General features: G+C 38.7%; 31 protein-coding genes (1 of these 31 cut by a window edge). 14 read left to right on the top strand and 17 right to left on the bottom strand.

Annotated features, from left to right (window positions below; all coding sequences use genetic code 11):
• The 9 genes from KJ849_03680 to KJ849_03640 form a co-directional block, all read right to left on the bottom strand.
• Window positions 1-1015: phosphoadenosine phosphosulfate reductase family protein (locus KJ849_03680; GenBank protein MBU2599661.1), on the bottom strand; the 1015-nt coding region annotated here is incomplete at its 3' end.
• On the bottom strand, window positions 1008-3485 hold the full coding sequence (locus tag KJ849_03675; protein ID MBU2599660.1) for a hypothetical protein: 2478 nt from the start codon (window positions 3483-3485) through the stop codon (window positions 1008-1010). The genes KJ849_03675 and KJ849_03680, both read right to left, overlap by 8 nt.
• A gap of 608 nt (window positions 3486-4093) precedes the next feature.
• Entirely contained in the window at window positions 4094-4402 is a 309-nt protein-coding gene (locus KJ849_03670; GenBank protein MBU2599659.1) for a DUF4277 domain-containing protein, read from the bottom strand.
• Window positions 4403-4454: 52 nt separating this feature from the next.
• Window positions 4455-5354 carry a DNA repair protein RadC gene (gene radC, locus KJ849_03665; GenBank protein ID MBU2599658.1) on the bottom strand — a complete coding sequence of 300 codons (900 nt, stop codon included), beginning with the start codon at window positions 5352-5354 and terminating at the stop codon, window positions 4455-4457.
• 30 nt (window positions 5355-5384) lie between these two features.
• The gene (locus tag KJ849_03660) at window positions 5385-7910 is read right to left on the bottom strand and encodes a DEAD/DEAH box helicase family protein (GenBank protein MBU2599657.1); all 2526 of its coding nucleotides are present in this window, start codon (window positions 7908-7910) and stop codon (window positions 5385-5387) included.
• A 2-nt stretch (window positions 7911-7912) separates the two neighbouring features.
• Window positions 7913-8986, bottom strand: coding sequence for a DUF1016 family protein (locus tag KJ849_03655; protein ID MBU2599656.1), 1074 nt, complete (start codon window positions 8984-8986; stop codon window positions 7913-7915).
• An 18-nt stretch (window positions 8987-9004) separates the two neighbouring features.
• Window positions 9005-10915: a site-specific DNA-methyltransferase gene (locus tag KJ849_03650; GenBank protein ID MBU2599655.1), complete on the bottom strand. Its 1911-nt coding sequence runs from the start codon at window positions 10913-10915 to the stop codon at window positions 9005-9007.
• A 223-nt stretch (window positions 10916-11138) separates the two neighbouring features.
• On the bottom strand, window positions 11139-11540 hold the full coding sequence (locus tag KJ849_03645) for a HEPN domain-containing protein (protein MBU2599654.1): 402 nt from the start codon (window positions 11538-11540) through the stop codon (window positions 11139-11141).
• On the bottom strand, window positions 11537-11854 hold the full coding sequence (locus KJ849_03640; protein MBU2599653.1) for a nucleotidyltransferase domain-containing protein: 318 nt from the start codon (window positions 11852-11854) through the stop codon (window positions 11537-11539). Before KJ849_03640 ends, KJ849_03645 begins: the two co-directional genes overlap by 4 nt.
• A gap of 296 nt (window positions 11855-12150) precedes the next feature.
• Here KJ849_03640 and KJ849_03635 point away from each other — a divergent pair, with 296 nt between their 5' ends.
• Window positions 12151-12300, top strand: coding sequence for a hypothetical protein (locus tag KJ849_03635; protein ID MBU2599652.1), 150 nt, complete (start codon window positions 12151-12153; stop codon window positions 12298-12300).
• Between the two features lie 6 nt (window positions 12301-12306).
• On the top strand, window positions 12307-13440 hold the full coding sequence (locus KJ849_03630) for an outer membrane protein transport protein (protein MBU2599651.1): 1134 nt from the start codon (window positions 12307-12309) through the stop codon (window positions 13438-13440).
• A 209-nt stretch (window positions 13441-13649) separates the two neighbouring features.
• On the opposite strand, the gene uvrA is transcribed toward KJ849_03630, so the two are convergent.
• The 8 genes from uvrA to KJ849_03590 form a co-directional block, all read right to left on the bottom strand.
• Window positions 13650-16493: an excinuclease ABC subunit UvrA gene (uvrA, locus tag KJ849_03625; GenBank protein ID MBU2599650.1), complete on the bottom strand. Its 2844-nt coding sequence runs from the start codon at window positions 16491-16493 to the stop codon at window positions 13650-13652.
• A gap of 190 nt (window positions 16494-16683) precedes the next feature.
• Window positions 16684-19374, bottom strand: a complete 2691-nt coding sequence (locus KJ849_03620; GenBank protein ID MBU2599649.1) for a UPF0182 family protein — start codon at window positions 19372-19374, stop codon at window positions 16684-16686.
• Between the two features lie 174 nt (window positions 19375-19548).
• Window positions 19549-21048: a hypothetical protein gene (locus KJ849_03615; protein ID MBU2599648.1), complete on the bottom strand. Its 1500-nt coding sequence runs from the start codon at window positions 21046-21048 to the stop codon at window positions 19549-19551.
• Between the two features lie 34 nt (window positions 21049-21082).
• Entirely contained in the window at window positions 21083-21742 is a 660-nt protein-coding gene (fsa, locus tag KJ849_03610; protein MBU2599647.1) for a fructose-6-phosphate aldolase, read from the bottom strand.
• Between the two features lie 155 nt (window positions 21743-21897).
• On the bottom strand, window positions 21898-23274 hold the full coding sequence (gene mnmE, locus KJ849_03605; GenBank protein ID MBU2599646.1) for a tRNA uridine-5-carboxymethylaminomethyl(34) synthesis GTPase MnmE: 1377 nt from the start codon (window positions 23272-23274) through the stop codon (window positions 21898-21900).
• A 20-nt stretch (window positions 23275-23294) separates the two neighbouring features.
• A complete protein-coding gene (locus tag KJ849_03600) occupies window positions 23295-24356 on the bottom strand; it encodes an ABC transporter permease (GenBank protein MBU2599645.1) in 1062 nt (353 codons plus the stop codon).
• Window position 24357: 1 nt separating this feature from the next.
• Window positions 24358-25323, bottom strand: coding sequence for an ABC transporter permease (locus KJ849_03595; GenBank protein MBU2599644.1), 966 nt, complete (start codon window positions 25321-25323; stop codon window positions 24358-24360).
• Between the two features lies 1 nt (window position 25324).
• Window positions 25325-27088 carry an ABC transporter substrate-binding protein gene (locus KJ849_03590; protein MBU2599643.1) on the bottom strand — a complete coding sequence of 588 codons (1764 nt, stop codon included), beginning with the start codon at window positions 27086-27088 and terminating at the stop codon, window positions 25325-25327.
• Between the two features lie 706 nt (window positions 27089-27794).
• On the opposite strand from KJ849_03590, the gene KJ849_03585 reads away from it, so the two are divergent.
• From KJ849_03585 to KJ849_03530, 12 genes are all read left to right on the top strand, one after another.
• The gene (locus KJ849_03585; protein MBU2599642.1) at window positions 27795-28913 is read left to right on the top strand and encodes an energy-coupling factor ABC transporter permease; all 1119 of its coding nucleotides are present in this window, start codon (window positions 27795-27797) and stop codon (window positions 28911-28913) included.
• A 123-nt stretch (window positions 28914-29036) separates the two neighbouring features.
• Window positions 29037-31277, top strand: a complete 2241-nt coding sequence (locus KJ849_03580) for a TonB-dependent receptor (protein MBU2599641.1) — start codon at window positions 29037-29039, stop codon at window positions 31275-31277.
• A gap of 167 nt (window positions 31278-31444) precedes the next feature.
• Entirely contained in the window at window positions 31445-35407 is a 3963-nt protein-coding gene (cobN, locus tag KJ849_03575; protein MBU2599640.1) for a cobaltochelatase subunit CobN, read from the top strand.
• A 6-nt stretch (window positions 35408-35413) separates the two neighbouring features.
• Complete coding sequence (locus KJ849_03570; GenBank protein ID MBU2599639.1) at window positions 35414-37381, top strand: putative cobaltochelatase; 1968 nt, start codon at window positions 35414-35416, stop codon at window positions 37379-37381.
• A 2-nt stretch (window positions 37382-37383) separates the two neighbouring features.
• Window positions 37384-38304 (top strand): ABC transporter substrate-binding protein, encoded by a 921-nt coding sequence (locus tag KJ849_03565; GenBank protein MBU2599638.1) that lies wholly within the window; start codon window positions 37384-37386, stop codon window positions 38302-38304.
• 111 nt (window positions 38305-38415) lie between these two features.
• Window positions 38416-38922 (top strand): NYN domain-containing protein, encoded by a 507-nt coding sequence (locus tag KJ849_03560; GenBank protein ID MBU2599637.1) that lies wholly within the window; start codon window positions 38416-38418, stop codon window positions 38920-38922.
• Between the two features lie 115 nt (window positions 38923-39037).
• Window positions 39038-39871: an ATP-binding cassette domain-containing protein gene (locus tag KJ849_03555; protein ID MBU2599636.1), complete on the top strand. Its 834-nt coding sequence runs from the start codon at window positions 39038-39040 to the stop codon at window positions 39869-39871.
• Window positions 39868-40608, top strand: a complete 741-nt coding sequence (locus KJ849_03550) for an ABC transporter permease (protein ID MBU2599635.1) — start codon at window positions 39868-39870, stop codon at window positions 40606-40608. Before KJ849_03555 ends, KJ849_03550 begins: the two co-directional genes overlap by 4 nt.
• Window positions 40605-41642, top strand: coding sequence for an iron chelate uptake ABC transporter family permease subunit (locus KJ849_03545; protein MBU2599634.1), 1038 nt, complete (start codon window positions 40605-40607; stop codon window positions 41640-41642). The genes KJ849_03550 and KJ849_03545 overlap by 4 nt, the downstream gene beginning before the upstream one ends.
• A 1-nt stretch (window position 41643) precedes the next feature.
• Complete coding sequence (locus tag KJ849_03540; protein MBU2599633.1) at window positions 41644-42429, top strand: ABC transporter ATP-binding protein; 786 nt, start codon at window positions 41644-41646, stop codon at window positions 42427-42429.
• 249 nt (window positions 42430-42678) lie between these two features.
• Window positions 42679-43497, top strand: a complete 819-nt coding sequence (locus KJ849_03535; protein MBU2599632.1) for an energy transducer TonB — start codon at window positions 42679-42681, stop codon at window positions 43495-43497.
• Window positions 43498-43501: 4 nt separating this feature from the next.
• Window positions 43502-43608, top strand: the 5' end (the start) of a protein-coding gene (locus tag KJ849_03530) for a DUF2162 domain-containing protein (GenBank protein ID MBU2599631.1). It continues 595 nt past the right edge of the window; 107 of the gene's 702 nt are visible here — the first part of the coding sequence; the start codon lies at window positions 43502-43504; its stop codon lies off the right edge, out of view.

The raw sequence follows: 43608 nt of genomic DNA, 5'->3' as shown, positions 1-43608 counted from the left end.
TATTTTTATCAATAATCGACAACAAATGGTTAGTATCATCTTCGTAAACAGCATTGGTTATAAATTCATTCCAACCCGGAGAAGCCATAGGGCAGATAGCGCATCCAACACGGCCGACGCCATATCTGTAAGCGTTGTTAAAAAAAAGGCTGTTATCAAACATGTATGTAAACAATTCTGCAGTGTTCCATTCAAATATAGGGTGGCAATTAGTTTGGGTTGAATGCTTTTGCCCCTCTGATATTATCGCGTAAGTTGCCCTTGCACTGCTTTCCTCCGCACGAACACCGTCAAAAACCAATGCTCTAAGTCTGTCTTTGCCTGTGATTTCTCGCAACTTCAAAAGGGAAGGAGCAGACTTATGGACACCACAACACCATCTCTGTGTTCTACTCGGTGGACCAAAAAGTTTCCAAGATTCCTTTGCGTCCAAATGAGATTTTGCTGTCCAAAACTCAAGGTCTGACCACCGCTCTTTTGCTCGCTCAACTGCCTTGTAGGTATCGGATATTTCCATTGTCGTATCGCCGAAAACCACCTTAAATTCATTGTGTGGTAATGCCCTTTGCACCAAATCAAGCAACACAAGGGAGTCTTTGCCTCCGCTAAAAGCCACATACACAACATCAATATTTTTGCTTTTGTATTCATTGAAGGTCTTGTAAATAATTCCGACCGAATGCTGCACAAGCCCTGTCATTAGTGCTTTATTTTTCTCCACCATAGCTTCAACATTAACCGCCTTAAGCTCTAATTTGTCTTCATATATTTTAAGGGTTGGGATAGTATAAAGTCCACCGCCCTGTGCTTCGGCAACAAGCCTGCCTTCATAGATATATCTTCTTGTTTCAGCCCACAAAAGTGGTTTTTCCGATTTGGGATATGTCCAGTACTCATTAAATCCTAACAGGTCAAGTTCCTCATAGAAAACAGGACGCAGCTCCTTTGTAACGCCTGACATCTTTGTCACTAATACATAGCCGCCTGTTTCTATATCCCATTCATAGTTATACATATTTATCTTCCTCGGTCTTCCGACTGCTTAATCGAATACCGCCGTATTCTTCAACCACAATATATCCATTATCAAAAAGTGATTGGGGAATATTGTTTGCTATTAGTTCTTGTTCTAAAAGAAATCTCCTTATCTCGTCCAGGCTCTTAAATGAAGTGTATTTTGCTTCATGCGTTAGAGCATAGCATAGGAACTCATCATAATTGTTAATATTTAAGCTGCTGTCAACTATAATCTCATTCAAATATCGATAACCTGTTGCGGTATTGATAATTTTTAACCGTTTGCAAAAATACTTGACAATAGAAACGAGCAGAAACGGAGTCCACTTTATACCAACATTAGGATAAAACAAAAAATCAAGAGGTTTTTTAACCGACAAATAACCGATATTCCCAATAAGAGCAAGTGTTGTTTCTTCAATGTGTTCGATTGCATCTTCAGATAAATTCAGCCTATCTTTTCTGAATAGCAAATCGCTGTCAACCCGTATAAATTCATCGCTTATATCATCAAGCAACATATTGATACTAAAATTTCCCTTTCTAATACTTTCAACATAGTCTTTAATATCTGAGATATAAACCTTGTCAAGGTTAGAAAGGTACTCCCGTATCACTGTATCAAAGGTTGTTGCTGTCGAGCCTTTTTTCGCAATATATGGACGGCTAAATTCGTAATCATCCGAAAACCAAAAACTCAAGACGCTATAAAGTGCAATATGCCCCTCAATATTGTTATTTATCAAAAACTTGTTTTTCTGCAAATACATGTCGTCATATATCTTGCGAACCGAAACCGAGCCTTGACTGATATAAGCATCTAAAAGCTTTTTAAGTCGTTCTTTAATTGCATTATCAACAACAAGTTGTTCAGAATGTAAATATTTCCCACCGTTCCATAACAATATGCAGGGATTGCTTGCAACCGCTGATTGCAAAACACATTCGGCAAGTCCTAAAAATTCTTCCCTTATCTCGTCCTTGGTTACAAGCCGTCCTTGCTCCTTAATAAACGCCTCCATTGCAATTGAAAGCGTTATGCCTTGCTCGCTGTTTATGTCCTTTATTAAGGTATCCTTTGTAAAGAAAAACTCATTTTCATACTTGTATCTCAGTACCCCCTGCAAATAAAAGCGGTTATTTATGCTGGTTTTATCAATCAACTCAGTCTTAAACCTCTCAAACAACTCACTAAACATAATGACATTTCTATCACTATCTATTATAAATTGATGAATTTTATTAAGCAATTCCTCATCAAGCCTGATTTGGTCAGATAGTATGTATTTACCCCTACCACAAAGCACTGTCAACTCAGCTATTCTTGCACAAATAGCTCTATCGTTTTCCGGAAGTTCAACATTGCCAAACAAGTCTTTAGCATAATTCCTGAACCGCATCATCTCAAAATCATCAAACAACTTGATGCCATTGGGATAATATCTTTTTAAGACCGCCATATATTTATCGGCGAAATTTAATTTCTTTTTGGAGAAAAAACTACCTATTGAATTATATTTAACTAAAATTAGTTTATAAACCAGATTACTATCGACCTTTATTTTAGACTCTGCCATAAAACTTGAAACATATAATTCCAAATCTGAAGCCTTAAATGTGTCTGGTAATGTGCCTATGTATTCAATTAACTGTATATACCACGAACTATCTCCAATAATAAAACCATTCAGCTCATTGCTACACAATACAGCCTTATTGTTACATTGTTTAAGGAAATATATAAAAATCCCGGATAATTCACCAAGATGACTTTGTATATCATCAACCGATAACAGAATATTGCTTTGTGTAAAGGTCTGCAAAATATAGTAAGGCTTTATTCTCGATAAAAAGCTGTTGAATTTATCAAGCACCTTTTGCTCAATCTGTCGCACCCTTTCACGGGTAAATCCATATTCTTGACCAGCCGATTCAAGGCTTGCTCCTGTTGCTCTCATTTTTATAATATCTTTATCACGCTCAGTCTTGAATATATGCTTAAATTTATTTTGAATAGCTATGCTTAACGCATAAGCCCGATCACTTTTTGCCTTAGATTTCTCAGCATCATAGCTATCATATATGCTGTTATATACAGCTATCCAGATGTCTTCTCTTGCCACTGCTGGCAATTCTTTAATTACATCCGGGATAAAAGAGACATTGCGATCAAGAACATTTTCTACTGAATTAAGAACGCTATTTAGAATTTCATGAAATCTGATTTTATCATGCCATATCTCATAAATATACCCTATAGATAAAGCCAGAATATTCTCCAAAAAGTCTTCTTGATAGATACAATAGTGGTGCAGTCTATCCCACTCATCTGATGGAATATCTAAATCTGCAAAGCTTAAACATTCAAAGAACTCCCAAACATAATCTCGTTCCTTTTCAGATATATCAAGAAAATCAAGAAAGGTTTTTTGGAGTATATTAAATGACATTGAAATGTTATTCTCCATATATGAAATCTGTTAATTAAGTTGACAACCCTGTAGGGACATTCCCTCGTGGGTGTCCGTTGTTTCGTTGCCTTCAATTCAGGGACAGGAACAAGCCCTGTCCCTACACATCAAACTATCCGACACTTGAGAGTTGACGGGACACTATTATGTCAAGTTATTTATCAGATTGCATATATGCAGGTGTTCGAGAGTGTTGCATAAGCTATATCCCTATGAAAACAAGGAGTTACAACAAAAATAGCCATAAAAGCACACTCCACTACCAACTTGACAAATGTTGTAAGTTGTTGACATGCTTGACATGATGCATGAGGCAATTTCCACCAATTTGCTAAAAATTGCCAAAATCGTCGGGATTCATCTCCCAAGGGGGCTTGAAAATATTGAAGTTAGATCAATCAGTCCCATAACTTCAAAGGGTATAAAGGCTTAAGATGGCAGCTTTTTGTGTCAAGAAAAGCCGTAACCCATTGCAAATATTGAATTGACCATGCAACGCTCTTGGTGTTCTCATCCTGACTCCTGAATTCTTGCCACCTAAGTAGTGCTGCGTCATCATTTTTACTGACATTCCGTACCCTAAAAGGGACAGTTTTAGCCTATTTTCAAATTTTGTAGTTAATGAAAGCAATGGAAGGGTTTTTGCTCTTTCCATATGATGATTTATTTCTCAGTAAAGGAAAAGAAATTGGCATTATTTTCTCAACGCAAACAATTACCTCATGATACAATCGGTAAAGGGGACTTCGACCAGACAGTGTATCCAGTATCATCCCCAACGCAATATCTCCGGGCTCTATTTCCATCTCGGTTGAAACAAGCCTGTTAATTATCTCCATAACACCTATTTTTTCTGCATATTTTCTTACAATCGGTAAATGATCTACCTTGTATACCGCTATTTCCTCTCCCATTATACATCCCCCCCTTTTTTTTATTATGGGCAATAGGTAGAATACGGCTTTTTCATCTTATCAACCCCTTATTGGCAAAGCTGTAATAGTCTTCTTTATTCCTGCCAATGATGATATGGTCCAATACCTTTATGCCTACAAGTTTGCAGGCATCTATGATGGTATTTGTTATCTTCGTATCCTCGGCTGACGGCTCTGTTTCGCCTGAGGGGTGGTTATGAACCAAAATAATAGAGGATGCAGAGCAGCAGGTTGCCTCCTTTATAATCTCCCTTGGGTCAACGATGCTGGCATCAATACTGCCTTTGCTTATCTCGATATTATCAATAGGCTTATTCTTGACATCTAAAAGTATAATATGAAAGCACTCCTTCTTGGCATCCCTCAGATAAGGACCATAATACTCGGCTACATAGCCAATAGCCTCATCCGGACTTTTAATTCCCTTCTGTTTCCGGGCACTTTCCATAGATAGCCGCTTGCCAATCTCTAATGCCGCCTTTATCTGGGAAGCCTTTGCCTCACCTATCCCTTCAATCTTGCAGAGTTCAGAGACAGGTGCAGAATCTATCCCCCTCAATGTCCCAAATTTATTCAACAACCTCTTTGCCAGTTCCTCGGCACTTATCCCTTCCCGACCAACCCGCAGAATTATGGCAAAAAGCTTGGACAAGGAGAGTTTGTCCGCCCCACATTTAACCAGCATCTCCCTTGGTCTTTCCTCTTTTACCCATTTACGGATAGGCAGATTATCCCGCAGTTGTGCTGTCCGCTTTCTAACCTCAGCCCTCACCCTCCGGCAATCCTCTTCGGTTTTAAGTTGCAATTGCTCTATTACCTCTTTGACTTTCTCAGCTTCTAATGTTATTTTGGACTTGAAGAACACCGTCCCTTTGGTGCTTATCATCGGATAAATAGAGTTTTCTGCAAGAAAATCAAGTATATCATTCATGCGGCGAGTAATCTCCTTTTGGTTAAATTATCATTCTTCTAATTCAGCATCTAATTGAGATTTGAAGCCAGAAAAATCACCTTTTCTCAATACGCTAAAGAAATTATCAAAATCCATAGGGGTTAAAAAGGTAAGATAGTAAGTTTGCTCTGTTTGTAACTTGTTTAATCTATTAAGGTGTTCTATTGCATATTTGTATTTGGCTTTTATCTCTTTAGCCATATCTCCATCTTCTCTAATTTTGTGAATTAATTCATCATCTTTTATCTCAACAATAATCATTCTTGTCCCAATTTTCAAAAAGAAGTCGGGATTGAATTTGCTATGTTTCGTATGGGTTCCCTTTTCCCAGGAATAATCTATACTATAAAACCCCGTATCCCTTGATTTTATCCAGGCATCAATTAATCTTGCATTTGATTCAGATGTTAGTTTCTCTATAAATTTTCTTTCTGGAGCAGAATGAGCAAACGCCACATTTAAGGGGGTATTAAATAAAAATTTATTCCTAATTTCCCTAATTGCCCTTCTCGGTAACTCTTCATCCTCTTTTAACTCATTCAATATCATAACATCCTCATTTTCTGATAACCCCAATGAATCATCATCATAAAATACTGTAGAATCCTTTCTCTTAAATGCTCCTATTCCCAGCGATGTCTTTTGCATCTGCGATGTATTTAGTATTTCCAACTCTTTGACTTCTGGTTCAAAGCGGATTGTTTTAGACCGCTTTCTTTTTATTACACCAAATGTCTGTAATGTCTTTATATAATTTTCTTCAGTTACAGTATCTTCACTCCATCCTCTCTTATCCAAGGAATTTTTAATAATCTCTTTGATTTTCTGTTGGGAAAATTCATTGGCATAATGACTCCCTTCTTCTATATCAAACACCTTTAATCTATTCCAGATTTCTTGAACAACTATATCTATGGGATACATTTTGTAGGTAATAAAGGTAGCCTTTGGGTCTCTTGCACCTGTTATAGCCCTTTCATAGACAGTCTCTTTTTCAACAGCCTTAATCTGGGTTGAATAGGTAATATATCCTTTTTCTAACAATTTATAAGGTTCGATTTGCGGAGCCTCAAATTCTTGCTCCATCTTTTCGTATCTAATCTGATGGATTTCAAAGTTATAATCTTTTTCTTTGGTTACCGGATATGTATGTAATCTTTTCTCAATCTCCATAACCTCTTCTACGAGGTGTTTTATATTCCTTGCCCAGTTATCATGATTAAATACAGTAACTACTGGTTGTTCTCCTTTGTATTCCGCAGGGATTCTTAAGCCTCTGCCCAATACTTGAGCAATCAATAACTTTGAGTTAAATGCCCGCTCTTCATGTGGGACAATTTGAAAAACATTCTTTACATCCCAGCCTTCTGTAAGCATACTAACAGAGGTTATCCATTCGGTAGGGTCATCTTTGTCATCCACTCTATCAAGCAGGAAGATATTCTCTTTATGTTCAGGAGAAGAAGTTACAATCAAAACCTTTTTCTCTGCCTCCTCTTTTGATAATCTTTCCTTTTCAGCGATGAAATCAATCCATCCAGCGGTTAATTTTTTGCATACAGAAATATCTTTGGTTACTATAATCGTAATGGGTTTAATCTGTCTATACCGCATTTTATTCTCAAGGTGATTATCGTAAATCTTCTGGAACTTCTCATTTTCACCACTAGGACTATCCTCGGCAACATATCTTATGGTTTTGATTGTCCTTTCCTCTATGGCTTCTCTTAATGAATACCTATAGACAACATCTGTAAAGTAGTCATTCTCAATATATGCAGTTCCTGTATCACCAATAATGTAACAAAAGTTATATCTTGGGTCTTGTAAAAATTCCTTCCATTTTTTTATTGCCTGGTCCCTACCGGGTGGGTTGTAAGCGTGATGAACCTCATCGCATAAAACTAAAGTCTTCTCTCCTTTTCCTATCAGGCTATCTTCAACTGATGATTTCACATGCTCATAGACGGCATGAATATTCTCAATACAAATATCCCCTTCTCTAATTGTTTGAGTGGCATTGATAATTTCAGGGTTTCTTATCTTTACATTTTGGGGAATGAGTCTTAAAAGGTCAGCATCTCCTGACAAAGCCATAAACTTTTCTGTAAGTCCTTTTTCTATGGTAGTGGAAGGGACAAGCACCAAAACTCTATCCACCATACCTTCAGCAAGCATAATCCGGGCAAGACCATATAAAACATAGCTTTTACCTGTGCCTGTGGCTAAGTCTATGGTACAAGAAAACTTATCAGGGAGTTGCAGGTGCCTTTCAAAATCAGCAAATGCAGGATAAATCTCTCTTAAAGCAGGATTGGTATTATAATTCTCCTCGGCTAACTGCCTTAAATTCCTATATCTTCCACCCAATAGATACCTCAAGACCGTTCTTATTGTCTCTTTCTGAAATTCCCTTGTGCCACACAGAGCATCTAAGAATGCCTCATATCTTGAAATATCAAATATTGTTGGGTCTATGTTTTCAGAGACCTTTAGGATAAGGTCACTTGCTTTTATGGTAAATATTTCAGGCATGGTTACTCCTCTTTGGGAATCATCTTCAATCGGATAGTTTCCTTTTTTATCTCTTCTTCCAGCTCCTTTTTGGTTGGCAGATATAATTTATATTTAGATACAAGTACCTTATTGCTCAATCCACCAAGGGCATATTCTATGAAGACCTTACTGCGATTTGTCTCTGTACAAAGGATAATTCCAACTGGTGGATTTTCATCATTAAGCATCTCATTATCCTTTATATAATTCAAATAAAAATTCATTTGTCCAACATCTCTATGGTCAAGTTTCCCTACCTTTAAATCAATCACCACCAAGCAACGAAGTATCCGATGGTAAAAGATAAGGTCAATATAGTAATGCTCATTATCAATAGTGATTCTTTTCTGCCGGGCAACAAATGTAAATCCTTTCCCTAACTCAAGTATAAATTCCTGTAAATGGTCAATTAACGCTTGCTCAAGTTGTGATTCTGAATACTGATGTTTTTCTGGTAATCCAAGAAATTCCAGAACATAAGGGTCTTTTATAGCATCTTCAGGTTTCTCAATAATCTGCCCTTTTTGGGCAAGTTCAAGCACCCCTTTTTTATCTTTACTTAAGGCTACTCTTTCAAAAAGAAGTGAATTTGTCTGACGGTCAAGTTCTCTGCTTGACCAATTATTTTTTACTGTCTCTATTTCATAAAACTTTCTTGCTAATTCATCTTTGACCCTCATAAGTATTCTGAAATGCGTCCAACTTAATTGGCTACGCACTGCGTAGCTTTTTTCATCTGCAGATTCTAAATGTAGTGCATACAGTTTTGGATATGCAAGGTAGAATTGCCGAATATTCTTAAGATTAGCCATGGTGAATCCTCTGCCAAATTTTTTAGTTAAATCTTTGGATAATCTGCTGATGAGATATTCTCCATATTCTGCTCTTTCTCTCCCTTTCTGCTCTTCTTCTACTATTAGCTTTCCAATCTCCCAGTATGTCTGAGTGATAACCGTATTTATTTGTCTAACAGTTTTTCTTCTTGCAGTTTCAAGAAGGTTAGAAACCCGCTGAAAAAGGTCTTGATAATTTTGAGATTTAGTTATTTGAGACATTTTATTTTCCTTAATTATTTACCTCTTAAAATCTTCCCGGGTTTTTATTTCCTTCCTCTCATTCCCATAAACATCCATATAAATTATCATCATCTTGTCTGTTAATTTTTCGGTGGGACAGTGGATTTCATAGCCATTTTTCTCTAAATCTTGAGCAAACCACTTGTCATCCAAAGAAAAGTATTCACTGTTGAAAGCGTAATCAATCATCACCATTGACAAAGCCTTAAATCCAAGTTCTTCTTCAGGGATTGGTTTTTTGGAGATTATATTGCTTCTAAAGTTTTTTATTTTTATAACTGCCTCCTCACCACTCTGACCTACTTCTAACTGTCCTTTCTTATCCTCAATATAATATTCACATTCCACATCTGGTGGATAGATAAAATCAAAGCCGATCTGCTCCATTACCTTATTTACTTCAGAAATATCTGCGGAGAGGGGTTGCTCAAGGAGCTTAAAGTTCTTTTTGTGAAGTTCGTCAATTATAGAGTAAGGAATTCTCAAGACATAATATTTTACCCTATCTTTCTCTATGTAATCCTCTAAAAACAGAACACTTGCCGCAGGTGCAATAACAAAGAATCGCTTACCTATCCGCTTTCCTAAGATAGAGTGGAGGTTGTCAATAAATCCCCTATCTATTACATACTCATCTTCGTTACCATTCTTCTTCCACTTAAAAACCAGGACATGGTCTTGTCCAAAATAGCCATCTAATTTAATCCCGGCTAATGTATGTGGCTCATCTTTACACTGGAAGAGTTGCAAGGCAAATTCTCGGTACTCCTTGAATGGCAACTGTTTAAGCATTTTTATATCGTAAAGCCCGGCATTATAAACAGCAAAAGGCTTTGGTCTCAAAGGATTTCCTTTGTTACCAAGCTGTTCTTTAAAGTTAAGCATTCTTTTTATTATTGTATAAATGGCAAATTTAGAGGAATCAGTCATTATCCATCTTCTATTGAGTTTTTCTGCTACTGCTCCTGTTGTTCCAGAGCCAGCAAAGCAGTCAAGGACAAGGTCGCCTGGGTTGGAAGATGCTTTGATAATGCGTTCAAGGAGGGCTTCGGGTTTTTGGGTAGGGTAGTTTAGAAGTTCGCTTCTGTATCGCTCGGTTGCCCAAATATCAATCCACCAATCCTCAATTTTCTTGCCCCTTTTCTCAAGTTCACGAACATATTCGTCGTTTTCTGTATCTGTGTCTCCAAAAATTTGTCCTACATTGTGGAGTCCACTTTTATGAGAAATGTATTGCGGATTGAAAATTGAAGATGAACTTTTCGCATAAAAATAGATATATTCATGCTTTCGAGGGAAATAGTTTTCTGATTGGCTTGGTCCTGTATAACACCAAACAATTTCATTTCGGAAATTTACTTCTTGAAACACTTCGTCCAAAATTATCTTACAGTATTGTCCCTTACGATAATCCATATGCACATAAATACTCCCATCATTACTTAAAAGTTCTTTCATTAGAATCAATCTCTGTCTTAGCCATTCTAAAAATTTTGCCCCTATAATCTTATCTTGATATGCTTTTTCACCTCTACTTCCAGAAAATTCCTGCCGTGTAGCAAACGGAGGGTCTATATAAATCAACTTAACCCCCTTTGACCCATCAGGATTTTTCAATTTTCCTTCTTCTTTCCATTTAAGCAGTTTTTTCAAAACCTGAAGATTATCTCCAAAGATTAGCATATTATGCCATTCGTCATCTCCTACATTCCCAAAAACCTTTACCTTTTGAAGAGGCACAGCCATAGTCTCAGCTACAACATCTACCTCTCTTGTTTTGCCGGCATAGATTAACTCAGTCTCTTGTTTTCCCTCAAAGAGTAGCCACTTATAATCTTCAGGCAAAGGTTTCCCTTCTTTCAGCAACTCACAGATTGCATTTATTTGCACATCATTCAATCTTCTCATCTTCACACACCTCCCCCGTCCTCGCCCATCTCCATCCTTCTGGCAATGGTCTGAATTCAGTTATTTTATAATTTTCACTCATAACACTCAACTCCTTAGCTTTTTAGCCTTTTAAATCGTTGTTCCTGTTCAATGAGCATTCGTTCTCTCTGCAATTCGTTCTTCAGTTCTTGTTCGCCCAGCTTAATTCGTTACGCAGTGCGTCACAAATTGGGGATTGCTTTTAGACATTTAATTCCTCCTCTGAAAAGAGTATTTGAATAAGTTCTTTTGCCTCCTTTATATCCTCTTCTATATCTTTACAAGTAAGTTCTGAAGGAAAAAGTGGAGGGTATCGGTCAATAAAATAATATCCTGAAACACGCTCACATAATTGACGAAACGACTCAAAGGCTGAATTGTACTCAACCGCATCACTAATCAGGTCATGAAGTGCATGAATCTTTTTTAATTTCCAACCATGCTGAAGTAAAAATGCCTTCAGGTACTTTTCCAATGCCTGTTGTAAGAAATATCCTCCTGCCTCAGCATCATCATCCTTCAAATTTCTTTTTATGCGTTCCCAATCCTTTCGTGCTACCCTTTTCCAATCTTCAACGATAAAAGATTCTTCTGACTTTTTCATAACTCAACCCCCTTTTCTAATATTTCTTGTACAAATTGGTCGTTTATTTTTAATCTCCTTTTTACCTCTTGCGACCGCAAAACAATTGGGGATAAAGCAAGCCCTTTGTAAAGGTCTCGAACAATTCCAAGAACAGTAGCCATTCTCTCAAAAAACCGCTCCTTAGTAGGTGCAATAATAAAAAGGTCAACATCACTGTCTTGCGTTGCCTCACCTGTGGCATAAGAGCCAAAGAGGATAACCCTTTCGGCATGGTATTCTTTTTTTAGCCGATTGCTTATACTTTGTAGTCGCTCGTATATTTCTTGGTCCATAACTCCCCCCTAAACGCCTTTCTTAAAATTACCTGTGGTAAGGCGTTAATTGTTTCAAGTTGCTTTTCAATTGTAGTGCGAAGTTTGTCAATCTGCAACATTTTTTGTTTGTGGCTAACAACACTTGAAATAAAATCCTTTAAATTTTAAAAGCGTTATGATATAATTTATTTGTTGCTTTTGTCTGGAGTGCCCTCCTTTCTTAATGAAGATTTAGAAGGTTATCATACCCTTTCGTCAAGTAAACATCTTTTCAACCTTACGGTTGTTAATGCCCATCAATCAAAGGAGGTTTTATGATTTTAAAGAAGTACTTAATTTTTACTCTCTTCATTAGCTTAATCTTTTTGCCTACTTATGTGATAAGCGGTGGTTATGAATCACCAGGCTTAGGAGCAGAAGCTACTTCTATGGGTGGAGCTTTTACAGGAGTAGCCGATAATTGAACCGCTATTTACTGGAACCCAGCCGGACTGCCTCAATGCTCAGGAAAGAAAGTAGGGGTAGATCTTCATTTGTTAAATATCAGTAATCAGGATCCAGATTCAGTAGCTAATCCTATAAGCATAGACAAAGATAGAGGCGATGTCTTTTTTGCTATTCCTGATCTATCTGAACCACCTAAGTTTGATGAGACCAAGACCAAATCTTTATCACCACTTCCCAGCGTAGGAGGATATACTCAATTAAGAGGCTTGACCCTTGGTTTTGGTTTTTATTTACCAGTAGGGACAGAGATTAAATGGGACGACACCATAAACGATGCATTAGCAGAAATAAAAGCAAAGTATAACACTTTAATTGGACTTTCGGTTACTAATTTATGTCTGGCTAAGCAGATAAATGAAAAGTTATCTTTAGGCTTAGGGATAAACTACTTAAGCTTTACCAATGAAAAAGAAGCCACCAAGAACTATACCTCAAATTATAACTATAGTCTTAAAGCAAATAGCTCTGGAGATGGATTAGAAGGCATTTTAGGAGTACTTTGTAAGGTAGGTGAGAAATTAAAGGTAGGGCTGGTTTATAGAAGTGGCAGTAAGATCGAGATAGATGGAGATGCTAAGGTTGATCATTCAATCCCAATAGCAGGAGCACGGGTAAATGGAGAAAGTAAATTTAAAGGTAATTTTTATCATCCAGCCACTTATGGTTTAGGCCTCTCTTATCAATACTTACCAAGACTTCTTTTAGCTTGTGACATAGCCAGAACTGATTGGTCAACCACTAAGAAAGACATTACCTATGCCAACCCAAAAGGTTTTCTTACAAATGAACCAGCAAAGAGTCTTGACTGGAAAGCAACTAATAGATACCGTTTTGGAGCTAGATATCAGAAAGATAAAAATTTATCTTTATCTGGCGGTTTTTATATTGATGAAGCTCCATCTCCTGATAAGGCTCAAGGAATTACCGGAATAGTTGATCCTTCTCTTAAAGTAATAAGCATAGGAACAAGTTATAAAAAAGGTAGTTTAAACTATGATGCTCTGTTAGGGTATGGTTATGCAAGTAGAAAAGCAGCCGGGTTAAAATATGAAAAGACTGCTTTCTCGACAATGATAACTGTTAGTTATTTATTTTAACTCTTCGAGACGATCAACAAAATAGCACCTTATAGATAACCGTTAGTTATCTAATTTTAGTTCTTCGAGACGATCAATAAAATAGCACCTTTCTTTAACTAAGAGACTAAGTTAAGGCAAAGGTGCTATTTAAGCTTAAATTCTAAGCAAACTCAAAAGCTATTTTTGACAAGAGCAAATTAACTTAACTCCCAACAAGATCGCCCTGGCTAACGTTCGGAACTATCTTCCATCGAGACATTTAAAATTTCTTTTAAATATTGCCCGGTATACGAGTTACTATTTTTACATACTTCTTCAGGTGACCCCTCAGCTACAATTTCACCCCCTTTTTCTCCGCCTTCCGGGCCTAAATCAATAATATAGTCGGCTGTCTTAATGACATCTAAATTGTGTTCTATCACTACAATCGTATTACCTTTATCTCTTAATCTCAAGAGGACATTGAGGAGATTTTGAATATCAGCAAAATGAAGACCTGTTGTAGGCTCATCTAACAGATATAGAGTTTTACCGGTAGAACTCCTTGAAAGTTCGGTAGAGAGCTTCACTCTTTGGGCTTCTCCTCCTGATAAAGTAGTCGCTGATTGACCAAGTCTGATATAATTTAATCCTACCTCTTTTAAAGAAGCAAGTTTTCTTTTAATTTGAGAAATATTCTTAAAAAATTCTAAAGCTTCTTGAACAGACATATTTAAGATATCAGAGATATTCTTTCCTTTATAAAAAACTTCCAAAGTTTCGTTATTATACCTCTTTCCTTTGCATACATCGCAAGGAACATAGACATCTGGTAAAAAATTCATCTCAATCTTGATAATTCCATCTCCTTGACAAGCTTCGCATCGACCACCTCTAACATTAAAACTAAATCTTCCGGGATTATATCCTCTTACCTTGGATTCAGGAAGATTAGAAAAGAATTCTCGAATGTAAGTAAAGACTCCTGTATAAGTAGCTGGGTTAGAACGAGGAGTCCTTCCAATAGGAGCTTGACTAATATCTATAACCTTGTCAATCTGCGAAAGTCCTTTAATCTGATCATACTTTCCGGGCTTGACTAAAGTTTTGTAAAAATTCCTCTGCAAGATAGGAAACAAGGTCTCTTCAATTAAAGTACTCTTTCCAGAACCAGAAACTCCCGTAATGCAAACAAATAATCCCAATGAAATCTTGACATTTATGGACTTGAGATTATTTTCTCTAGCCCCTATTAATTCAATAAGATAACCTTCCTCAGGTTTCTTTCTCTTGGAAGGAATAGGAATCTTTAAATCCCCCCTTAAGTAACTTCCAGTAAGAGAATCTTTATTATCCATGATCTCCTTTAAGCTTCCAGAAGCTATTAAGTATCCTCCGGCTTCACCTGCTCCTGGTCCTAAATCTAAAATAAAATCGGCGGTTTTAATGGTGATCTCATCATGTTCCACAATAATTAAGGTATTTCCTAAGTCTCGTAAAGAGATTAAAGTATCGATAAGTCTCCTATTATCTCTTTGGTGAAGCCCAATGCTTGGTTCATCCAAGACATAAAGAACTCCTACTAAACCAGAACCTACCTGAGTGGCTAATCGAATCCGTTGAGATTCGCCACCAGAAAGAGTAGTCGCTTGACGATCCAAGGTTAAGTAACTTAAGCCTACATTAATTATAAAATTTAACCGTGAAAGGATCTCTTTTAAGATTTGTTGAGCAATTAGCTTATCTTTTTCTTCCAGAGGTAAGTTAGTAAAAAAATGATTAGCTTCTTCGATCGACATCTTAGTAATCTCACAAATAGATAGTCCATTTATCTTCACCGCCAAACTTTCTTTTTTAAGCCTTGTTCCTTGACATACATCGCACGGATAATTTCCTATGAATCTTGAAATCTCTTCTCTGTTATATTCAGACTTGGTCTCTTTATACCTTCTCTTTAAATTACTAATAACTCCTTCAAAGGGCTTTTTGAACTTATGATATCCGTCATGAACCTGAAAAGAAAAGTCAACCATTTCTTTGGCTGACCCATAAAGGATTACTTCTTGAACTCTTTCAGAAATAGACTTAAAGGGAGCATAGAGATCAAAATTATAGTGTTTAGATAGGCATTTAAGCATCTCCCAATTTCCAGAAGAAGGATACCCCCAAGGCTTAATAGCTCCTTCGTAGATAGATTTATTCTTGTCAGGAATAACTAAGTCTGGGTCAATCTCCATCTTAGAACCTAAGCCATTACAATTAGGACAAGCCCCGTAAGGGCTGTTAAAAGAAAACATGCGAGGAGAAAGTTCTTCAAGGTTAATACCACAATTAAGACAAGCAAATTTTTCTGAAAATACTAACTCTTCCTCTTTATTTAACCAGATCTTTACTACTCCTTGTCCTAATTTTGCCGCTATTTCAATGGAATCAGCTAAGCGATGTCCTAAGTCTTCTTTAACTATTAATCTATCTACCACTACTTCTAAATTATGTTTTTTATTCTTATCAATAACTATCTCCTCGTCTAAATCGTAGACCTCTTGATCTAATCTAACCCTGACAAAGCCCTTTTTTTTGATATCTTCCAGTAATTGCCTAAACTCTCCCTTTTTTCCTTTAACTATGGGAGCTAAGATTTGAATTTTACTCCCAAGAGGAAGTTTTCTCACTTTTTCTATAATTTCTTGAGTAGTTTGCTTGGTAATTAAAGTAGAACAATGATAGCAGTACACTTTGCCGAGACGAGCAAAAAGCAGCCTAAGATAATCGTAGATCTCTGTTATGGTGGCCACTGTGGAACGAGGATTCTTACTGGTTCCTTTTTGTTCAATAGCAATAGCCGGAGATAATCCTTCGATGTAATCAACGTGAGGTTTTTCTATTTGGTTTAAAAATTGGCGGGCGTAAGTAGATAAAGATTCTAAGTAACGTCTTTGGCTTTCGGCATAAATGGTATCAAAAGCCAAAGAAGATTTGCCGGAACCTGAAAGTCCAGTAATGACTACTAATTTATGCCGAGGAATTTCTAGATCTATATTCTTTAAATTATGTTCCTTAGCTCCTTTAATAATGATTTTATCTAAAGACACAAGTTAGTCCTCGCTACATTTGAAGCTACATTTGAAGCTATTTTCCATAGAGACTTCACCTTTATGGCCATCAGGAATGCTTGGACTTCTTCGCCTTTCCTGGCTCTCACCCCAACGAAAGAGAAACTGTTTTTCCCTCTTCGTGGCAACCCCTACCCTATGATTTTTTTCAAATTCCTATCCAATAAAGTTACTTTTCTTCTAACTTTTCTAAAACTCTCTTTAGTTCTTTAAGTTGTTGACCATATTCAGCCCAATTTCCCACTCGCATAAAAGAGTCAGCTTTATTAAAATAATCTATGGCTTGACGAATAAGCTCTTTAGTAGAGACAAGGGCTTCTTCCTTTTGACCTTTTTTTGGAGTAGTTATCTCTATTTCACTCCCGAAAAGTTTTTTTAAGGAAAGATCTAAATTTTCTTCCATCACAATCTTATTACCAAAAGCTACAATCACTCGCTTTAATTCTGGAATCTGGCCATTTTCTGCAGCTAAATAAAGGGGCTGGACATAGAGTAATGACTTTTCAATAGGAATAACTAAGAGACTACCTCGAATAACTTGAGAACCTTTTTGGTTCCAAAGAGAAAGTTGCTTAGAGATTTCAGCATCTTGATTAATTCTTGCCTCAATTTGAGAAGGACCATAAACTAACTTCTTTTTAGGAAAATCATAGACTAATAACTTACCATAGTTAGGCTGGTCACACCTTGCCGCCATCCAAGCAATCATATTATCTTTCTTAGCTGGGGTAAAAGGAATCATTAAGATAAACTCTTCTTTTTTTTGACCCTCTAACTTCATAATAGTGTAATAAGGTTGCATTTCTTGTTCTGTTCCTTCGATCATCTTTTTAGGAATAGTCCAAAGGTCTTCTTTATTGTAAAAGACTTGCGGATCGTTCATATGATAAGCACCATACATCTTTGCTTGCAAAGCTAACAAAGTTCCTGGATACCTGATATGTTTTCTTAAGTCATCACTCAACCTTTCTAAAGGAAGAAAGACCTCGGGAAATATTTTAGAATAGCTTTGAACAATGGGGTCATTTTGATCGCTAACATAAAACTTCATCTGGCCATGATAAGCATCTACCACCACTTTAACTGAATTTCGAATATAATTTCCTAATGGTAGAGTAGGCTCTGAGTAAGGATACATATTACTAGTAGTATAACCATCGCAAATCCAGTATAGCTTTCCTTCTGAGACCACTAAATAAGGATCAGCATCATAAGTAATAAAAGGGGTAACTTTTTCTATCCTCTCTTTAATTTGGCGATAAAACATAATCTTACTTTGGTTGGTTATTTCAGTAGAAAAGAAAATCTTTAGCTCTTTAAACTTTAAGGCCAAAAGAATCTTACGCCAGATAGATTTTACAGGTAATCCACCTTGACCTTGATAAGTAGTATAGATATTCTTATCCCCAGCTGGATAGTCAAACTCTTTACACTTAGTCTTAACAAAGCAGTAATCATTAGCAATCTCGCCATAGTAAATTTCAGGTTGTTTAAGAACCAGATCAGTAATGGAAACCGGTGGAATATCTTTGATCATAAACTCAGGTAATCCCTCAGGTGAAATTCGGTTTACTGGTCCTAAGCAGATACCATAACCATGAGTGTAAGTAAGGTGTTCATTAATCCAGACCTTGCTTGGCAGATGTTCAGAAGATAACTCTCTTGGGGAAAGCATTACTTGACGATACTCACCATCAATCAGATAACGATCATTATCTACATCCACAAAATTATAATAGGTTCTAATTTCCTGCAATTGACTATAAGTATTAAGCAAGGGGCCATGATCCCAAAGTCGAATATTTCTAACTGTTAAGTCATTCTTCTTGATATCTTCTCGCCCAAGGTCTTCTTCCACAGAAAAATCATTAACTTGGACTTTATCTAAATTATAAGCAGCTTGAGTAAATTTAATACTACGTTTAATGTATTCTTTTTCCATAGTAATCTCGTTAGGTGCTACTTGAAACTTTTGTATAACCATAGGGAAGATACCAAGGCCAATAATACTCACCGCTATAGTGGCTAAAGCTACTATCAGAGTCCATTTAAATTTATGAATAAAGAGATTAAGAAAAAAGAGAAGAGCAGTCAGGAGACACATTACCGAGAGAATCTTTAAAACAGGAAAGCAAGCATGGACATCTACATAACCTGCTCCAAATACTATTCCTCGAGTGGAATAAAGTAATTGATAGCTCTTGAGCCAACATCCAACAGCCAGAAGGCTACAAAGTAAAAAAGCCAAACCAGAGAAATGTTTCTTTACTTTTGGAATTAAAGAAATACCCCTTTCAGTAAGGCAAATAGCTTCTTGAAAGAGATAAATTCCCCCGGTCACTAAAGAAGTTAAGATCAAGAAAAAGAGGGAAGTATAATAAAGGTAGCTTAAAAAAGGAAGCTTAAAGACATAAAAACTAATATCTTTTAAAAACAAAGGATCGGTAATACCAAAAGAAGATGGATAAAAAAACTTAAGATAGCTATCCCATTTACCTACGGCAGCACTTCCAGCTAAAAAAGCAAAGAACAAGCTGCCAATTAATAAGATCAAGCTTAGATAAGGCTTGATTAACTCTTGGTGAGGAATTTCAAAAAGATTTCTTCCTGTCCGTAAAGCTTTTAAAGAAGATGGTCGTTGAGCTAACCAAAAATTAAACCATAAAAAGACAAAAAAAGTAAAGCCTATACCTATCCCTAAGCCCACTTTATTAAAAAGAATCTTTAAAAAGACTCGTTCAAAACCAACCTCCTCAAACCAAAGCCAGTCAAGATACAGATTTAAGATCCTTCCTAAAAGAGGCAAGGCAAAGATAGTGATGATAAATAAAATAATTCCCCATTTCTTTAATTTACTCATAATTTCCTCCTCATTATCTCTTAGCTAATATAGTAGTTAATTAACGAAAATCGGACATAGGAAATAATATCGAGCAATAAAAGATAAACTTGTTTGCTCTCAAATTAATTTGCTCTAAGTCAAATTTTCATTAATAAGCGCTATAATAAATAGGTAATCAATGATCAGTTACTTTCATAATTTTTTAGCCACCACAATGGTCCCGACTTTTAGATCTTGCTTATAATCCGACTTTATTTCTAAATAAACCACGTATATACCAATAGGCACAAATTTGTTTTCCTTATTCCTTCCATCCCATAAATAAGTGTAATCTTTAGCTAAAAAAGACTCACTTTTTAAAATCTCCTTAATCATTACTCCTTCTACATTATATATCCTAAGAGAGACCAAAGCTTTTTGAGAAAGAGTAAAGAAAATCTTAGCTTCTTTCTTTAAAGGATAAGCTTCATCTATAAAGAAAGGGTTATTTTCTATCTTAAAATTAGAGATAAAGCTATTCTTGTCAACTTGGTTTGTCTTTCCTATCGTAGGATCAAAAGACCATGACCAATTATCTTTAAAGTTTTGACCAACCTGCTCCCTCGAAAGAGAGTAATCTGCTTTACCATTCCAGTAAACAAAATCCCCTTCTTTTAAAAATTCAATATTTTCTACTGGCCACTTTCCCTTTTTTGCCACTCTAATGGCTGCTTCTCGTTGGTCTTTACTTAATACTCCATCGTAATTTGAGTAAATTAAAGCATCAATAATATTACCTAAGCCGTCTTCTAATGTAATGACACTATCAGTATTGGTAATTCCTGGAGAAGGAGAATAAAATTCCCAGAGATTATCTTGATTTAGATCAAACTCTTTTTCATCATGGAGAAGAGAATTTAATCTTACTACTAAGAAGCTATCTTGTTTAAAACTTAAATTAGAGATTATCTTAATAATCTTATCTTTTTCTTTTAAGACTAAATAGTCTAAAAGTAAATCTTTACGGGCATTATTATAAATTTCAATCCAATCTTGCTCTTGGTTAGGAGAAACTTCATTAAGTAAGATACTTTCTTCTATCTTAGCTGGATTTAGTTTTCCTGGAGTAATGATATCACATAAAAACCAATCATTCTTACTATTACTATCTTCTAATTTATTACTTCTTCCTATAGAAGAGTTAACTGACAGTTTTGAACTATCAAAAGAACTTTCTTCCAACAAATTTCCGCTCCATTGGGAAGAAGTAATAGCTTTTTGATACCAAGTAGTATCAGCTGTATATTTCCCATCTTGATTAGCATAAGAGAGAAAATCTACTAAGACATCCTTTGGGGTGGTAAGAAAGATAATATTATCAGTAGCCGTTAAATTAGCTTCCTGGCTATAAAAATCTAAACAACCATTTTGATTAGAATCATTTAGTAAAGTTTCGTTAGCAGCCTTGGGAAGATTTTGGTCTCCGTTTACATGGATTAGTAAAATAGTTGAAGATGGTATTTGAAGAGGAGAAAGAAATGTTAAAATTACCTTGTCTCTTTCCCATAATTTATATTGACCTAAATTTATTCCCTCTAAAACAAAAAGCTCAATAAAGTCTCCTGAATCTATTTGAGAACTATTTTTAACTTGACAAGGAGCTACTTCACTCAGTAATAGCTGAGAATTAGCTTCTCCTCTGTAATTAGCCAAGATAAATATTACTCCAAAAACAAGAGAGAAGACTTTAAGTAGAATCACTTTTTTTAGGAATCTTTTCATAATCAGCTAAAAATCTCTTAATACCTAGATCAGTTAAAGGATGCTTGACCATTAATTCTAAGATATTAAAAGGAATAGTAGCAATATGAGAGCCAGCTAAAGCTGCTTCTACCACATGAAGAGGATGCCTGATGCTGGCTGTAATTACCTCTGTTAGAAAGCCGTAATTATCATAAATATTTAAGATATCTCTAACCAAGTCCATTCCTATATGGGTATAATCATCTAATCGACCAATAAAAGGACTAACAAAAGTTGCTCCAGCTTTAGCGGCTAAAAGGGCTTGATTGGCTGAAAATATTAAGGTTACATTAGTCTTAATTTCTTCTTGGGAAAGAGTCTTTACGGCTTTTAATCCTTCTAGACACATCGGAATCTTAATATTTATATTCTTATGGATCTTAGCTAACTCTCTTGCTTCTTTAACCATTCCTTCGCCATCCAGACTAATAACTTCTGCACTGACAGGGCCATCTACGATTTGAGATATCTCTATAATTACCTCTTTAAAATCTCTTCCTTCTTTGGCAATCAAAGTAGGATTAGTAGTTACTCCATCGATTATTCCCCAGCTATTAACTTCTCGGATATGGTCCACATTAGCCGTATCAATAAATATCTTCACTTTTTACCTCCATTTTTATTAAGTGTTATATCATATCGCTTTAGGTCATATTGCCACTTGTTCCTTCTTTATCTCTTACTCTTACAAATACCTTAAGGATTGTCAAGAAATTTCTTGCTTTTGTAATTATAACAAGACAGTGTTTCTTTTTTTATTTACTTGCCAATACAAAAATTAGAAAATATCTCATTTAAGATATCATCGCTTACTGTTTCCCCTACTATTACGCCCAAAGAATCTAAAGCTTCTTTTAAATCAATATTTACCAATTCAAAAGGTAAACTTTTGTTTAAAGCCTGAATAGCTTTTTTTAAAAATTTAAAAGATTCTTGAAGAGCTTGAAAATGTCGAATGTTAGTGATGTAAAGTCCATCTTTAGGAAAAATTTTACCCTTTAAGAATATTTCTTTAATCTTACTCTTTAGATCTTCCATCCCTGATTTTTTAATTATCGAAGTCTTGACTAAATGTTTTTGGTCTTCAATCTCTAATTCTTCAATCTTTAATTTAGAAGGTAAGTCGATCTTATTGATTACCCAGATCTTTTCTTTATCTTTAGTCTGGTTAATTATTTCTATGTCTTCTTTGGAGAGAAAATTTGAAGAATCTAAAACTAAAAGGACTAAGTCGGCAATTTCTATGGAATTTTTAGTTCTCTTTAATCCTTCTTTTTCTATTTGACAATTTGTATCCCTAATTCCTGCCGTATCAATGAGCTGCAAAGGCAAGCCATTTAAATTAATAGTTTCTTCTATGGTATCCCTTGTCGTACCAGGAAATGGTGTTACAATAGCTCTCTCTTCTCCTAATAGTTCATTTAATAAACTTGATTTTCCTACATTGGGCTTGCCAATAATCGCTACTTTTAAGCCCTCTTTATAAATCTTTCCTGTCTTAAAGGTTCTTAGTAATTTATCTAATCTTTCTTTTATTAAAAGAGCTTCTTTAATTAACTCTTGATGACTAAATTCTTCTATATCTTCCTCACTAAAATCTACTTGAAGTTCTATCTTGGCCGATAATTGAATTAAGAGACTTTGAATTTCAGCTACTCTTTCTTTCAGCCCTCCTTGAAGTTGAGTCATAGCTATCTTTAAGCTTTCTTCAGTCTTAGCTCTGATCACATCAATAACTGCCTCAGCTTGAGTTAAATCTATTCGTCCATTTAAAAAAGCTCTTTTGGTAAATTCACCTGGTTGGGCTAAACGGGCGCCATTTTCTAAGACTACATTTAATACTTCCCTTAAAGGCATTATGCCTCCATGAACATTAATTTCTAAAATATCTTCTTTGGTATAAGTTTTTGGAGCTTTCATATAACTGACTAAGACCAGATCTATCGTCTTGTTATTGGCGGGATTAATTATCTTTCCATAGCGCATTTGGTGGGGTTTAAAATCTAAAGATCCTTGATGAGAAATAAATATCTTTTTGAGAATACCAAGAACATTATCACCACTTACTCGAATAATGCCAATACCTCCTTCTCCTAAAGGGGTAGAAATAGCAGCCATAGTTTCATTATCTAACATCTTCTTCATTTCTTCTTAAGTTATCTGTTGCTTTTAGGATCCAAGGCATCTCTTAGTCCGTCTCCAAAAAAGTTAAAAGCTAAGACCGTAATAAAGATTAAAAACCCAGGCCATAATAACCAAGGATACTCGCCCCAAAGAGCTATATTTTGAGCTTCTCTTAACATTAATCCCCAACTAGAACAAGGTTCTTGAATGCCAACATTTAGATAGCTTAAGATAGTTTCTCCTAAGATATAACCAGGAATAGCTAAAGTAGCTGAAACAATAATATAGCTAAAAATATTAGGAAGAATATGTCTGAAAATAATACGTAGATCGCTCAGACCACAAGCCTTAGCAGCAATTACAAATTCTTGTTCTCGTAATGACAAGACTTGCCCTCGAATTACTCTTGCTCTCCCAGGCCAATAGACAAAGGCTAAAACTATTACTGTTAAAAGATACATGTAGTTGGAAGGAACGGTAGGAGGCACCGTGGCTCGTAAAGCCATAATTAAGTAAAGCCCAGGAAAGCACATTAAGAGCTCACATAGTCGCATCAGTAAAGTATCGACTATTCCTCCATAATATCCTGAGATGCCTCCAAAGATCATACCCAAGGCTACCGTAATAGAGATTCCTATAAGGCCAATAGAAAGGGAGATTTGAGAACCATAAAGAAGTCTGGTTAAGATATCTCTGCCAAAACGATCAGCACCTAAGAGATATATTCGATAAGGTTCTTCCACGCCAAATAAGTGAAGGCAGCAAGGAATAATTCCAAATAATTTATAAACATCTCCTTTGTAGAAAAATTTAAGATATATTTTTTGGCTATGTTCTTCTTCGTACTTTCTTTGGCCTTGGCAACTAACTAATTTCGTAGGATAAAGGTAAGGAAGAAAAAGAGTCTCTCGGTCAAAGAAGTAAATCTTAGTAGGAGGATGGAAGTATAAATCAGTTCTAATGTTGTTTATTCCATAAGGAGCAATAAAACCTGCCCAGATAGAACTTAAGTATAAGATTAGGAGAATAATTCCTCCCATCAGGGCCATCTTACTCTTCTTAAGATACCACCAAAGACTTGTCTTCCTATCCATCTTATTCTAACCTTATTCTCGGGTCAACCATAGAAAGCATAATATCAGCTATTAAGTTACCTATGATTAAAAGAAGTGAAGATATCAAAAGAGAACCCATTACTAAGTATAAGTCTTGGCTAAATAAGGATTCCATAATTAACCTTCCTAATCCTGGCCAGGACATGATATTTTCCACAATAAAAGCCCCACTTAGTAAACCAGCTATTTCAAATCCCAAAAGAGTAATCAATGGATTAATAGCATTTCTTGCTCCATGCTTTAAGATAACTGAGGACTTGCTCAATCCCTTAGCGTAAGCAGTGGTAATATACTCTGATTTAAGAATATCTAACATTTGACTACGCATGTAACGAGTAAGATACGCGATAGAAAAGACACCTAAGGCTATGGTAGGTAAGATTAAATGGTGGAGTAAATCTAAGACTTTGTCTCCCCAAGATAAGTATTCATAATCAACGCTAGTCATTCCCCCTAAAGGAAACCATCCAGTTTTAAGAGCTAAAAATAACATGGCCAAAGAAAGTAAAATTTCTGAGATAGATTGACCTAAAAAAGAGAAAAAGGAGATAATCTTATCAATCAGAGAAGAGTAATAAGCAGCACATAAGATACCCATAGGAATAGCTAATGACCAGGAAAAGAGTAAGGCGCTAAAAGAGAGGATAAAGGTATTAAAGAGTCTTTGCAAGATTAAGCTAGAAACTGAAGTTTGGTAAGTAAACGATGTTCCAAAATCTAAATGCAAGATAGCCCAAAGCCATTTTAGATATTGAATAAACCAAGGTTGATCCAATCCAAATTTTATCTTCATAGCTTCAATCTTTTCTGGAGAGATTTGAGGATTCATCTTAAGCGTGGAAAGATAATCTCCTGGAGCAAGGTGAATTAATAAGAAGGAAATAAAGGTTATCCCTATTAAGAGAGGAATAGCGTGAAGTAAGCGGCGAAGAATATAAGTATACACTTCAATCCTTAAAATATAGTTCTTCTTGATTCCATAATAAGCAATGCTCTAAAACGGTAGGTTTTAAATTGCCAATCTTGTTCTTAGCCGCTACATAAGTAACCCTGCTGGGAAGATACAACATCGGACAATTTTCCATGACTATCTCTTGAACTTCGTGGTAGATCTTTCTTCGCTTGTGATAGTCTAAAGTAGTTAATTGTTCATCCATAAGTTTATCTATTTCTGCTTCCCAAAAAGTAGCTGGTTTTTTTTGTTTGGGATACCAGAGATGAGTAAAACCTGAAGATTTCAAAATATTCATCTGAGAAACAGGATCGATATCTCCTCCTCCTAAGCCTAAAAGGCAAGCTTCATAGTCAAAGGTATCATCAATCTTTGAGACCAAAGTGTTAAAGTTAACAGGATTTACATGCATAGTAATGCCTAACTTTTGATAGTCATTCTTAATTAAATTAGCCATAGTAATTCGAACATCATTTTCGCTATTAGTAAAAAGGGTAAATTCTACTTTATTTCCTTCTTGATCATAAAGAAGATGGTCTTTCTTAATAAAACCTTCTTTAACTAAAAGTTGTTCGGCTTTCTTTAAATTAAAGGGATACTTTTTAATATTAGGATTATACCACATCTTAACGCTTGGTGAATCTATCCCCCATCTTGGGTAACCCATACCTAAAAAAATGGTGTTAATGATACTCTCTTGGTCAATAGCGTAAGATAAGGCTTGACGAAAGGCGGCCTTAGTAAACCATTTAAACTTAATAGGGTTTACATAAAATTTACCTGTTTTAGGATTTTTATTGGGGCAAAGATTAAACCAAAGAAAATTTGAACCAAAACCATAGCCAATCTTATAAACTTTATAATTACCTTTTTTTTCATTATTTTTTATAACTAGATAGTCTTCCGCTCGAATGGAAGTAAGCAGATCACTTTCCTCTGCTTGAAATTTTAAAGACATGGTATTGAAGTCTGGAACGATAATAAAGATAATTCGATCTAAATAAGGAAGACGTTGTCCTTTTTTGTCAATTTTGAAATAGTATGGATTTTTAATTAAGACTACTTTTTGAGCAGGAAGAAATTTTTCTAACTTAAAAGGTCCTATCCAGGCCATATTTTCTGGAGGAGTGTTAATATGATAAGTAGATTCAAACTTGCCTTCCCAGTATGCTTTTTCAAACTTATGCTTAGGAATAATAGGAAAAGACATAACCCGTAAGAAAGGAGCGTAGATAGTAGGAGTGGTAATCCTAACGGTGTAAGGATCAATCTTTTCTACTTTAAACTTTTGGTTATGGACAATAAGTAAGTCAGCTGTAGCCGGGTGAATTTTAAAGTCATAAATGACTTTAAAAGTAAAGACGACATCGTCAGCTGTAAATGGATAACCATCTGACCAGCAAATACCTTTTCTTAAGTAAAAGGTCCAAGTCTTATTATCTTTAGCTACTTTCCATGATTTAGCTAATCCATGGTTAGTTACTTCTTGAGATTGGTTATTGATACTGGTTAAACCTTCGCACATTCTTCCTATGATTTCGCTACTTGAACTTTCATTACTCATAATAGGGTTGAAAGTCTTAGGATCGCCAGGCGAGGTAATAATTAAAGTTTGACCATATTTACCAATCTGGCAATTTGAAATTACCACATCACCAGGCAAAGGAATCTCTTTTTTAGTTCTATGTTTTTTTGCTTGGTTACAACTAAGTAAGGCTATAGAGATAATGAAGACAATAAGATAGTATTTTTTTAGCATTTGTTTATTTGACCTTAATTTTATTCTTAATTTTAATGGTTATTAACGATGATTGCAATATATTTTTAACTCCGTTATCAAAAGCAAGAAATCTCATGTTGTTATAATCTCAAACCATTAATTAAGTTGATATACTTCGTAGGGAATTTCCACCCCCTACCCCCGCCAGCGGGGGACATCCACGAAGCTATCCCCCGCTGGCGGGGACTGGAGTAATTACCTATATAATCCAGCGACCAGAGCGGGGGACATCCACGAAGCTATCCCCCGCTGGCGGGGGTAGGGGGTGGAAATACAACTATTATGTCAAATTATTTATCAGATTGCATATAATCTCCAAACCAAAAACTTTGTTGACAATCTACTAAAAGTTATGATATCTTTTAATTTAAAATTGGATAGGTAAAGGAAGTCCTTGTGAGATTCAAGGCACTGCCCCGCAACGGTAATATCACTTAGTTAGTGACAAGTCCGGTCGATTACCTAATCTTATATCTTCGCGGGAAGGAAATGAAAGGGAAATAAAACCCAATCTTCTTAGTGAAGGTTGGGTTTTTTGTTTTTGAGGAAAGAAGATAAATCTAGTTGATAGCTGAATATGTATAATTACTCAGGTAGCAAAAATACAGAATCTTGAATACCTGAGTAGTTACGAACACTTACAAAATAAAAGGAGGTAAAAATGCAAAATAAACGAAACATTAAGATGAGAGACAGATTGTTTGCAGGATTGCTCTTAACCATTGGGTTTTTATTGATTAGGAACAATGCCCATGCCATGCACATCTCAGAGGGGATACTGCCGCTCAATTGGGCAGTTTTCTGGCTTGCTATTGCCATGCCATTTGTGGCATTTGGGTTGTACAAGGTGAAGAAACTCTCAAGTGTTGACCTATCGTTCAAGCCACTCATAGGATTAATGGCCGCAGTGGTTTTCATTATCTCTTGTATGCCCATACCAGTACCGACTGCAGGCACATGTTCCCATCCGTGCGGGACAGGCATATCAGGGATATTACTTGGCCCTTATGTCAGCATACTTGTCTCAGCCGCGGCTCTTCTTATTCAAGCCCTCTTCCTTGCTCACGGTGGTTTGAGTACCTGGGGTGCGGATATTGTCTCCATGGGTGTGATGGGCTCATTTGCAGGATATTTAACCTTCAAGGGATTGAGGGCGTTAAAGGCTAACCTCTGGATTGCAGGCTTTGCGGCAGGACTGCTTGCAGATTGGGCAACATATACCACTACATCCATTGAACTTGCCTCAGGCATAAGGGGGGATTCACCATTCTTACCGCTTTTCTGGAAGATACTCATTGCCTTCATCCCAACACAGCTTCCATTGGGAATCCTTGAGGGGGCTATGACAGCAGGCATGATTGTGCTGCTTTACAAAAAGAGGCCGGATATGCTTATGAAATTGGGGGTAGTGAAAATGGAAGTCAGAATTCAGAAGTCAGAATATAGGAGTCAGAATATAGGAGACAGAAGTCAGAAGACAGAAGATGGAAGACAGAAGACAGAATACAGAAGTCAGAACATAACCACACCCTTGTTAATCCTCTTAACCCTTCTGTCCTTGTTATTTTCTACCCCTGCATTTGCAAAAGAATCTAAATGGAGCGGGGTTGATGAATCGGTTGTTGAAAAATACGCCGCAGAGCATGGCAGAGAGGCAAGGCAGCCAATTATTAATACCGATCAAGGCGACCTGCTCCTTTTTGTCTTTCTCCTTGCAGGTACGGTTGGAGGATTTATTGGTGGATACTGCTGGAGGATACTTATTGCTGAAAAACCAAATAAAGCCGGAAAGGAGCATCTGTAACAATCCCTCCGTGAATTGTAAGGACAACCCCCTGCGGTTGCCCTTACTCGAAATTTTACTTGACACAATTCACATCTTGTGCTATAATTTCTAAAATCGTAACACAAAGGAGGACGTGTAAGAATGAAAAGATTTTGGTTAAGGATGGGCTTTGGGATGAGTTTGGTTACTATCTTGTCTGGGATTGGTTTTGCAGGACAACAAGGGACAGTTGCCAGAGGTGCTGCCTCAACAGGGGTGATTGAATTAGAGGAGGTTGTGGTTACCGCAACAAAGATTGAACAGAAGATTAGTGATCTGCCTGTAAGTGCCTCAGTAATAACAAGGGATGAGATGGAGAAGAAAAGGGTTACATTTGTGGATGAGGCACTCAAGTATGAGCCAGGGGTAGTGCAGAAACGAACCAAATTTGCAGATACAAGGAGCAGGGCTACGCTTCGTGGGTTTAGCGGGGAACAGAGGACTTTGGTGCTGCTTGATGGAATGCCGCTAAATGATGCCTATAACGGTGGAACATATTTGAGCAACTTACCAATTGGAGATATAGAAAAGATAGAGGTGGTCAAGGGTCCATCTTCAAGCCTTTACGGCGGAGAGGCAATGGGTGGTGTCATAAATGTTATCACCAAAATACCTAAAAAGGAGGGCTTTGAGGTCAAAAGCTCTGCCTCTGCTTACAATACTTATCGCCACATCCTAAGCTATGGAAATAAGATCGGCAAACTATCCTTTTCCGTTAACCTTGAGAAGAAAATAAGTAAGGGAGATAGAACGGATTTGGTGACTAAATCTGTAACCCCAGGCACTTCAGCTGCTCAGGTTACGGGTTGGACAAAGACAACGGATAACAAGGGCAACACTACCTATTTGCTTGGGGATAAGGGCAAAAACTACTGGGACCAAGATCAATATGGTTTCAGGCTTTTTTATTCCCTGAACCCGGCATCCAATCTTTCCTTTTCGTATAAAGGAAACAGTCGGGAATATGGGTATCGTGACCCACAAAGTAATCTTGTGGATGGAAGCGGAAAACCTGTTGATAGTGGTAAGGTTGAGTTGCCGGGTGAAGGAACGATGACGCTTTCTCCGAAGGATTTCTTAGGCACATGGGGAGAATTGGAAGATAATACCTATGGATTGTGTTATGATACCTTGCTCGGAGAGATTGCCTTAAAAGGGCGGCTCAATTTTAGTGATTCCAATAGTTTCTATGTAAGCCCGGAAACCGGAGCAAATTATTCTGGGGGTTCAGGAAAATTGTCCAAGACCTCTCCAAGGGATACCCTTTTTGGTGAGGTGCAGCTCGACATTCCGTTAATGGAGACCAATCTCATCACCTGTGGTCTGACCTACAGGGATGATTCTGCCAGAGCTAAGGATTGGAAGGTTAGTAACTGGAAGGATGAGTCGTCCATAGGCACAGGTAATCCGACCTATGAGGTAGGAGGAAAGGCAAGAACCATTGCCTTCTATACTCAGGGTGAGGTTCAACTGATTAATGCCCTGAAACTATTCCTGGGCGCACGATACGATACATGGAAAAACTACGATGCCTCGTTGATTGATGGCACCAAATCAACGATATATGAAGATAAAGAAAAGCAGGCATTTTCTCCTAAGGTAGGTCTCCTCTACAAGCCGGAATTTGAGAAAGGATTATACAAGTTGGATGGTATTCGTGCCTCATGGGGCAAGGCATTTAGACCACCAACAATCTATGAATTGTATAGAACATGGAAATCCGGCAGTAAAACTTATGTGGGTAATCCTGAGCTTTCTTGCGAAACCACACAAAGCTGGGAGATAGGTATTGACCAGCACTTAAGTAAAATAGCTATTTCCGCAACATATTTTCAGAGTAAGATAGATGACCTTATTTATAACAAATGGGTTACCGAGACATATTCTATCCGGGAGAATGCAGGTCGTGGACAGATAGCCGGGTTTGAAATGGAGGGTAAGATGAAACTGGCTGCCGGGTTAGATGCCTTTGCTAATTATACATTGCAGGATACAGAGATTACCTCAAATCCAGCAGAACCCAAAACAGTTGGAAAGGATTTTGAGTATGTGCCTGAAAAGATGTATAATCTCGGGGTTTCTTTTCATAGAAATGCCTTAGATGCCTCTTGCACATGGCACTGGGTAAAGGAGATGTACGCTGCTTCTGATAATATCGATGTGGTAAAGGGTGTGTATGGGGCGTATGATACGGTGGACACAGTGGATGTCCGAATTGGATATGCCTTGAGGGGAAATATAGGACTGTCGCTGGCTGTGGATAATCTCCTTGACAAAGAGTATTACCAGTACTACAAGGCACCCAGGAGGACGGTTACTTTTGAGGTAAAATGTAAATATTAATTGTATCCCCTTGTGAGGGAAAACGCTTAGACTTCCGAAGTTTTGAAAACTTCGGAAGTCTGCTTGCCTTCACGGACAGAGCCTGCCCCTGTGAATGCAGGAAGACAAGGGGGATAGTATCCCTGTAACCCCAACAAGGCGGCATTATTATAGAGGGAGGTATTTTTATGCGAATAGTCGCTATTATGTGGCACAGCCATCTAAATATGCTTGTCAAGGCAAGCAAAAATGTTGCCGAATCAGTTGAGCTTAAGGCTTATTCTGCCAAAAAACTTGCTGATGAGCCGGATATTCTTGAGGCAGTGCTTGAGGAGGCAGCGAAGGCTGATGCCATTCTTCTCTATCGCTCAAGCGAGGGTTTTTGGGAGACGATTGAGGCAAAGCTACAGGAGATAGGCAAAAAGATTCCTATTGTCTGTATTGGATATGACCCGTCCTACTGGATGCTTTCTACCGTTAAACCGGAGGTTGCTGCCAAAACTTATTCCTATATAATAATTGGTGGTGAGGAAAATTTCACCAATATGCTGAAATATATTGCCCATGAGGTTGTTGGGCTTGATCTATCGGCGGCAGAGCCAAAACATGTGCCATGGGAAGGGCTGTATCACCCGGATGCCCCATCAATCTTTGGCACTATTGAGGAATACCTGAATTGGTATCATCTTCATAAATCCGCAATTCGCAATTCGCAATCCAAAATTCCTACTGTCGGTATCCTTTTTTCCCGCCACTACTGGGTAAATAACAATCTTGAGGTTGAAGATGCCCTTATTCGTGAATTAGAGGCATTGGGTTTGAATGTCATCCCGGCATTTTCGTACTCAGTCAAGAATGAAGAACAAGGCTGCAAGGGGAGCGGTGAGGTGGTTTGTGAATATTTCCTGCGTGAGGATGGAACACCACGAATTGATGCCCTTATCAAGCTCCAGAATTTCTTCATAGGTAATACACAGGGGAAAGATTTTGACGACAAGGAGGTTGCTTCCAGTGGGGTGGAGATACTAAAAAGGCTTGATGTGCCGGTGTTCTCACCCATAACCTCTTATTACAAAACCATAGATGAGTGGCAGAATGACTCCCATGGATTAGGCACCAGCGTTGGTTGGAGTATTGCTATGCCTGAGTTTGAGGGGGTAATTGAGCCTTTTATCATTGGTGGCTTAAGTGATGAAAAGGGCGGCTTGCAACAGCGGATGCCGATCGAGGAGCGGTGCCGTAAGGTTGTCCGCCGGATTGCTAACTGGGTAAAGCTTCGACAAAAGCCAGTCGCCGAGCGTAAGGTGGCTTTTATCCTGAACAACAACCCTTGTGCCTCAGTAGAAGCCACGGTAGGAGGGGGTGCTCATCTGGATACCCTGGAAAGTGTTGCCCGAATAATGCATCGCATGAAAGAGGCGGGATATGCCGTCGAGCCGCCAACTGACGGCAAGGAGCTTATCACCACGATTATGGACCGCAAGGCAATCAGTGAGTTTCGCTGGACAACTACGGATGAGATAGTCAAAAAGGGTGGTGTGCTGAAGCAGGTAACCAAAGAGGAATACGAGGAATGGTTTAATACCCTTTCACCAATGGTCAGGCAGCGGATGTGTGATGCATGGGGAAATCCACCGGGTGAGGAGGTAAATGGTGTGCCGCCGGCTATGGTTTACGATGGACGAATATTAGTTACAGGTGTAGCGTATGGGAATACGGTTGTCTGTGTTCAGCCAAAGCGTGGCTGTGCCGGGGCAAGATGCGATGGACAGGTCTGCAAAATCCTACATGATCCGGATATTCCTCCACCACATCAATATATGGCGACTTATCGTTATCTGGAATACGATTTTGGTGTAGATGCGATTGTCCATGTCGGCACACACGGCAACCTGGAATTCTTGCCCGGCAAAGGCACTGCCCTGTCTGGTGATTGCTATCCGGACATTGGGATTGGCGACATCCCGCACCTTTACATCTACAATGCGGATAACCCCCCGGAGGGCACCATTGCTAAGCGTCGCAGCTATGCCACCCTGGTTGACCACATGCAAACGGTGATGACCCAAGGCGGGCTTTATGAGGAGTTGGAGGAGCTCGGCAGGTTCTTGGGGGAGTATGAACAGTTGAAGGACATTGACCATGGACGGGCTCATGCCTTGCAGCATCTGATTATGGATGCCATCCAGAAGACCAATCTGGACAAAGAGATAAAAGTTAATTGCGAATTGCGAATTGCGAATTGCGAATTTAAAAAATTATCGCTTGCCGAATTAGGTGATTCAGAGGTTCATTCATTACCTTTTGGTGAAATAGTTCAGGCAACCCATGGTATCCTGTCTAAAATCAGAAATACCCAGATTCAGGATGGGATGCATATCTTTGGTCAGTTGCCGGAAGGTGAGAAGCGGTTAGACTTCATCAACTCCATTTTGCGATACGACACCGGTGAAAAGGTTTCGCTGCGAAAGATAGTTGCCGGGATGATGGGTATGAATCTGTCTGATATGCTGGCAGACAGCGGCAAGGTTTGTCCGCATCACCATCAAGCTTACGGGGAGTTATTAGAGGAAATTAATACCCTTTGCAGGGAATTTATCCGCAGGATGACAATCGATGAAAAAGACATGGACAGGCTCGCTAAGGATATACTTGGTGAGAGGCTGAAGAAGGTGGAATATATAGACTCGCTTGTGGTAATCAAGGAAAGGTTGGTTGATTTGAACAAGCGGATTGATGAATCTCAGGAGATTGAGTCGTTGCTGCATGGGTTTGACGGCGGCTATATCCTGCCTGGTCCATCAGGGTTGATTACCCGCGGAAGGGATGATATTCTGCCAACAGGCAGGAATTTTTATTCGCTTGACCCTCATCGGATTCCAACAAAGGCAGCCTGGCAGATAGGGCAGAAATTGGCTGATGCAGTGATTAAAAAACATAAGCAGGAAGAAGGTAAAATCCCTGAGAATGTTGCTATCTATTGGCAGTGCTCGGATATTATGTGGGCTGATGGCGAGGGCATGGCACAAATATTTTACCTCCTGGGGGTAAAGCCTCTCTGGCAGCCAAACGGTAGGGTAAAGGGATTTGATATTATTCCACTTGAGGAATTGGGCAGACCACGAATAGATGTTACTATCCGTGTTTCAGGCATTACCAGGGACAACTTCCCTAACTGTATGGAGCTTGTTGATGAGGCTATTCAGGCCGTGGCCTCCCTGCCGGAGCCGGCCCGGATGAACTTTGTGCGGAAGCATTCATTGGCTCAAATAGCAGAGGCAGGAGAGAGCGAAGAAAACAAAGATGCCTGGCGAAATGCCACCCTTCGCGTCTTTGCCTCAAAGCCCGGGACATATCAGGCAGGAACGCAACTTGCCGTCTATGCCTCAGCATGGAAGGAGGAAAAGGACTTGTCCGATGTCTTTGTTTATTGGAATGGCTATGCCTACGGTAAAGGGATATTTGGGGAGGAGAAACACAAACAATTGGCTGATAATCTGAAGAGTGTAGATATAACTTACAATAAGGTAGTCAGCGATGAGTACGATTTGTTTGGCTGCTGCGGTTACTTTGGTACACATGGAGGGATGACTGCTGCGGCAAGACATCTATCCGGTAAAGAGGTCAGGACATACTATGGTGATACCCGTGAGCCAGAGCATATTGAGGTTCGGGATATGGCAGATGAAGTCAGACGAGTTGTCCGAACAAAACTACTCAATCCAAAATGGATTGAGGGGATGAAACAACATGGCTACAAAGGGGCTGGTGATATATCCAAACGCATTGGCAGGGTTTATGGCTGGGAGGCAACTACTCAAGAGGTAGATGACTGGATATTCGATGACATTACCAGCACCTTTGTCCTGAATGAGGAGAACAAAAAATTCTTTGAGGAAAATAACCCCTGGGCATTAGAAGAAATCGGCCGCCGGCTGTTGGAAGCCCACCAGCGTGGTCTGTGGGATGCTGATCCGGATGTCTTAGCCGGACTCAAGGACGCATATCTTGAGATTGAGGGCTGGATTGAAGAAAAAATGGGCGATGTAACCGGTGACTTTCAGGGCGGCTCAATAGATATTCTGACTGCCGAGGATGTGGCTGACTGGGGGGCTAAGATGCAGGAGATTAAGGCAAAATGGGGAGGATAAAATAACATGAGTTGTTTTGCAGATACTGTCTATCCATTTACCGGATTAGTTGGTCAGGATAAGATGAAGCTGGCACTTATATTGGTAGCCATTAATCCACGGATTGGCGGTGTGCTTATCCGCGGTGAGAAGGGGACGGCTAAGTCCACTGCTGTGAGGGCATTAGCCAATCTGCTGCCAGAGATTGAGGTGGTAGAAGACTGCCCTTTTGGCTGCAGTCCAGGGGATGTGCATCTGATGTGTGAAAGCTGCCGGCAGAATAAAGATTTATTGGTTATCAAGCGGAAGATGAAGGTGGTTAATCTGCCGGTATCGGCTACCGAGGACCGGGTGGTGGGTACCCTTGATATTGAGAAGGCAATCAAGAAAGGGGAAAAACACTTTGAACCGGGTGTGTTGGCTTCGGCTAATCGGGGAATACTCTATATTGATGAGGTTAATCTGTTGGATGACCATCTGGTGGATGTTCTATTGGATTCTGCGGCTATGGGCGTAAATATAGTAGAACGGGAAGGTGTCTCGTTTTCACATCCGGCACATTTTATGCTGGTTGGTACCATGAACCCTGAGGAGGGTGAGCTAAGACCCCAGATTGTTGACCGATTTGGGTTGTGTGTGGATATTGAGGGGGTGAAGGAGACTGCTCTGCGGGTTGAGATTATCAAACGCAGGGCAAGATATGAACAGGATCCGCATTCCTTTTATCATGAATGGAAGGCAGAGGAAAAACGACTTTCAGAGACAATAGTAAAGGCAAAAGAGTTGTTGAAGAGGGTGGCTATAGCTGATGAGCTGCTGAATTTGATTGCCCAAATTGCTGTTGATATGGGTGTTGACGGGCATCGGGCAGATATTGTGATGATGAAAACAGCAGAGACATTGACTGCGTATCATTCCAGAACACAGGTGACTGAGGATGATGTGAAGGAGGCAGCAGAATTGGTACTGCCACACCGTATGCGAAGAAAGCCGTTTCAGGAACAGAAGATGGATACAGAAAAACTACAGGAAACCATGAATAAGCATAAGCAGCAACAACAACAGACAGAACAGCAGCAACAACAGGAACAGGAAAAAAAAGACCAATCGCCATCGGATGAACAGACAGAAAGACAATCCTCTGATGCCTCTACAGAGACACATTTTGAGGTAGGCGAACCATACAATGTTCAGAGGATAATCCTGCCTCAGGATCGTAATGTTCGGTCATCATCCGGCAGACGAAGCACCACCTGCACGGATTCTAAATCAGGCAGGTATGTAAGAAGCACCCTGCCTGATGGTAAATGCACTGATCTGGCTTTTGATGCTACCCTTAGGGCTGCATCACCATATCAGGCACATCGGGATAAAAATGGGGTTGCCCTGAATATAAGGCAAGAGGATATTCGCCAAAAGGTGAGAAAGAAAAAGATAGGTAATACCATCCTGTTTGTGGTTGATGCATCAGGTTCTATGGGTGCAAATCAAAGGATGGTTGAAACTAAGGGTGCCATACTTTCATTGTTGATCGATGCCTATCAAAAAAGGGATAAGGTAGGGCTGGTAGCTTTTAAGGGTAATCAGGCTGAACTTCTACTTCCACCTACATCGAGTGTAGAGATGGCAAAGGATAAGCTCAAGGAATTGCCAACCGGCGGAAAAACACCGCTTCCACAAGGATTGTTACGAGGGTATGAGGTGTTAATGCAGGAGAAGAAAAGGGATACAAATTGTTATCCCCTGCTGGTAGTTTTGACAGATGGCAGGGCAAATGCAGGAACAGACAAGACAAAATCGCCCATAGAAGAGGCAAAGGATATTGCCTTGAGGATAAAAGAGGCAGGGATAAGATCCTTAGTGATTAATACGGAAAAAGGCTTTCTTAGTCTTAGTAAGGCATTGGAGATAGCAGAGGCAATGGGTGCAAAATATTTAGAGCTTGAGGATTTGAATCGTGAACAGATTGTCGCAGGTATCAAGGGGGTACTGTAGAAATGAGGATTAATTCGATAATTTTGCTATCTATCATTAGTGTTTTTGTAAATCTTCTTCCTGTCAATGCAGAGATCATAGGCAAGGATGACTTTGGCAGGGTAATAGTTTTGGATAAAATACCAAAGCGGATTGTGGCTGTAAGTGCGACGCTTATACCTGCAATATTTGAAATGGGTGCAGGCAGCAAGATCGTTGGTGTGCCGGAAAAAATAGATTTGTCTTATACATGGGTTTGCGAAAAATATCCTCAAGTGCTTGATAAACCAAGGGTAGGAGGGTTTAGCAATATCAATATTGAGAAGATTGTTTCACTTTCCCCGGACTTGGTTATTCTCTATGACTCCCTTGAGGCACCGGGAAAATATACTCAAGGTTTTAAGAAATGGGGTATTCCCTATGCCTCGTTTGGAACTGCCCGGGATGTGTCCCATGGGATTGAGCAGATAAAAAGATTAGGGGTGCTGCTTGGCAAGAAAAAAGAGGCAGAAAATATAACTAAAAGGATACAGACAGAAAACTCTAAGCTGCAAGAGAGGGTGATGCCTCTATCATATAAGCCTCTTGTTTATTTTTGGTGGGGTTCTGGCAATCTGACTTATGGTAAACCAACGCTTGTCAACGAACTAATTGAGATGGCGGGTGGAATTAATTTAGCTGGTGATATCAATCGACAGACTCCAGAGATCTCACATGAATATATAATCAGCAAGGATCCTGATGTGATTGTTATTACCTATTGGGCAGAGAAAGACAAAAAAACCAGGATAGCCGCGATAAAAGAAAAACCATACTTTAATCAAGTAAAGGCAATAAAAAATAACCGTGTGTATGCCATAGACGGCAGCTCGGTTCATAGCGTAGTGCGGTTTCCAGAGGCATTGCGGAATTTGATTAAATTTATTCATCCAGAGCTACAATAATGTCACCCCTTCGGGGTTTAACAAGCAAACCACAACCCCAACGGGGTGGCATTATTATAGCTTTTATGGCTTGACCGAAGAAGAGATTGCTATTGTGGAGGGAGGTGTTAAATGAGACCCTTGGAAAATAATTATGCCTTTATAGATAGTCAAAACTTAAACCTGGCGATTAAAGATTGCGGTTGGGAGTTAGATTTTGCCAGATTTTACATTTATTTGAAAGACAAATACAAAGTTACAAAAGCATTTCTTTTTATTGGTTATGTTGCAGGGAACGAAGCATTATATACATTTTTGCAAAAGGCGGGATATATAATCATCTTTAAGCCAACGCTCTACTATAAAAAAGAAGGGGTAGAGCGTGCAAAAGGAAATGTTGATGCAGAATTAGTTTTGCATACAATGATTGAATATCCTAACTACGACAAAGCAGTTATTGTTTCTGGTGATGGTGATTTCCATTGTTTGATTGAATACTTAGAGAAGAAAAGAAAACTTCTGCATATTCTTATTCCCAATCCTAACAAATATTCAGCTCTTTTGAGGAAATTTCATAAGTATTACATTTACATCAATCACTTGGAGAAAAAATTGGGCAAAAAAAAGGAGAGGGAGTAACCTTCGGACGAAACCTTAGGTGTGCCCTCTCATCGTAATTCTATATAAAGTATATATCAAATAATACTTTTTGTCAAGAGAAATTTTAATTAATTTTAATTAAAGGAATAAAATTATGATACATATTGAAAACTTAAGCAAAAGATTTGGGGATCTCGTTGCCGTAGATGAATTGAATCTGGATATTGAGAAGGGTGAGATTTTTGGGCTTTTGGGGCCAAATGGTGCCGGGAAGACTACTTGCATGCGAATGCTTAATACACTGATTCAACCAACCTCTGGTCAGGCAAAAATCAATGAGTTTGATGTAGTCAAAGAGGCTGGCAGAGTAAAGCAATTGATTGGTGTCTGCCCACAGGAGAATAATATTGACAAAGAACTTACTTGCTATGAAAATCTTTATATCCATGGCTTGCTCCATAGGATGAAGCAAATAAAAGAAAGGATAGATGAGTTACTCAAGTGGGCTGAGCTTTCAGCTCGGGCAGGCAGCAAGGTTTCAACATTTTCCGGTGGTATGCAAAGGCGGCTGCTTATTTGTCGGGCTATTATGCACAGACCAGGGGTGTTGTTTCTGGATGAGCCAACCGTAGGGCTTGACCCACAGATAAAACGCCAGATATGGGATCTTATACGCGACTTAAACCGGCAAGGGGTAACTATCCTGATTACTACACATTACATTGAAGAGGCAGAGTTTCTTTGCCGGCAGGTTGGCATCCTTAGCCATGGTAAGCTAATTGCCCTTGGCAATCCTTCCGAACTCAAGGCAAAAATAGGCGGCTTTGTCGTTGAATCACTCGATGATGGAGTAACAAATTACAGGCTGTTTGATACCAGAGAGTCAGCGTATGAGTTTGCAGAAAAGCGGGTTGATGATGTGGTTATCAGAAAGTCAAACTTAGAGGATGCGTTTATTAAACTTACAGGGGAGAGGATTGAGAGATGAATTTTTACCCTATATTCTTGCGAGAGATGATCATATTCAGGCAAAGGATAGCCAAGCTTGGCTATCTATTCTCTACCATGATTACCCCTCTGCTTTATCTGATTGCTTTTGGATTAGGATTGGGTAGAGGGATGAGTGTTGATGGTGTTTCTTATCTTGCCTTTGTTGTGCCGGGGATTTGTGCCATGAGCTCTATGACCAACTCTTACACATGGATTGCTACCTCGATTACGGTTGGAAGACTCCACTTTAAGACCTTTGATGAGTATTTGGTAAGCCCTGTAACGGCTGTCGATATTATGCTTGGTGAGGTCTTATCCGGCGTAGTGCGGGGTCTTTTTGCCTCATCCCTTGTTTTAATAGCCGCAAGCATATTTGGGGCAGGATTTCCTGTCAATCATGTCTTTTGGGCTGTCTGGATATTGAATTGCTTAATCTTTGCCTGCTTTGGTGTTATCTCCGGCTTTTTAGCCAAATCACATGAGGACACAGCTACATTCTCTAACTTTTTCATTATGCCCATGTCTTTTTTCTGTGGAACATTTTTCCCGATAAATAAACTGCCGTATTTTATTCAGGCAGGACTCAATTTTTTACCACTAACCCATGCAAGTAGTGCCTTGCGGGCAAGTTTTCTCGGACAGCCAGTGAATATAAATTCCCTTGTAATTATGATTCTTGTATTTATCCTTTGTTTCTGTTGGGGAATAGTAACTATCAAGAGGGCAAATAGATGAGCCGTAAACAAAAGAAATATCTTTTTATATTAGTTATTGGCGTAGTCATGGCGTGTATCATTGGGGTAATGATAGGTCCTGTATTTATCCATCCATTAGTCATTCTCAAGATATGGGGACATAAGATTTCCTGCGGGTTATTTTTTCAGCCTGACTGGAATAGTATTGCAGAGACAATTGTGCTCGATATTCGCACACCGCGGGTTATACTTGCCATGCTTGTAGGTATGGGGCTGTCCATATCAGGGGCAGCCATGCAAGGCTTATTCCGTAATCCCATGGCCGAGCCTTATGTTTTGGGTATGTCTGCAGGTGCGGCTTGCGGGGCAGCCTTGGCCATGGTACTGGGTATTGGTACGGTGTTTGGTGGACTAACCATACCGGCTATGGCTTTCTTGGGTGCTACAGCAACCATATTTGTGGTTTATAATATCGCCAGAACCGAGGGCAGGATTCCAACTGAAACACTGCTTTTATCAGGCATTGCTGTGGGATTCTTTCTTTATGCAGCTGTTTCATTCCTGAAGCTGATTGCCTCTGAACATACCTTGCGGGACATAGTGTTATGGTTGATGGGCTCATTTGCCTCAGGTAGTTGGCAGGATGTCAAGATTGTGGCTCTGCCCATACTTTGTGGGATTATAGTGCTTTATCTGTTCTCAAGGGAACTGAATGTCCTTGCCTTTGGTGAGGAACAGGCATTACATCTTGGGGTAGATGTTGAATGGTGTAAGCGAATACTCTTAATAGCCGCAAGCCTTGTTACAGCTGTTTCTGTTGCTGTCTCTGGAATAATTGGGTTTGTAGGATTGGTTATCCCTCATATAGCCCGATTAATAGTTGGTCCTAACTACTATATCCTTCTGCCGGCATCTGCCCTGGGTGGTGGCATATTTCTTGTTCTGGCTGATATATTAGCCAGAACAGTTACTCAGCCGATGGAGATACCTATAGGTATTATCACGGCAGCTATCGGTGCACCATATTTTGTGTATCTATTACGGCGAAGGAAAAAATCAGTTAGTTGGTGGTAAAATGATCAGGTTAGAAAACATAAAAGCATCCTATAGTGAATTTTCCGTGCTTGAAGGGATTAACTTCCATGTTTCTGAGGGAGAATTCTTAGGCATTATCGGTCCAAATGGTGCGGGTAAAACTACCTTGCTTAAGGTAATGACCGGTGTAAAGCGTGCATTAAACGGAAAGATTATGTTGGATGACAAAGATATAAGCAGCCTTTCCCGAAAAGAGATTGCCAAAATTATGGCTGTGGTGCCGCAAAGCATATTCATTCCACCCCTGTTTACGGTTGAGGATGTAGTGTTAATGGGTAGATATGCCCATCAAGAAAATAGGTTTGGTGTCACCAAACAAGATTTAGCGGTGTGTGAAGAGGCAATGAGAAAAACCGATACCATTGGCTTTCGACATCGACAAATAAATGAGTTAAGTGGTGGTGAGCGGCAGGCTGTAATCATTGCCAGGGCACTTGCTCAGGAACCCAAGATACTTATGCTGGATGAACCAACGGCAAACTTAGATATAAAACACCAGATGAGGGTACTTGGGCTGGTGAAGACATTAGTTCGTGAACATGGAATTACCACAGTCATGGTTATTCATGATTTGAATTTAGCCGCAAGATTCTGCGACAGGCTCATCTTATTGCATAATCACAGGATTCTGTGTGATGGTATTTCTCAACAAGTACTTACCCCCAAAAATCTCCTGGAGGCGTATGAGGTAGAGGTGAATGTTGAGTATAGTGAGATCCTCCAAACATTACAGGTAATGGTGAAGGGAATTATGAATTATGAGTAACTACTCAGGCATTCAGGTATCTATTCTAATATCTGCCCTAATCCATATATTGATAGTTTTCGGTTTTATGGGTATAAACAAATCTTGTGTTGCATGGGAAGCAGCACCAACAGATAAAATAATTATAGTTGATTAATTAATGAATGCTATAATAATGCTACTCCTTCGGGATTAAATACAGAAGATGGAAGGAAAAAATAAGCAACCCCGAAGGAGTAGCATTATTGCAGCAAGAAGGAAAAGGAAAAGATGAATCGTAGTCTCATCATCTCTGCTTTATTGCACATCATTTTTTTTACGATGGGAAATATTTTCAGTAATCCTGATCAGGTGCAAAAGAATACCGAGAGATTGATAATGGTTTCACTACTAGAAAATTTGGACGATAAGGGCATGCAAGCTGATGCTAAAGATGTCCAGCTGCATAGAACGCAGGCATTACATAAAACAGAGGCAGCTCCTATGCCGAAGGAGATACCACAGACATTGACCGAAACCTCAAGTCCTGCTGTGACAAATGAGATGCTGGATCCACAAGTACTGTCTAAAACCTTACTTGATACACCTCATGTACTCACATGTGCGGCTGAAACTCAGGCAGTAGAAGAAAATAGGCTCGGTCAGGGACCGAGCCCTACAGAAAGCTGTGCTGTTCAGGGTATGCCCTGTGCAGAAGAATTTCAGGGCATTGAACCATTACAATCCCGGATTATAGGGGATAACACACCCCGTCTGCTTCGCAGCCACCCCTCTCAAGAGGGGATTATTAAAGATAATTTGCTGCAGGAATATACAGTTAAGGTTAAGGCAAAGATAGAAAGAAATAAAAAATACCCTCAGGTTGCAAGAAGAAAAGAGATTGAAGGGGTGGTAAGGGTTCAATTTTGTATTTCTAATGATGGAAGATTAAAGAATGTTGAGATAGCCGCTTCATCAGGCTGCAAAATTCTGGATGATGAGGCTGTCATGAGCGTAAAGAAGGCAAGCCCATTTTTGTGTATTCCAGAGGGACTAAAGAGAGAGGAGTTGAGTCTAAGGGTAAATATAGCCTTTAGGTTAGAGGGATAATAACATGGATTTAAGCATTATTCTATGGATTGGCGGAATGCTCTTTACCTTAAGCATATTTGCTGTTAAGGTTGGCTTTGGGCTTGGGTTTGGAGGGCTAAGGAAAAAAGG

The sequence above is a fragment of the bacterium genome (assembly GCA_018830565.1).
Lineage (GTDB): Bacteria > UBA9089 > JAHJRX01 > JAHJRX01 > JAHJRX01 > JAHJRX01.
This window is presented reverse-complemented; position numbering and strand designations above follow the sequence as displayed.

Bases quoted from the DNA above. Each gene is read 5' to 3' on its own strand.
- cobN (MBU2599640.1), top strand. From the start codon at position 31,445: ATGCGAATAGTCGCTATTATGTGGCACAGCCATCTAAATATGCTTGTC.
- KJ849_03670 (MBU2599659.1), bottom strand. From the start codon at position 4,402: ATGGGAGAGGAAATAGCGGTATACAAGGTAGATCATTTACCGATTGTA.
- KJ849_03675 (MBU2599660.1), bottom strand. From the start codon at position 3,485: ATGGAGAATAACATTTCAATGTCATTTAATATACTCCAAAAAACCTTT.
- KJ849_03555 (MBU2599636.1), top strand. From the start codon at position 39,038: ATGATACATATTGAAAACTTAAGCAAAAGATTTGGGGATCTCGTTGCC.
- KJ849_03640 (MBU2599653.1), bottom strand. From the start codon at position 11,854: ATGGACCAAGAAATATACGAGCGACTACAAAGTATAAGCAATCGGCTA.
- KJ849_03535 (MBU2599632.1), top strand. From the start codon at position 42,679: ATGAATCGTAGTCTCATCATCTCTGCTTTATTGCACATCATTTTTTTT.
- KJ849_03570 (MBU2599639.1), top strand. From the start codon at position 35,414: ATGAGTTGTTTTGCAGATACTGTCTATCCATTTACCGGATTAGTTGGT.
- KJ849_03660 (MBU2599657.1), bottom strand. From the start codon at position 7,910: ATGCCTGAAATATTTACCATAAAAGCAAGTGACCTTATCCTAAAGGTC.
- KJ849_03540 (MBU2599633.1), top strand. From the start codon at position 41,644: ATGATCAGGTTAGAAAACATAAAAGCATCCTATAGTGAATTTTCCGTG.
- KJ849_03645 (MBU2599654.1), bottom strand. From the start codon at position 11,540: ATGAAAAAGTCAGAAGAATCTTTTATCGTTGAAGATTGGAAAAGGGTA.
- KJ849_03560 (MBU2599637.1), top strand. From the start codon at position 38,416: ATGAGACCCTTGGAAAATAATTATGCCTTTATAGATAGTCAAAACTTA.
- mnmE (MBU2599646.1), bottom strand. From the start codon at position 23,274: ATGTTAGATAATGAAACTATGGCTGCTATTTCTACCCCTTTAGGAGAA.
- KJ849_03565 (MBU2599638.1), top strand. From the start codon at position 37,384: ATGAGGATTAATTCGATAATTTTGCTATCTATCATTAGTGTTTTTGTA.
- radC (MBU2599658.1), bottom strand. From the start codon at position 5,354: ATGAATGATATACTTGATTTTCTTGCAGAAAACTCTATTTATCCGATG.
- KJ849_03545 (MBU2599634.1), top strand. From the start codon at position 40,605: ATGAGCCGTAAACAAAAGAAATATCTTTTTATATTAGTTATTGGCGTA.
- KJ849_03580 (MBU2599641.1), top strand. From the start codon at position 29,037: ATGAAAAGATTTTGGTTAAGGATGGGCTTTGGGATGAGTTTGGTTACT.
- KJ849_03635 (MBU2599652.1), top strand. From the start codon at position 12,151: ATGATTTTAAAGAAGTACTTAATTTTTACTCTCTTCATTAGCTTAATC.
- KJ849_03585 (MBU2599642.1), top strand. From the start codon at position 27,795: ATGAGAGACAGATTGTTTGCAGGATTGCTCTTAACCATTGGGTTTTTA.
- KJ849_03650 (MBU2599655.1), bottom strand. From the start codon at position 10,915: ATGAGAAGATTGAATGATGTGCAAATAAATGCAATCTGTGAGTTGCTG.
- KJ849_03620 (MBU2599649.1), bottom strand. From the start codon at position 19,374: ATGAGTAAATTAAAGAAATGGGGAATTATTTTATTTATCATCACTATC.
- KJ849_03590 (MBU2599643.1), bottom strand. From the start codon at position 27,088: ATGCTAAAAAAATACTATCTTATTGTCTTCATTATCTCTATAGCCTTA.
- KJ849_03550 (MBU2599635.1), top strand. From the start codon at position 39,868: ATGAATTTTTACCCTATATTCTTGCGAGAGATGATCATATTCAGGCAA.
- KJ849_03600 (MBU2599645.1), bottom strand. From the start codon at position 24,356: ATGGATAGGAAGACAAGTCTTTGGTGGTATCTTAAGAAGAGTAAGATG.
- KJ849_03655 (MBU2599656.1), bottom strand. From the start codon at position 8,986: ATGTCTCAAATAACTAAATCTCAAAATTATCAAGACCTTTTTCAGCGG.